Consider the following 57,671-nt stretch of genomic DNA (forward strand, 5'->3'; position numbering starts at 1 on the left):
TTGCGCGGCACGGTGATTAAGAGCCACGGTGCGGCCAATCAGCGAGCGTTTGCTGTCGCGATTGAACAGGCAGTGCAGGCGGTGCGGCGGCAAGTTCCCACCAGAATTGCTGCCCGCCTGGAATCTGTATTACCCAAGAGTGACTGAGCGTAAATGCATACGAAGATTATTGGTACCGGCAGCTTCCTGCCTGAACAAGTGCGTACTAACGCTGACCTGGAAAAAATGGTTGATACGACCGACGAGTGGATTGTCACCCGGACTGGTATTCGCGAGCGTCGTATTGCGGGCCCGAATGAAACCGTTTCAACCATGGGTTATGAAGCCGCGCTTCATGCACTGGACATGGCCGGCATTGATAAAAATGACATCGGCCTGATTGTTGTAGCAACAACCTCTTCCACGCACGCTTTCCCAAGCGCCGCCTGTCAGATTCAGGCGATGCTGGGAATTAAAGGCTGTCCGGCGTTTGATGTGGCGGCGGCATGCGCAGGCTTTACTTATGCGTTAAGCATTGCCGATCAGTACGTGAAATCTGGCGCAGTGAAGAATGCGCTGGTTATCGGGGCCGATGTTCTGGCACGTACCTGCGATCCTGAAGATCGCAGTACCATTATTATTTTTGGCGATGGCGCGGGCGCCGTTGTGTTAGGGGCGTCTGAAGAGCCTGGTATCATTTCTACCCATCTGCACGCAGACGGTAGCTATGGCGATCTGCTGACGTTGCCGAACGTCGATCGCGTGAATCCTGAGAATTCAGTTCACCTGACGATGGCCGGGAACGAAGTGTTTAAAGTCGCGGTGACCGAACTGGCTCATATCGTCGACGAAACCCTGGCTGCGAATAACCTCGATCGCACCGCGCTCGACTGGCTGGTACCGCATCAGGCTAACCTGCGCATCATCAGCGCGACCGCGAAGAAGCTCGGTATGCCGATGGATAATGTCGTCGTGACCCTGGATCGCCATGGCAATACCTCTGCTGCATCCGTCCCGGCTGCGCTGGATGAAGCGGTACGCGATGGCCGTATTAAACGCGGTCAACTGGTGCTGCTGGAAGCGTTCGGGGGCGGTTTCACCTGGGGCTCTGCACTGGTTCGTTTTTGATTAAAGGAATTTTCGACATGACGCAATTTGCTATGGTGTTTCCGGGACAGGGTTCCCAGTCCGTTGGCATGCTGGCCGATCTCGCGGCAAGCTATCCGGTGATTGAAGCCACGTTCCGCGAAGCCTCTGACGCGCTGGGCTATGACCTGTGGACGCTGACGCAGCAAGGGCCAGCGGAAGAGCTGAACAAAACCTGGCAGACTCAGCCGGCCCTGTTGACGGCTTCTGTCGCTTTGTGGCGCGTTTGGCAGCAGCAGGGCGGTAAAGCACCTGCGCTGTTAGCAGGCCACAGCCTGGGCGAGTATTCCGCGCTGGTGTGTGCTGGCGTAATTGATTTCGCCGATGCTGTTCGCCTGGTTGAGCTGCGCGGCAAGCTGATGCAGGACGCCGTTCCGGAAGGGACTGGCGCGATGTCTGCCATTATCGGTCTGGACGATGCTTCTATTGCCAAAGCCTGTGAAGAGTCAGCGCAGGGGCAGGTTGTTTCTCCGGTGAACTTTAACTCTCCGGGCCAGGTTGTGATCGCGGGTAACAAAGAAGCCGTTGAGCGTGCAGGCGCTGCGTGTAAAGCCGCGGGCGCAAAACGTGCTCTGCCATTGCCGGTTAGCGTGCCGTCCCACTGCGCACTAATGAAACCTGCGGCGGATAAGCTGGCGGTAGCGCTGGAAAATATCACCTTTAACGCACCGGTAATTCCGGTTGTGAACAACGTTGACGTGAAGTGTGAAACCGCGGCAGACGCTATCCGTAGCGCGCTGGTACGTCAACTCTATAGCCCGGTCCAGTGGACTAAATCCGTAGAGTTTATGGCGGCACAGGGCGTTTCCCAACTGCTGGAAGTGGGTCCGGGTAAAGTATTGACCGGGCTGACCAAACGTATTGTTGACACCATGACGGCAACGGCCATTAATGAGCCTGCAACGCTGTCAGCGGCGCTTGAACAATAAAACGAGGAAAACCATGAGTTTTGAAGGAAAAATTGCGCTGGTTACCGGCGCTAGCCGCGGTATCGGCCGCGCCATCGCAGAGACCTTAGTGGCTCGCGGGGCAAAAGTTATCGGGACTGCGACCAGCGAAAGCGGCGCGCAGGCCATCAGCGATTATCTGGGCGAAAACGGCAAAGGCTTCATGCTGAACGTGACCGACCCGGCTTCCATTGAAGCCGTGCTGGACAGCATCCGTAAAGAGTTTGGTGAAGTAGACATTCTGGTGAACAACGCCGGTATCACTCGCGATAACCTGCTGATGCGCATGAAAGAAGACGAGTGGAACGACATTGTCGAAACTAACCTGTCATCTGTTTTCCGTCTGTCAAAAGCGGTAATGCGAGCTATGATGAAAAAGCGTCATGGGCGTATTATCACTATCGGTTCTGTGGTTGGTACCATGGGAAATGCTGGTCAGGCTAACTACGCTGCGGCGAAGGCTGGTTTGATTGGCTTCAGTAAATCGCTGGCGCGCGAAGTCGCGTCTCGCGGTATTACTGTGAACGTTGTTGCTCCGGGCTTTATTGAAACGGACATGACGCGTGCGCTCTCTGATGAACAGCGTGCGGGTATACTGGCGCAGGTTCCTGCGGGTCGCTTAGGCGACGCAAATGAAATCGCCAGTGCAGTAGCATTTTTAGCCTCTGACGAAGCTGGGTACATCTCTGGTGAGACCCTGCACGTCAACGGCGGAATGTATATGGTTTAATCACGGTGAAAAATATTTGCGTTATTTGGGCGAATGCCCGCAAAATAGCGTAAAATCGTGGTTTGACCAGCCGGGATTTGGTTGCATCTTTTTCAACATTTTATACACTACGAAAACCATCGCGAAAGCGAGTTTTGATAGGAAATTTAAGAGTATGAGCACTATCGAAGAACGCGTTAAGAAAATCATTGGCGAACAACTGGGCGTTAAGCAAGAAGAAGTAGTGAACACCGCTTCCTTCGTTGAGGACCTGGGCGCTGATTCTCTTGACACCGTTGAGCTGGTAATGGCTCTGGAAGAAGAGTTTGATACTGAGATTCCGGACGAAGAAGCTGAGAAAATCACCACCGTTCAGGCTGCCATTGATTACATCAACGGCCACCAGGCGTAAGTGAACATCTCCAGGCGGTCATTCGACCGCCTGAGTTTTATCTGAATTGTCCCACTAGTATTTTTTCCCTCCCTGGAGGACAAACGTGTCTAAGCGTCGTGTAGTTGTGACCGGACTGGGCATGTTGTCTCCTGTCGGCAATACCGTAGAGTCTACCTGGAAAGCTCTCCTTGCCGGTCAGAGTGGCATCAGCCTGATCGACCATTTCGATACTAGCGCCTACGCAACGAAATTTGCTGGCTTAGTAAAGGATTTTAACTGTGAAGACATCATCTCGCGCAAAGATCAGCGCAAGATGGATGAATTCATTCAATATGGAATTGTTGCTGGCATTCAGGCCATGCAGGATTCTGGCCTCGAAGTAACGGAAGAAAACGCGGCCCGCATCGGCGCTGCAATCGGCTCTGGTATCGGTGGCCTGACGCTTATTGAAGAGAACCACTCTTCTTTAGTTAACGGTGGCCCTCGTAAAATCAGCCCGTTCTTCGTGCCTTCAACCATCGTCAATATGGTGGCAGGTCACCTGACCATCATGCTGGGTCTGCGTGGTCCGAGCATTTCCATTGCCACGGCTTGTACCTCTGGCGTACACAACATCGGCCATGCGGCACGTATCATTGCCTATGGTGATGCAGACGCAATGCTGGCAGGTGGTGCAGAAAAAGCCAGTAGCCCGCTGGGCGTTGGTGGCTTTGGCGCGGCGCGCGCACTGTCTACCCGTAACGACAACCCGCAAGCGGCAAGCCGCCCGTGGGATAAAGATCGTGACGGCTTCGTACTGGGCGACGGCGCAGGCGTCATCGTACTGGAAGAGTACGAACACGCGAAAAAACGCGGCGCGAAAATTTATGCAGAAGTTGTTGGCTTTGGTATGAGCAGCGATGCGTACCACATGACTTCTCCACCAGAAAACGGTGCAGGTGCTGCGCTGGCGATGGAAAACGCACTGCGCGATGCAGGGATTTCTGCAGGGCAGGTTGGCTACGTCAACGCCCACGGTACCTCTACACCGGCAGGTGATAAAGCTGAAACGCAGGCGGTTAAGTCTATCTTTGGTGCCGATGCAAGCCGTGTGATGGTGAGCTCAACTAAATCGATGACGGGCCACCTGTTAGGGGCGGCGGGTGCGGTAGAGTCTATCTATTCCATCCTTGCGCTGCGCGATCAGGCCGTGCCACCAACCATCAACCTCGATAACCCGGATGTTGGCTGTGACCTGGACTTCGTGCCACACGAAGCTCGTCAGGTAAGTGGCCTGGAGTATACTTTGTGTAACTCCTTCGGTTTCGGTGGTACCAACGGTTCGTTGATCTTCAAGAAGATCTAACCGTTTCTGAAAGGGCCCGCTTGCGGGCCCTTTTGCTGTTCAGAATTCCCCTCTTGTCGCCCGTAAATCCCTCTGGCAACCTTGTGTCTCCGTATCCTGAGGAACCCCTATGTATCTTATTAATGGCCAGTGGCAGAAAACGCTGCCGGCAAACGACCGGGCGATCCAGTTTGGCGACGGCTGCTTTACTACCGCCCGTGTTATTGATGGTGAGATTCGCTTTCAGGCAGATCATCTTCGCCGCCTGCAGCAGGCCTGCGAAGCGCTGATGATAGGGCCGGTTGACTGGGCCATGCTCAGTGATGAGATGGACATGCTGGCGACCTCTGAAACCAAAGCCGTGCTCAAGGTGATTATTTCTCGCGGGGCGGGCGGGCGCGGTTACAGCGCATCGAACTGCACACAGCCTACGCGAATGCTCTCTCTGTCGCCTTACCCTGACTTTTATCCCGCCTGGCGCGAGCAGGGGATTAGGCTGGCGCTCAGTCCTGTGAAAATAGGCATTAATCCTTCCCTGGCGGGTCTTAAGCATCTTAACCGGCTTGAACAGGTTCTTATTCGTACGCATCTTGAACAGACGGCGGCCCAGGAGGCGCTGGTTCTTGACAGTCAGGGGAGCCTGGTGGAATGCTGTGCGGCTAATTTATTCTGGCGCAAAGGTTACGACGTTTATACGCCGTGTATTAACGGTGCGGGCGTGAATGGCACGATGCGCCAGCGCATCATTGCGTGCCTGACGGATTCCTCCTGGCGGCTGCATGAGGTCAGCGAAGGTCTGGAAACCCTGGCCGATGCGGATGAAGCGATCGTTTGCAATGCGCTAATGCCGGTTGTACCGGTGAACCAGGCCCAGGACTGGGACTACACATCGCGTGAACTTTACTGTTTTTTAGCCCCACTTTGTGAGTAACCGATTACCGATGAAAAAAATGTTTCGTTTCTTTCTGGTTTTGCTGATTGTGCTTGGCATCGCCGCCGGTGCAGGCATGTGGAAGGTGCGCCAGCTGGCAAAAGCGCCGTTGCCGATCAAACAGGAAACCATTTTCACCCTGAAGCAGGGCACCGGACGTTTAGCTCTGGGCACTCAGCTTTATGAAGAGAAACTGATTACACGCCCGCGTGTTTTCCAGTGGCTGCTGCGCGTCGAGCCGGATCTGGCCAAATTTAAGGCTGGTACATACCGCCTCACGCCAGGGATGACGGTCACCGATATGCTCCGCCTGCTGGCCAGTGGGAAAGAGGCGCAGTTCCCGCTGCGTTTTGTGGAAGGTATGCGCCTGAGCGATTTACTCGAGCAGCTGCGAGATGCCCCATACATCCAGCACACGCTAAAAGACGACAGCTATGCGACCGTGGCGGAGACGCTGAAATTTGAGCACCCTGAATGGGTCGAGGGCTGGTTCTACCCGGACACCTGGATGTACACCGCCCACACCACGGATGTTGCTTTGCTTAAGCGCGTGCATCAAAAAATGGTTAAAGCCGTGGCGCAGGCCTGGGAAAGCAAAGTTGATGGCTTGCCCTATAAAACCGAAAACGACCTGGTGACCATGGCCTCGATCATCGAAAAAGAAACCGCGGTCGCGGCCGAGCGTGACCAGGTGGCGTCGGTGTTTATTAACCGCCTGCGTATTGGCATGCGCCTGCAAACCGACCCCACCGTTATCTACGGGATGGGCGACAGCTATAATGGTAAGCTAACGCGCAAAGATCTCGAGACTCCCACGCCGTATAACACCTATGTGATTAGCGGCCTGCCGCCGGGCCCGATTGCGGTGCCGAGCGAAGCGTCTCTGCAAGCGGCGGCGCACCCGGCAAAAACGCCGTATCTCTATTTTGTTGCTGACGGTAAGGGTGGTCATACCTTTAGCACCAACCTCGCCAGCCATAACAAGGCGGTGCAGGTCTATATCAAAGCTCTTAAGGATAAAAATGGACAGTAAATTTATCGTCATCGAAGGCCTGGAAGGCGCCGGGAAAACCAACGCCCATAACGTGGTCGTGGCGACCTTAAAAGAGCTGGGTATCAGCGAGCTGACCTTCACGCGTGAACCCGGTGGCACGCCGCTAGCCGAGCGCCTGCGTGAGTTAACGCTCAACAATGCCGGGATCGGTGATGAAAAGGTGACCGATAAAGCCGAAGTGCTGATGTTCTACGCGGCGCGCATCCAACTGGTAGAAACGGTGATCAAACCGGCCCTGGCGCGTGGTAGCTGGGTCATCGGCGATCGCCACGATCTCTCCACCCAGGCCTATCAGGGCGGCGGGCGTCAGATTGACCAGCAGTTATTGATGGCGCTGCGCAACACCGTGCTGGGCGATTTTTATCCTGACCTGACGATTTATCTCGACGTGACGCCTGAAGTGGGGTTAACCCGCGCCCGCGCCCGGGGTGAACTTGACCGCATTGAGCAGGAATCTATCGACTTCTTTAACCGCACACGTGCGCGTTATCTGGAACTGGCAGGCCGCGACAGCCGCATTAAAACCATCGACGCAACGCAGCCGCTGGATGACGTCTCGCTGGCCGTGCGTGAGGCCGTGCTGACCTGGTTCCGGGAGCAGCAATAGTGAAATGGTATCCGTGGCTTCGCGGCGCGTTTGAGCAGCTTATCGGCCAGTATCAGGCCGGGCGTGGGCATCATGCGCTGCTGGTTCACGCGCTGCCGGGCCTGGGGGACGACGCGTTAATCTACGCCCTGTGCCGCTGGCTGATGTGCCAAATCCCGGAAGGCAATAAAAGCTGCGGCCATTGCCATAGCTGCCAGCTGATGCAGGCGGGTACGCACCCTGACAGCTACTCCCTTGAAGTAGAAAAAGGCAAATCCAGCCTCGGAATTGATGTCGTGCGTGACATCACCGAGAAGCTTTATGGCCACGCCCAGCAGGGCGGGGCGAAAGTCGTCTGGCTGAAAGATGCCGATCTGCTGACCGAGGCCGCGGCGAACGCGTTGCTGAAAACGCTGGAAGAGCCGCCAAGAAATACCTGGTTCTTTCTGAGCAGCCGCGAACCCGCGCACTTGCCCGCAACGCTGCGCAGCCGTTGCCTTTATTGGCACCTTGCGCCCCCGGATGAGCGTTTTGCTCTGGCATGGCTGGGCCGCGAGACAACGGCCTCTGCGGAAGAGCTTCAGGCCTCGCTGCGGCTTAGCTCCGGGGCTCCTGCCGCCGCGCTGGCGCTTTTGCAGCCCGAACAGTGGAAGGCCCGGCAGCAGCTCTGCGAGAAGCTCACTCAGGCTGGGGAAGCGAACAACCTGCTGGCGCTTTTGCCGGCATTAAACCATGAGGACGCTGCCCGCCGCGTCCACTGGCTTTGCGCGCTGCTGGTTGATGCCCTCAAGTGGCAGCAGGGGGCAGGGGCGTGGCTCACCAACGCGGATATGCAGCCGCTGGTGGCAAGCCTCGGCGGGCGTTATTCCCCGGCCGTGCTGCAAAGCCTGCTTCACCACTGGTTTACCTGCCGCGATGCCTTGCTTAACGTGGTAGGTGTTAACCGTGAGCTCCTGCTCACGGAAAGTCTTCTTACGTGGGAGCGTCTGGCTCAGCCCGGCGCACTGCTTCACTCACATCATCTCTAAGAGTATTACTATGTTTCTGGTCGACTCACACTGCCATCTCGATGGCCTGGATTATCAATCCCTGCACAAAAACGTTGATGACGTTCTGGAAAAAGCGGCCGCCAGGGACGTGAAGTTTTGCCTGGCTGTGGCGACTACCCTTGACGGTTATCGGGGAATGCGTGAGCTGGTCGGGGAGCGTAACAACGTGGCCTTCTCATGTGGCGTACATCCGCTGAACCAGGACGAAGAGTACGACGTTGAAGAGCTGCGCCGCCTGGCCGCCGAACCTGGCGTTATCGCAATGGGGGAAACCGGGCTGGATTACTTCTATACGCCGGAAACAAAACCGCGTCAGCAGGAATCTTTCCGGAACCATATCCGTATTGGCCGCGAGCTGAACAAGCCAGTGATCGTCCACACCCGTGATGCCCGCGCCGATACGCTGAGCATTCTGCAGGAAGAAAAAGTGACAGAGTGCGGCGGGGTACTACACTGTTTCACGGAAGACAGAGAAACGGCGGGTAAACTGCTTGATATGGGGTTTTACATCTCTTTTTCCGGGATAGTGACCTTCCGGAATGCCGAGCAGCTGCGTGACGCCGCGCGTTATGTCCCGCTGGACAGAATGCTGGTGGAAACGGACTCCCCGTATCTTGCACCAGTGCCACATCGCGGGAAAGAAAACCAGCCTGCTATGACGCGTGATGTTGCCGAATATATGGCCGTACTGAAGGGCGTTTCGCTGGAAGAACTGGCTATTGCCACCACGCAGAACTTTGCTGATTTGTTCCACGTCCCCTTATCCCGCCTGCAATCTCTCTGAAATTCATAGTTATTTTAAAGCTCGTAATTAATAGCCTAAGCGAGTAAAGTGCACCGCCATAAAATGAGCGGTGCACGCTCGTTTTGAACCATTTGTAAGCGTGTTATGTAAATTAATGAAAGTTTTTCGCGCGATCGGCTGAGAAACGTGATAGCCGTCAAACAAAGTTTTCGTTATTTATTTTACTCTGCGTAATAAATAAAAGGACACTTAGATGTCCTGTTTATGAACCGGTTCTCCCCCCGGTTCGATGCGTAAATGCGTACAAAAAAAGCACAAATACTCAGGAGCACTCTCTATTATGTTTAAGAATGCATTTGCTAACCTGCAAAAGGTGGGTAAATCGCTGATGCTGCCAGTCTCCGTACTGCCTATCGCAGGTATCCTGCTGGGCGTCGGGTCTGCAAACTTCAGCTGGCTGCCGGTCGTTGTCTCTCACGTTATGGCGGAAGCGGGCGGTTCAGTCTTCGCCAACATGCCGCTTATCTTCGCTATCGGTGTGGCACTGGGCTTCACTAACAACGATGGCGTATCTGCCCTGGCGTCGGTTGTTGCCTATGGCATCATGGTGAAAACCATGGCCGTGGTCGCGCCTCTGGTCCTGCACCTGCCTGCGGAAGAAATTGCAGCTAAACACCTGGCGGATACCGGCGTGCTTGGCGGTATTATCTCCGGTGCAATTGCGGCATACATGTTCAACCGTTTCTACCGCATCAAGCTGCCTGAGTATCTGGGCTTCTTCGCCGGTAAACGCTTTGTACCGATTATCTCCGGTCTGGCGGCTATCTTCACCGGCGTAGTGCTGTCCTTCATCTGGCCACCAATCGGTACGGCTATCCAGACCTTCTCTCAGTGGGCTGCATACCAGAACCCGGTTGTTGCCTTCGGTATCTATGGCTTCATCGAGCGCTGCCTGGTACCGTTTGGTCTGCACCATATCTGGAACGTTCCATTCCAGATGCAGATCGGTGAATACACCAACGCTGCGGGCCAGGTGTTCCACGGCGACATCCCTCGCTACATGGCAGGTGACCCGACTGCGGGCAAACTGTCCGGCGGCTTCCTGTTCAAAATGTACGGCCTGCCGGCTGCGGCCATTGCTATCTGGCACTCTGCTAAACCAGAGAACCGTGCAAAAGTGGGCGGGATCATGATCTCCGCGGCGCTGACTTCGTTCCTGACCGGTATCACCGAGCCAATCGAATTCTCCTTCATGTTCGTGGCCCCGATCCTGTACATCATTCACGCGATTCTGGCGGGTCTGGCATTCCCTATCTGTATCCTACTGGGCATGCGTGACGGGACGTCCTTCTCTCACGGTCTGATTGACTTCATCGTGCTGAGCGGTAACAGCAGCAAACTGTGGCTGTTCCCAATTGTCGGTATCTGCTATGCGATCGTGTACTACACCATCTTCCGCGTACTGATTAAGGCACTGGATCTGAAAACCCCGGGTCGTGAAGACGCCACCGCAGAAACCACCGCTGGCGTAACCAGCGAAATGGCACCTGCTCTGGTTAGCGCTTTCGGCGGTAAAGAAAACATCACTAACCTCGACGCTTGTATCACCCGTCTGCGCGTTAGCGTGGCCGACGTGGCAAAAGTTGACCAGGCTGGCCTGAAAAAACTGGGTGCAGCAGGTGTGGTTGTCGCAGGTTCCGGCGTTCAGGCTATTTTCGGCACCAAGTCCGATAACCTGAAAACCGAAATGGATGAGTGGATCCGTAACAACTAAGTTTGTTCGGGGAGCGATAAGGGAGGCGAAAGCCTCCCTTTTTTGTTACTGAAAAAAGACGAATTTGTTTTAAAGGCCAGCACTTAACGAAAGAAAAGCGTGCAGAAGGTTGAGTCAAATGAGCGCCTCGCTCATACTCCCAACACCGTTTTCTCCTTCAAGGAACAGCTCATGGCCGAAGAAACTATTTTCAGTAAAATTATTCGTCGTGAAATTCCGGCGGATGTGGTTTACCAGGACGAACTGGTCACCGCGTTTCGTGATATTTCCCCTCAGGCACCCACCCACATCCTCATCATTCCAAACGTGCTTATCCCAACGGCCAATGACGTTAAAGCTGAACACGAGCTTGCGCTGGGGCGGATGATGACCGTTGCAGCTAAAATTGCAGAACAGGAAGGGATTGCCGCTGACGGCTACCGCCTGATCATGAACTGCAACCGACACGGTGGGCAAGAGGTGTACCATATTCACATGCACCTGCTGGGTGGCCGTCCGCTTGGCCCAATGCTGGCGCATAAGGACTGAGCCTATGTCGCGCTTTTCCCTGAGTCTGTTAGCGCTGCTGCTGGTGGCGGGCTGTAGCTCTAGCCCCGCCATTCCGGTGAACAACGACCAAACCCTGGTCATGGAATCTGCGGTGCTGGCGGCCGGGATTAGCGCGGAAAAACCGGATATCTCTCAACAGAATGGTGCCACGGTGGCCGAATCATCGCTGTATAATGAGCAGCATAAGCCGGTCACGCTGTACTACCGTTTCTACTGGTACGACAAAAAAGGGCTGGAAATCCACCCGCTTGAGCAAGTGCGTACCGTTACCCTCCCGGGGCAGTCTTCGCAGCGTATTGAATCGACTGCAGCCTGGCCGGGAGCCAAAAAAGTACGTCTTTCTCTCTCTGTAAGGAGCGAATTTTGATTAGGGGACTTCATCGTTATCTGGCCGTCACTGCGGTGGCGCTGATCCTGACCGGGTGTATTAATCGCGGCGAACAGCCTGCCCCGGTAGAAGAAGTTAAACCTGGCACAGAGCAGCCTGCTCAGCCGGAGCCTACCGTGCCAACGGTACCGACCGTGCCGACGCAGCCTGGCCCTGTGGAACAACCAGAGCCTACTATTCCGCCTCAGCCTAAGGTTCGCACCTATGACTGGAACAGTGCCATGCAGCCGATGGTCAGCAAAATGCTGCAGGCGGATGGCGTGACGCCGGGTAGCGTGTTGCTGGTGGACAGCGTCAACAACCGCACCAATGGCAGCCTGCAAACCAGCAGCGCGACTGAAGCCTTGCGCGGCGCGCTGGCCAACAACAACAAGTTCACGCTGGTTTCTGCGCAGCAGCTCTCGATGGCTAAGCAGCAGCTTGGGCTTTCCCCGCAGGACAGCTTAGGTACGCGAAGCAAAGCGATTGGCATTGCGCGTAACACCGGCGCACAGTACGTGCTTTACACCAACGCCAGCGGCAACGTGAACACGCCCACGCTGAAAATGCAGCTGATGCTGGTGCAAACTGGCGAAATCATCTGGTCGGGTAGCGGTGCTGTTCAGCAAACCAACTAAAGCATCGCTCGATGCGGCAGTGACTCGATACCTTCCGGCGGCTCAGGCCGCCGGTTGTGTTTCTGCGCTCGAGGGACTGAGCGGCACAAGCTACCGCGTAGAGACAGAAGCCGGCAGCTTTACGGCAAGAAAGCTGCCCGAACAGCGCTTGCCGGGGATTTCCCTTCGGCGGCATCATCGCGCGCTCAGGCAGTTGCCCGTCGGCATCGCGCCCGAGCCCTGGTGTCTGGCGGAAGGCTGGCTGTTCACCCGCTGGCTTGACGGCGAGGTTTTGCCGAACCTGGCCCCGCTCACTGAATTAACGGGCTTATTGTATTATCTTCATCGGCAGAAACCGTTCGGCTGGCGCATAAGCCTGGCTCCGCTGCTTGAGTTTTACTGGCAGGAAAGCGACCCAAACAGGCGAACCCTGACCTGGCTGCGTGAATTAAAGCGCCTGAAGCGGCGTAGGGAGCCCAGGCCTCTGCGGCTGGCCCCTCTGCATATGGATGTTCACGCGGGAAATCTGGTGCGGCAACCGGGCAATCGCCTGGGGCTTATTGACTGGGAATACGCCGGGGATGGCGATATTGCGCTGGAGCTGGCCGCCGTGCTGGCGGCAAACACCGTCGACAGTAAAGCGCTGCTGGAGTTGTATGCTGCTCAGGCTTCACTCAGCCTTGACGTCCTCAATCGCCAGGTTGCGCGCTGGCGGCCGTGGATAGCGTTACTTATGGCGTCCTGGTATGAATGCCGCTGGCGGCAAACCGGGGAGCAACATTTTATTACGCTGGCAGACGACGCGTGGCGCGCGCTGCGGGCGAGCAAACATCAGGAGAGAGTATTGTGGGCCCAGTAATGTTGGATGTGGCCGGCTTCGAGCTGGATGCGGAAGAGCGTGAAATTTTGCAGCACCCGCTGGTGGGCGGTTTGATTCTTTTTACCCGCAACTACCACGACCCGGAGCAGCTACGTGAACTGGTGCGCCAGATCCGTGAAGCTTCGCACCATCGTCTGGTTGTTGCCGTCGATCAGGAAGGCGGCCGCGTGCAGCGCTTCCGCGAAGGGTTTACCCGTCTGCCTGCGGCACAATCTTTTGCGGCACTCCGCGGCCTGGAAGAGGGCGGCAAGCTGGCGGCTGAGGCTGGCTGGCTGATGGCGAGCGAAATGATCGCCATGGATATCGACATCAGCTTTGCGCCGGTGCTGGATATCGGGCACATCAGCGCGGCCATTGGGGAACGTTCCTATCATGAAGATCCGGCCAAAGCGCTGGCAATGGCCACGTGTTTTATCGATGGGATGCATGCTGCGGGCATGAAAACCACCGGTAAACACTTCCCTGGCCACGGGGCGGTCACCGCCGACTCGCACAAAGAAACCCCGCACGACCCGCGCCCGAAGGCGGAAATCCGCGAGCATGACATGCGCATTTTTGCCTCACTGATTCGCGAGAATAAGCTGGATGCCATCATGCCTGCCCACGTTATCTATGATGAAGTCGATCCGCGTCCGGCTAGCGGCTCTGAGTATTGGCTAAAAACGGTCCTGCGCGGCGAACTGGGCTTTAATGGTGTGATTTTCTCCGATGATTTGTCGATGGAAGGCGCGGCTATCATGGGCAGTTATGCCGAACGCGGTCAGGCATCGCTGGACGCCGGTTGCGATATGATCCTCGTCTGCAATAATCGTAAAGGGGCGGTGAGCGTGCTTGATAACCTGTCGCCGGTCAAAGCAGAACGTGTTACAGGTTTGTATCATAAAGGGTCATTTACCCGCGATGAGCTGCGTTCATCCGATCGCTGGAAGCAGGTGAACCAGCAGCTGGAAGCGCTGCACGAGCAGTGGCAGGCGCATAAGGCGGGCTAATATTCAGGTAATGAGGATGCGATGATAATCTATTTGCACGGTTTTGACTCAAACAGTCCTGGAAACCATGAAAAAGTGCTGCAGCTTCAGTTTATCGATTCCGACGTGCGGCTGATCAGCTACAGCACGCTGCATCCGAAGCACGACATGCAGCATCTGCTGAAGGAAGTCGACAAGATGCAGCAGCTTACCGACGACGAACGTCCCTTAATTTGCGGCGTGGGTCTCGGCGGATTCTGGGCGGAGCGCATTGGTTTTCTCTGCGATATGCGGCAGGTTATTTTTAACCCGAACCTTTACCCCCATGAAAACATGGAAGGGAAGATCGACAGGCCGGAAGAGTACGCGGATATCACCACCAAGTGCGTGCCAAACTTCCGTGAGAAGAACCGCGATCGCTGCCTGGCTATTCTCTCGCGCAACGACGAAGCGCTGGACAACCGGCGCACGGCTGAAGCGCTGCATCACTACTATGAAATCGTCTGGGACGAGCAGCAAACCCACAAATTCAAAAATATCTCCCGGCATTTGCAACGTATCAAAGCCTTTAAAACCCTGGGCTAAATTTTCCCGTCATACTTCAAGCCGCAGGTGTGTTGGCTGCACCTGCTATTCGGCTCATCCATGAGCCTCACCCTAAAGGGCCGCTGCGAGCAGCGTTCAAATCTATTCCCGACAGATTTGTCACCCCAGTCACATAGTTAGCTATGCTCCTGGGGTTTCTCAGCTTTGCCGCCGTCCTGCAACTCGAATTATTTAGGGAAAATGTCATGGTCAGCCTCGCGCTGGCCTTTTTGTTTATCTTTTCGGCATAAAAATTGATGTACATCAATTTTGGTATGACCAATGCACCCTTCATGTTATTCTCGATAAAGTTTGGCGTTAAGCGTGCAGTAACCCTTTGTTAATTAAAGGTTATTTAGATAACTTTTAATTAACAATTGGTTAATATTTTAGGGGGTCAAGTTGACTACACCATTGAAAAAAATAGTGATTGTTGGCGGCGGCGCTGGTGGTCTGGAGCTGGCGACTCAGTTAGGTAAAAAACTGGGGCGTGGCAAAAAAGCCAAAATTACGCTCGTCGACCGTAACCACAGCCACCTGTGGAAACCGCTGCTGCATGAAGTGGCTACCGGTTCGCTGGATGAAGGCGTGGATGCGCTGAGCTATCTGGCCCACGCGCGCAATCATCATTTCCAGTTCCAGCTGGGTTCCGTGGTGGATATCAACCGCGAAAGCAAAACGCTGACCATCGCCGAACTGCGCGATGAAAAGGGCGAGCTGCTGGTGCCTGAGCGCAAGCTGCCATACGACACGCTGGTGATGGCGCTGGGGAGCACCTCCAACGACTTCAACACCCCTGGCGTGAAAGAGAACTGCATCTTTCTCGACAACCCGCATCAGGCGCGTCGTTTCCATTCCGAGATGCTAAACCTGTTCCTGAAATACTCCGCCAACCTCGGCGCAAGCGGCAAGGTTAACATCGCTATCGTTGGTGGTGGCGCGACGGGCGTTGAGCTGTCTGCTGAGCTGCATAACGCCGTTAAGCAACTGCACAGCTACGGCTACAAAGGGCTGACCAACGAAGCGCTGAACGTCACGCTGGTGGAAGCCGGGGAGCGCATTCTGCCTGCGCTGCCGCCGCGCATTTCTGCCGCCGCGCACAGCGAACTGACCAAGCTTGGCGTTCGCGTGCTGACGCAAACCATGGTGACCAGTGCCGAAGCGCATGGCCTGAACACCAAAGACGGCGAGTTCATCGAAGCGGATCTGATGGTCTGGGCGGCGGGCATTAAAGCGCCAGACTTCATGAAAGATATCGGCGGCCTTGAAACTAACCGCATTAACCAGCTGGTGGTTGAGCCAACGCTGCAGACCACGCGCGACCCGGATATCTATGCTATCGGCGACTGTGCATCCTGTGCTCGCCCGGAAGGTGGTTTCGTGCCTCCTCGCGCTCAGGCCGCGCACCAGATGGCTTCCCGCGCGCTGACTAACATCCTTGCGCAGATGAAAGGCCAGCCGCTCAAAGCTTACAGTTATAAAGATCACGGTTCACTGGTTTCATTGTCCAAATTCTCCACCGTGGGTAGCCTGATGGGTAACCTGATGCGCGGCTCGATGATGGTGGAAGGCCGCATCGCCCGCTTCGTGTACATCTCCCTGTACCGTATGCACCAGATTGCGCTGCACGGTTATTTCAAAACTGGCCTGATGATGCTGGTGGGCAGCATCAACCGCGTGATTCGTCCACGCCTGAAGCTGCACTAAGTTTTATTTCCTTCCGAAACCCGGCCCCGTGCCGGGTTTTTTATTGCCGGGAAGCAGCATAACATTCGGCATATTCCTGGCGGATTGCTCGGAGTTGTCTTAAACACACGTTTTCACCGCACGATCCCGCACTTTTGATCCGTTGTCTGATTTCTCAATATTGTCACTGCAGTGCAAAATTAGGTTAACAACAAGGTCAGGAGGATGTCCTGTGAATAAATCAATGTTAGCGGGTATAGGTATTGGCGTGGCCGCTGCGCTGGGCGTGGCTGCGGTAGCCAGTTTGAACGTGTTTGACCGTGGTCCCCAGTATGCACAGGTGGTGTCAGCGACGCCAATCAAGGAAACGGTTAAAACACCGCGTCAGGAGTGCCGCAATGTGGCCGTGACGCACCGCAAACCTGTTCAGGATGAGAACCGTATTTTAGGTTCTGCTCTGGGCGCGGTGGCCGGGGGCGTCCTTGGTCATCAGTTTGGCGGTGGACGCGGGAAGGATGTTGCCACGGTCGTGGGCGCGCTGGGCGGCGGCTACGCCGGGAACCAGGTGCAGGGCGCGATGCAGGAGGGGGATACCTACACCACCACCCAGCAGCGCTGCAAGACTGTGTATGACAAATCAGAAAAAATGCTCGGTTATGATGTGACCTACAAAATCGGCGATCAGCAGGGCAAAATCCGCATGGATAAAGACCCTGGCACTCAGATCCCGCTGGACAGCAAAGGCCAGCTGGTGCTGAACAAAGCCTGATACCGAGTCTTAAAATATAAACCCGCCTTTCGGCGGGTTTTGTGTTTCTAGTGCTCGCCGCGCAGCGTTTGCTGCAGCGTCAATAAAACCCTGACTTCCTGAATTCTGCGGCGGGTTAAGGCGGGAATCGTCACAGGAGCCTGCTCAAACAGTGTTTTACCGGCAAAAATGACCTCTCCGAGGCAGCGGTCGTACAGCGGCCCGCTGATATCCAGTTTTACCTCGTCGTCAACGCTCAGGGTTTCATTCACCCCGCGTCTGTCGACGGCAATCACTCTGCCATCTTTCAGCACGATATTAATACCTTTTTGCCCCCCTGCGGGCCCGGCATATTTGTTCAGCTGCAGCACGCAGGGGATGCCGCCCATTTCCCCGCGCAGCAGCGCCTGGCCCTCTGCCGTGGTGACATCGCCGGGCACAATGCCGTTGCCGAGCCGGTCTTTGGCAAGCAGCAACTCCAGCTCCAGCGCTTCGTCAGCGCCCGCCTGCATCAGCGTTTCGCGCATCATCGCCAGCACATGCGTGCCGATGTCCACGATAACGCCGTCCGGGTGGTGCAGCGCACGAGTATCAGGCTCGCCGGTGGCAAAATTCAGCGCAATCGGCTCTCCGACGGCATTAAACCCGCTGGGCTCCAGCAGGAATCCCTCGATACGGTCGATATCTTCGAGGCGGTCGATAAAACGTGCCGCATCGGTTCTCACCATCCAGTGATCCAGGGCGAGCACCCGCGCGGCAATGGCCGGATCGCTCAGCAATGATGTCAGTTCGTCCAACTGCTGAAGCGTTGCCGAGACGGGTTTTTCCACCACGACGGGCAGCGAACTTTGCTGTAGCACCTGCTTCAGGATCGGCCAATGCTGGAGCGATGACGTGGTGATAAACACCAGGTCAAGCGGCAGCGCCAGAAGCTGGGTTAGGGAGGGGAGAAGCGTGATGGCATCAGAGCGGTAGCATGGGGCGGGATCAAACCCATAGCAAACCACATCGCGCCGGGCGAGTCGCTGAATAGCTGGCAGGTAAGCCGTTTCTATTACGCTGCCCACGCCAATAAACCCAACTTGCATATCGTCTCCGGTCATAAGAGAGGAAAATATCCCTTATTTTTAAAAGACTATTTTACGCGGGTCGAGGGATAAACTGTTAGGAAGGGTAAGCGTGTGAACTTGCCCGGCAGCTGCCGGGCAAGGAAGAGGCTTAGAACAGCACAGAGTAGTTCATGCCGAAGGTGCGACCACGGCCTTTGTAGTCATACAGCGAAGCAGGGCCGTAGCCCGGGCTGTAGTACAGTGGCGCACGCTGGCCCCAAACGGTGGTGTAATCACGGTCAAAGACGTTTTCGACGCTAAAGCTGAGTTTACCCACCGGAAGCTCGTAGCTGCCCAGTAAATCAACAGTGGTGTAACCGTCGATGCTGTAGCCTGCCGCGTCGCTTACGTTAAACGACGTTGTGCTCTGCACGCGAAGGCTCCACGGATCTGGTGCCCAGCCAATATAGGCGGTCGCTTTCGACGGGCTGGCGACTTTCACGTCATATTTCTGCCAGCTGCCGTTAACTTTTGACTCGGTTTTTAAGACGTTGAAGTTAGCGCCGGTGCTCCAGTTGGTGTCTGGAATAAAGTAGTCCACCGCGCCTTCCACGCCGTAAATACGACGCTTGTCGTCAACAACGCTGATGGTCAGGTCTTTATTCGCCAGCACGCTCTTATCGGACAGCGAGTAGTAGGCGGCAATCTGCGTGCGCAGGCTGTCGCCGGTGTAGCGCCAGCCCAGTTCGTAGGAATCAACCTTCACGCCCTGCAGTTTGCTCGCGCCGACGTTGACGCTGTTGGTCAGCGGCAGGTGGCCGTTAACCGCCGCGCCATAGGTGCCACGGCCGTAGTATTTACCCGGATCAGGCAGCTCCACGCCCTGGGAGAAATTCAGCCAGGCCTGTTGGCGCTCGGTGATGTGCATCAGCAGGCCGGCGTTGAACAGGAAGTTGTCGTAGTCGGTGGAGCCGCCAGGAATGGCGTCAGCAGATTTTGCCGTGCCGGCCGCGATTTGCTGCTGCTGCGCGTAGCCGATGAAATCATCAATCTTGTTCTCGGTGTACTGGTAACGCACGCCGCCGCTCAGGGTAAAGATCTCGTTGATGTCATAGCTGGACTGCAGGAACGCCGCCATGTTGCTGATGTCATACGCCGGGTAACGTCCGGTGGTATAGATTTTCTGGTTGTTCAGGCCACCGGAGGCGCTGGCCTGTGCCAAATCGAAGAACATCTGGTTGGAGGTGAAGCGCTCGTGGTCCGCGTCCAGGCCGTAGGTCAGCTGCCAGCCGTCGAGCGGCTTGCTGTTCAGCGTCAGCTTCGCGCCGTACTGATTAGTATCCTGCTGGGAAGAGGAGAACGCCGTGGCTTTTTTGTTGGCGTTTACCGTCGGGAACGGATAGAACAGCAGCGATTCATCGCGGTAGTAAACCTGGCCCACCAGCTCCTGACCGAGGAAGTCGCTGTTGGAATACTGCATGCTGATCAGGTGGCGCTCTGTGCCCGGAACACGGTCAGAGTTCAGTCCTTTGCTCACGTACGGGCTGCTTGTCCCGCTGATGGCAGAGAAGTTTTTCCCGAGGTTCAGGCCGTAGTCGTCGTCGCCCTTACTTTTGTAATACTGGGTAACGAGCTGCAGCTGCTGGTTTTCATCGATATTCAGCGTGCCGGTACCCATCACGTCCAGGCGGTCGGAATACTGTAACCCGGTCTGGGTGTTGTCGAGCAGGGTGGCATCACCGTTGCCGTCAAACCAGCCGCCGAATTTCTGATAGGCCACTGACGCACGGCCAGAAATATGGTCGTTCCCGCCGGAAATGGCACTGGCGACGCGCTCATCGTGGTCTTTGCTGCTGTTAAAGCCGCTCTTGATCCCGGTCTCAAACTCTACCTGTGTATCCTTCTGGCCTTTTTTGGTCACGATATTAATCAGACCGCCGGTACTGCCGCCGCCGTACAGGGCGGTCGCGCCGGAAATGACTTCAATATGATCGATGTTGAACGGATCGATAGAGTCCAGCTGGCGGCTGTCGGTACGGGAAGAGTTGAGACGCACGCCGTCAACCAGCACGACCAGCGGGCGACCACGGACGTTCATGCCGTAGTTGGTACGGCTCTGGCTGCTGACGTCGAGGCCGGGGATCAGCTGGGCCAGCGCATCTTTAAACTCTTTGCCGCCCTGGATCTGCTGCTCCAGTTCGGCTTTCTCGATCACCCAGGTGGTTTGGGCCATCTCGGCGACGGTGCGGTTGCTGCGGTTGGCGGAAACTACCATCGTCTCGTCACTGGTTTGCTGTGCCACTGCCGGCGCCATCATGGCGAGCAGTAACGGATTGAGCGCCCAAAGCGTTTGCTTTTTGGTTATCATCATTGTTCCTTCATACGGGCTGACAAACATCGGCCCAAATATGCTGTGTCCTCGTCATTCTTCAATTTGACGCGGGGTTAACGGTTACCCCCGTCCCGCAGTGGCCTGCGTGCCGGGGGATAAACTCAGTTAGCGCCGGGCTGCATTTCGAATGATTTTGAGGAGTAGTGAGTTAAGGACGCAGCGCTGTGCTGCGGTTTTTCCCGGCTGCCGCTGCGCCATTGGATCAGCGCGGGCGGCGTACTGAGATCGAACAAATCACGCCCCAGCGCGCGATTCAGAATTCTGGCAGAGCGCCACGCCATCAGGCTCAGCTGCGGCTCGGCAATGCCGTGGGTTTGCATGCTGGCGTTGACCGCGAAGATGTTATTTCCGGCCGGGCCATTCCACTCCAGCGTAAAGTCGTCGCGCACTTTGAAGTTGCACTCATCCAGCATCGTCATGCGTGACATTAACGGCGAAAGCATTTGCGGCAGCGTAGGGCGGTAGCCGGTGGCGAAAATCACCACGTCGCTGTCCAGCGTGTCATAGCCCTTGTCCAGATGGTGTTCCAGCAGCAGCTGCCAGCCCTGGCCACGGCTTTCAAGGCCTGTTACAGAGCGGCTTGGCAGCAGGCGAGCATTGCGCGGCAGCCCGAGCACTTCAAAGCGGTGATACAGCTCGCGGTAGATGGTCAGCAGCGAATCGGCGGTAATGCCGTCGGAGGTCATCTTCTGCTCATCGAGCATTTTCTGCCGCGCGCCTTCATTCAGGCCCACAAAGCCGGTGACGTATTCCGGCGTGAAGTATTCGTTGGCAAACGCGGCTTCATCCAGCGCGTTAAAGTTATTGCGGCGTGAAACCCAGTTCACTTCGGCAACTTCGCCCCAGGCGCCACGGAACGCATTCAGGAACAGGTCGGCACCGCTTTGCCCGCCGCCAACCACCGTGACGCGTTTCCCGGCCAGATTCGGCAGACGCAGGCTCATTTCGCTGGCGTGGAAGCAGGTTGGCGTGGCGGTTTTTACGCACGGCGGCAGGTGAGGCTGCTTGCCAATGCCGAGGCAAATGTTGCGCGCCAGCGTTTCCCCCTGGCTGGTCTGCACCACAAACAGCTTGCGCTGCTCGTCGAAATCAACGCGCTCAACCGTCTGGTTAAACTGCAGGTTGTTCATGCCCTCTGCGGCCCAGCGCAGGTAGTCCGAAAACTCATCGCGCGAGACGGTGCGCAGCTCGGTGGTCAGAAAACGGTAGAATTTTTTACGTTTCACCAGGTAGTTCACAAAGCTGAACGGGCTGGTGGGGGCCACGGCGCTGACCAGGTCTTTCAGGAACATGGTCTGCATATGGCAGTCCGGCACTAACATGCCCGGGTGCCACGCAAAGTCAGTGCGGCTGTCAAAGAACTGGCTGCTAAATCCCTCTGCTTCGTGAGACAGCGCCGCAATGCTCAGGTTAAACGGGCCGATACCTACGCCAATAAAATCAACAGTGTTTGTCATAATTCAATCCCTGGTTACCAGCCACAGCGGGTTTTGCAGATCCTCGAGGTAATTCGGCAGCATGCGGCTGCCGCCGTCCTGGTCAGGCCAGGTCAGTTTTACCGGGTTCAGCACAACGCGGATGATTTGTGGCTTAAAGAGTGAGAAAAGCGCAAAACGCGCCGACATTTGCGGGTGTTCCTGCATGTAATCACTCAACACTGCGGCCAGCAGCTGATAAAAGCGTCTCTCCGGCACGCCAAGGCGGGCCATGAGCGGCGAAACAAAACGCAGCACCGTCACAAAATGGCCGGTCTGCAAATCATGAATTAAATAGTCGGCGCTCAGGCGGGCGGTCACATCCCGCACTTCCTGAGGCAGGGAGTCCATCTCCGGGAACTCATCCTTCACCAGACGCATATCGCCCTGAAAATCTTTCAGCAGCACGCGCTGCGGCACGCCGTCTTTCATGGCGAGCGTAATATTTTGTCCATGGGCGATCAGCGCCACGCCATAGCGGCAGAGCAGGTGATACAGCGGCACCACCACCACGCGGAACATCTGCGTCAGCCAGGCTTCTGCATCCATGCCGGAGCGGGCAATATAGGCCCCGATCAGCGGCTGATTGTTTTCGTCGCACTCCATCAGGGTCGCCATCAGAATCGGCGTCTCGTCAGGCTTCAGCCAGCGGGTCGGGTTCTCGCGCCAGATAACGCCCAGCATCTCCTGGTAGCGATAGGGCGCCTGAGCCAGCGCGGCGTAGCCCTCATGAGAAACATAGCCGGCAGCCGGTTCGCCGAGGATCACCGCCCCGGTTTTCACCAGCGTGCTGTCGGTAGCAAAGACGTTCTGCAGCCAGCGGGAAGCCAGCGGCCCGGCGGCAATGTACTTGCCCGGAATACCGCGGTAGCAGGAGGTGTTGTAAATCGTCAGCGGCAGCTTGATGTCTAACCCGCCCTGGCGGCTGGCGTTGGTCAGGGTGCGCAGCGACTGCTGGGCCAGCCACTGATCGCCAAATTCGCCCAGAGACACCATCTTGCCTTCGGCGAGATCGGCCACGAAATCCAGCGCAATTTTCTGCTGCCACTGCCACGGATGCACCGGCAGCGGCAGCCAGTTATCATCCAGGCCATTGTTCTGCCACGCCTGCGTAAAGCGGGCCAGCTCCTGCTCGTCCATCGCGGCGGCGATAAGCTGCTGAATATCCAGTTCGCTATCGCAGCGCCAGACCATATGTTCGCGTTTAACCGCCAGCCAGTGCAGCTGGAAGGTATTGGCATACTCCGGCGCATAGCGCTCCAGCGCCTCTTTGCCCCAGCCGCGACGCCCTTTGTTAAAGGCAAATTTCGGGTGGCCGCTCAGCAGGCACTGCAGGCGGTCAGCGTCGAGATCGATCAGGTTATCAGCGCTCATGCCGCGGCGCGCTTTCAGCAGCTGCAGGTCGCCCAGCAGCGTGGCGTACAGATCCTGCATATGCTCGGCCACGGTGGCGTCGCTCATCGACAGCACCGGCTTGAGCTGCATGAGCAGCGTCTGCGCTAGCACAGGCTCGTCCGCACAGCGCAGCGTCTCTGCGTCTACCCACAGCCAGCCCCAGATGCCGCGCTCGGCGTTAAAATGCCACTCGGCCCCGGCTAAGCTGATGCAGTAGCGATTTTCGCCCAGCGATTCGGCCTGAAAAACCTGCTCGTACTCCAGCTCAGCCAGCATTTTGGCTACCAGCTGGCGGTTAACGAAATCCCAATCCTTGCGATTCATTACAGGCCTACCTCGCTAAAGAAGTTGTGGCGGTCAGCCATGACCAGGCGTGAACGCTTGTGCGGGAAGTCAAATTCCTTGCGCGTCACATAGCCCGCAGGCTCCAGATGCTTGAACAGACGCTGGTTGTCGGCGCGCGGCTCCAGCACGGTGCGCTGCGTGCGCGGCTCGTCCAGCAGAAGGTAGTGGGTTAAGCCACGCAGCCAGCTTTGTACATAGTGCGCGCCGCGCCACTGCTGCTCGCCCACCAGCAGATGCAGGCCGCGATCAAACGGCTGCCACGGGTAATGGCGGCCGATGCGATCTTCCGCTGCCCAGTAAATTTCGAAGTAGCTGAACGGCTGGTCATCAAAGCAGCCGATCAGCGGAAACGCATGTTTTCCGGTGAGCTGGCGCTCCAGATACGCGGTTTGTACCTCCCGCGAGCCGCTTTGCTCCCAGAAATAGTCCACGCGCGGATCGTTCATCCAGCGGGTAAAATGTTCTGCGTCCAACGCCGGATCGGCCACGCGGAAACTCAGCGTTTTGCGAACGCGCGGATCGTAGCGGCGGTAAACTTCACCGGACGGGCGGGCAGGGCGCAGCGGGTAATAGATCTCGCGCTCAGCGTCAAATACCATTTCGCCGGAAGCATGCTTCGCCGGAGCGCTGAGCCACAGCGGTTGCTGCCAGAAGGTTGCGCGGTGAACGATGTCGCTTTTCAGCAGATCGAACAGCACCAGCGCCTGCGGTTCTTCCCGCCATTCGGCGTAAGGCAGCACGATGGAAGTAAGCTGCGGTGCCGCGACGAACATCTGATCCAGCGCATCGCGCAGCCAGCCTGCAGGCAGTTCGCCCGGCCAGTGCAGGACCGCGCCGCCGTCCTGGCCCCAGCTCAGATTCAGAGGCTTATTGAGCTTTTCACAGCACAGCCCGTGGCCGCCGTGAACAATAGATGCCTGAAACATTCAGCCCTCCTGAGCCAGCAGCGGGTTTACAAAGTCGAAGTAAATCACCGAAGGATCGACGATGGTGTTTTCGTTATGGTCGTGCAGGTAGCAGAAGAAGTTCCCCTTCACGTTCCAGTGCGGGCTTTCCAGCACGTAGTCGAGGCAGGTTTTATGCGTCACCTCGTCACGCACGGCGCTAAGCGCGCTGCGTACACGGCTCATCAGGTTCACTTCGCTATCCAGCCCCGCAGCACCCAGCGCGGCGGTCACGGCGAAGGTCGAATTGACCAGCAGGTAGTAAGGGAAGTAGCGCAGCAGCTGTTCGCGGGTGAAGACGTTTTCCGCCTGTGCTTCGCCAATCATGTCGAGCCAGCCTGCGGCATGCGGCATAAAAGCGCTGCCCTGGCAGTCGCGGTAGATAAGCCCGACCGGCAGATCCTGCTGCATCTCCACCAGAATATTTTGTTGGTGAGCGAGGAGAACCAGGCCGTAATCCGCTTCGGCGGTAAACAGCGGCTTCAGCACCTGCTGGCAATAGGCGTCGACCCAGGCGTGTGCAGCCTGTTTCGGCGTGATCCTAAGACGAGAGCTCAGGCGGTTCACGGCGGCAACCAGCAGGGAATCTCCGCCGTCCGGGGCTGACTGGGTCAGGGAAACCAGGACGTTAGTCTGGCTCTGCGGCTGCTCAACCAGCAGGTTTTCGCGCAGGGCAAACAGGCTTTCTTCCATGATGTTGCCGTGGAGATCGCGCAGTCCGGCCCAGCCGTCTTCCTGCATCACGCGGAAGGTCGGGAAGCGGGCCTGCAGCGTTTGCCAGCGGTCAGTTTGCGCCAGGCGCGCCAGGCGCATGCCGCGTTTAACTTCTTTTACCGACAGCGTACGCACGGAGTTGGTCAGGCGCACGCTCAGAGAAAACTTGATCATGTCGCGGCTGGTGGCGCAGTAAAGCGAGCGCGAAGAAGTGGTCGGCAGCCATGGTGCACCGGCTTCGCCTAAATCTTTCACCAAACCTTTGGCGACCAGCTGCTGGCACCAGTCCTGCTCCAGCAGATAGCCGGCCTGCCACGGATGCAGCGGGAACAGCCATTGATTGTCGCTGAGCTCGCTCAGCAGCTGCGGCGCATTTTCAGCCGCAAAGCGCGTCAGGCGCTGCTGCAGATTGAGGTGCAGACTTTCGCCCGCCAGGTAGCTTTTATCTACGGCGAACCAGCGCAGCGGGAAATGCGGGGCGAAGTCAGGCAGATAGCGCTCGGCTTCCTGCTGGTTAAACGGTTCGTGGGATTTTGGCGCCGGGTGAAAGGCGTGTCCCACCAGCAATGCCTGCTCGGCTTCGCCAAAATTCAGCGCTTTTTCGCGCAGCCCATTCCAGTCATGACGGGCTTCAATCGCCTGCTGCGTGTGGGCATGGCTTTCCATTACGCGCTGATAAAACGCTTCGCAGCCGGTGGCTGGCAGCATCTGCTGGTGCTGGAGTTTATCGACAATCAGCTGGGAAAGGGTGGTGAAGTCTATCGGCTGACTGCCGGTGGCAGTGACCAGACGAGCCGGGAATTCGAAGCGGTGATGCTGGGTGGGAGAGAAATAGGCCACTTTGAAGTAGAGCGCCTGCTGTTCCCCCAGGGGGATAATGAGTTCGGCTGGGTGGCTGTCGGTCAGTCGCCAGTCGCTGGTTTCACGGACAAGGGAATTAAGAAAGCACTGTGCGGCCACATCCCAGGCCAGAGTTTTATTTGGCAAAGTCATCATCAAACAGTTTCCACGCGTTATGATAATGCGAATTCTGCCGATAACGTTTCTCATTATCAATAACAATTGTTAGAATAGATAAAATTAATTTTACAAATACGCACAATAACCACACGGGTTAGTAACATTTTGACATCGCTAGAACTGGCGGATTCGCCGCAAAAATCCCTTTCCTGTTGGCCACTTGCGCTGAGCGCCGGGCTACTTGGCGTCGGGCAAAACGGCCTGCTGGTCGCGATCCCGGTGCTGGTGATGCAGACACATCTGAGCCTGTCCGTCTGGGCGGCATTGCTAACGCTTGGGTCGATGCTGTTTTTACCGTCCTCGCCGTGGTGGGGGAAACAGATTGCGCGCCTCGGCAGTAAGCCCGTGGTGCTTTGGGCGCTGGGAGGCTATGGCGCAAGCTTTATGCTGCTCGGACTTGGCTGCCTGCTGCTGGCCACGGATGCGGTCGCGGGTTATCTCGGGCTGGGCATATTGATTGTGGCGAGGATTATCTACGGCTTGACCGTGTCGGCGATGGTTCCGGCCTGCCAGGTCTGGGCGCTGCAGCGTGCCGGGGAAGGAAAGCGCATGGCGGCGCTGGCCACGATCAGCTCCGGGCTGAGCAGCGGGCGCTTGTTTGGCCCGCTTTGCGCCGCTGGCATGCTGGCGATTCATCCGCTCGCCCCGTTGGGACTTCTGATGGTCGCCCCGCTGCTGGCGCTGGTGATGCTGTTACGTCTGCCGGGCACGCCGCCGCAGCCCGCAGCCGAGCGTAAAAGCGCTCGTCTTCGGCCCGATTGCCTGCCTTATCTGCTGTGTGCCTTGCTGCTTTCGGCCTCGGTCAGCCTGATGCAGCTGGGGCTCTCTCCGGCGCTTGGTCGCCAGTTTGCCACGGATACCGCCGCAATTAGCCATCAGGTTGCCTGGCTGCTGAGCCTGGCCGCGGTGGCTTCGCTCTCCGCACAGTTTGGCATTCTCCGGCCACAGCGCCTGAAGCCAATGGGGCTCCTGTTGAGCGCCGGGCTGCTGATGATCGTTGGCCTGGCGATGATGATTTCCGTTCAGCTGTGGCTGTTTTACGTCGGCTGCGCGGTACTGTCGTTTGGGGCCGCGCTGGCGACCCCGGCCTATCAGCTGTTGCTGAACGACAAGCTTGCCGATGGGGCAGGGGCCGGCTGGGTCGCGACCAGCCACACTCTGGGCTACGGGCTTTGTGCCATGCTGGTGCCGCTGGTATCAAAAACGGGCGCTGAGGCAGCGCTGATTATGGTGGCCTTTTTAGCCGCCGTGTTATTTACCGTGGTGTCCGGCGTTATCTGGCGCAGCCGCCACCGTTCACGTCATTCTGTAATTTAAGCGTAAGGAAAAGTTATGGCTGGAGTTCAGGGCTATCGTCTGTTTAACGTTCAACTGGCGCGGAAAACGGCCGTGTCGCCTTCGCTGCTGAGCCTGGTATTTAGCGGGCCTGATGTGGCGCAGATGAAATGTGACTCGCCTGATCAGCGTATTAAAATGCTGTTTCCGTCCGAAGACGGAACGCTGCCGTCGCTGCCTGCCGAAGGGCAGTGGTACCAGATTGCCCAGGGGATGCCAAAAGAGAAGCGCCCGGTGATCCGTACCTATACGCTGCGCCATGTCGATCCTGCCCGTCAGGAAGTGACGGTGGAGTTTGTCAGCCACGGCACTGAAGGCCCGGCCTCCGCATGGGCGATTAATTCTGTTCCCGGCGATGCTATCCAGATTGTGGCCCCGAACGCCTCCCACCCGGAAGACAGCGGCGGCTATGAATGGACGCCGCCTGCCGGGCTGCGAAACGCGCTGATTATCGCTGATGAGACGGCTTTACCCGCCGCACGAGGCATTCTGGAAATGCTGGCTCGCCAGGCTCAGCCGCCAAAAATACAGGCCTTTTTTGAGGTGCCGGACGAAGGGGACTGCGTGGACTTAAGCGCCTATGGCTTCGCCGAGATCAACTGGCTGCCGCGCAAAACCGTCTCTGCCACCCACGGCGAATGCCTGATTCAGGCGGTAAAAATGCAGGCGAGGGTGCCGGAAAGCGGCCATCACGAAGCCGTCCAGGAAGAGGCCGAAGGCGAACTGCTGTGGGATAAAGCCACCACCGGTAGCAACGAGTTTTACGGCTGGGTAGCGGCGGAGTCGACGGTGGTTAAGCTGCTGCGCCGCCATTTGATTGGCGAACGTGGCGTTGAGCACGAAGCCATTAACTTTATGGCCTACTGGGCGAAAGGGCGAGTTCGCTAGTGAAAAGGGCGGCCATTGGCCGCCCTGGATCAGATCTTCTTCAACTGCGGCATCAACATCACCGTGGTTTTCACAATCTGCATTAACTCTTCATAGCTGGCGTTCTCGCGCGCGCTGACCGACATCCCCTGAATGATGCAGCACAGGTATTTTGCCAGGCAGCGAATGTTACGTTCCGCCGGGATCTCGCCTTTTTGCTGGCGCATTTCAAGGAAACGCACCAGCGTTTGTTCCTGCACGGCATGGCGGGCTTTTATCGTTGCGGCGATGTCTTCCGACGACGCGGCCAGCACGGATGAGGTGCAAATGATAAAGCAACCAGCGGGCGTGCTCTTGTCGGTAAAACATTGTGCGACCGCGGAAAGATAGTTCTCCAGCGCGGCTTCCATGGTCTGCTCTTCACAGAACAGGCAGGCCTCGTGCTTCGCCGCAAAGCGCGCGATATAGCGATCCAGCACCGCGCGGAACAGACCTTCTTTGTTGATGAACTCCGCGTAGAGCGTTGGGGCCTTTGCCCCGGTGGCTTCTACCAGATGCGCCATGGATGTTGCTTCATAGCCATGCTGCCAGAAGAGTGTCATGGCCTTGTCGAGTGCTGCTTCCCTGTCAAACACTTTTGGACGGCCACGGCTTTTTTTGCTGCAACTTAAAGTCTCGGTTGCCATACCTGCCGTTTAACCTCTGTCTAATTAGTGAACACTTATTATAAAAATAATCGGCGGCGGTAGCCAGTGCCACGTTATGAAAAATAATTATTTCTTATCACAATGAAAAATAGCGCTTTTTTTAATTAATTAACGGTCGTTATTAAAATGTGTTGACGTGTGATGTGGATCACGATTATGATTTAGTTATCGATCGTTAACTAATTAAGTTTAACGACCTAACGTTCACCTGCTTAGGACCTGAATCATGAAAACCTTAACTACTCTGTTCGCTGCCGCTGTGATTAGCTCACTCTCATTTGCAAGCTTTGCGGCGGTTGAAGTTTCTGCTACGCCTGCTGGTCAGCAAAAAGTTGGCACCATCAGCGCCAATGCGGGCAGCAACCTCTCTTCCCTGGAAGAACAGTTGGCCGCGAAGGCCGATGCAATGGGCGCTAAATCGTTCCGTATTACCTCCGTTAACGGTCCGAACACCCTGCACGGTACTGCCGTCATCTATAAATAAGCCAGACGTTAACCCTCAATACGTTTGACCTTATTCGTTATATGCCACTGCAAGCAAAAGGCCCTGTCGTAAGACAGGGCCTTTTTTTACACCTGAAGATTTAACTCAGATTTCGTTGTTCGACTGGTCAGCCGCATGGGCATTGACGTTGACCGGCATCCCGGAACGGTGCTCCATGGCCTGTTCCATCACCTGCGCATCGGTTTTAGGTGCGTTGCGGAACTGCGTCATCTGCTCGTTTAGCACAATCGGCAGAACTTTCGGGTCATCATCAATCGCTTTGGACAGCGGCTGGTGAACTTCAACCAGGCGGGAGCCATCCGGCTCAACGGACGCTTTGATTGGCGTGTTGATGATGCGCACTGAAGTGCCGACCGGAACCGTGTTGAACAGCGCTTTGATATCGCCGTCGCGCAGGCGGATACAGCCGGAGCTGACGCGCATACCGATGCCGAAGTCGGCGTTGGTGCCGTGCAGCAGGTAAACGCCGCCGAACGCTGCCAGGCGAATCGCGTGGTGCCCCATCGGGTTATCCGGCCCCGCAGGAACCACGGCCGGGAGCTTAATGCCCTGCGCCAGGTAACGCGCCCGAATATTGGCCGTTGGTGTCCAGGTCGGGTTGGCCCGTTTGTCGGAAATTTTGGTCACCATCGTCGGGGTCAGCGTGTCTCCGCCCAGCTGGCCAATGCCAATCGGGTAAACGGTGACGCTGTTTTTCCCTGCCGGGAAATAGTACAGACGCAGTTCGGCGAGGTTAATCACGATGCCCTCGCGTGGGACGTCCGGCAGCAGCATCTGGCGCGGGATGGTCAGCACGCTCCCGGCGCGGGGCACATAAGGATCCACGCCCGGGTTGGCCTGCAGCAACGCCAGGAAACCGACGTTGTACTTTTTGGCAATGGCCTCCAGCGAACCGCCGTCGTTTTCAACCTGATGGAACAGGTTTTTGCCGATCAGGCGGCTGTTAGCGGCGGGAAGCGGATAATCGTTAGCGCTGGCGGGCAGCGCCATGGCCGCGGCACCCAGTAAGGCGGCGGCGGTAAACCAGCGGCGGAAAGACAAAGTACGCGAAGCAAACATAGCTTAAACCCTGCGATTTTAATGGTTAATTTTTGAGGCAGATAAACGCCAATTATCGCTGAGCTGCGTGTCGGGAAGTCCTGGGGATTGCAAAGAGTGTGTAAATGTCACAGAAAATTGCGCCTTACCGGGCGGTAAGGCGCAGAGGCGTCAGGCCGCGGCGTTTTCCGCCAGGCTGCGCATAAAGTTACGCACCCATTCCATGCGCGTTTTCCTGTCCTCAAGCTCCTGGAAGAACTTCAGTCGGGTAGGGCCGTCAAGGCGGTAATGCTGCGGCTGCTTCTGCAGCAGGCCAATCAGCCATACCGGATCAACGTGGTTTTTCTCCGCGAACTCGATGGTGCCGCCTTTTTCATTGCCCTCAATCTTACGCACGCCCAGCTTCTGTGCCTGCTGGCGCAGCGCGGCGATGTCCAGCAGATTACGTGCCGCATCCGGCAGAAGGCCAAATCGGTCTATCAGCTCAACTTTCAGCTCGTCCAGCTCGTGCTCGCCTTTGGCGCTGGCGATGCGTTTGTAGAACGACAGGCGCGTATTAACGTCGGGAATAAAATCATCCGGCAGCAGGGCGGGCATTCGCAGCTCGACCTCTGTCTGGCTGTTGGTGAGATCTTCCAGCGAGGGCTCGCGGCCCTCTTTCAGCGCATCGACGGCGTTTTCCAGCAGCTCCATGTACAGCGAGAAGCCGATAGTTTCCATCTGCCCGCTCTGATCTTCCCCCAGCAGCTCGCCCGCGCCGCGAATTTCCAGGTCGTGGGTGGCTAACGCGAACCCGGCACCTAAATCTTCCAGCGAGGCAATGGCCTCCAGGCGTTTTTGCGCGTCCGTGGTCATTGCCTTCGGGTGCGGCGTCAGCAGCCAGGCATAGGCCTGGTGGTGAGAACGCCCGACGCGGCCACGCAGCTGGTGAAGCTGCGCCAGGCCAAAGTGGTCGGCCCGCTCGATGATGATGGTATTGGCGGTCGGAATATCGATCCCGGTTTCGATGATCGTGGTGCACACCAGCACGTTAAAACGCTGGTGGTGGAAGTCGTTCATCACCCGCTCCAGCTCGCGCTCGCGCATCTGGCCGTGGCCGATGGCAATCCGCGCTTCTGGCACCAGTTCAGCCAGCTTATCGGCGGCTTTCTGAATGTTTTCGACGTCGTTGAAAAGGTAATACACCTGGCCACCGCGCAGCACTTCACGCAGGATGGCTTCCCGCACCACCAGATTGTCGTACTCGCGCACGAAGGTTTTCACCGCCAGGCGGCGTGCCGGAGGCGTGGCGATAATCGACAAGTCGCGCATGCCGCTCATTGCCATATTCAGGGTTCGCGGAATAGGCGTTGCGGTCAGCGTCAGAATATCCACGTCGGCGCGCATCGCTTTGATGCGCTCTTTGTGGCGCACGCCAAAGCGGTGCTCTTCATCGACAATCAACAGCCCAAGATCGCGCCATTTCACGTCGGCCTGCAGCAGCTTGTGGGTGCCGATCAGAATATCGATTTTCCCTTCGCTGGCCTGTTCCAGAATTTGAGTCTGTTCTTTGGCGCTGCGGAAGCGGGAAAGCATTTCAATGCGCACCGGCCAGTTGGCGAAGCGGTCGCGGAAGTTGTCGTAGTGCTGCTGAGCCAGCAGGGTCGTCGGCACCAGCACCGCCACCTGTTTGTTGTTCTCCACTGCCAGGAATGCGGCACGCATCGCAACTTCGGTTTTACCGAAGCCCACGTCGCCACACACCAGCCTGTCCATCGCCAGCGGGCGACACATGTCACTCAGCACGGCGTTGATGGCCTGAGCCTGGTCCGGGGTAGTTTCGAACGGGAAGCTGTCACAGAACAGCTGGTACTGCTCGCGATCGTGCTTAAAGGCAAAGCCTTCTTTGGCGGCGCGCATCGCATAGATATCCAGCAGTTCAGCGGCGACATCGCGCACTTTCTCCGCTGCTTTTTGGCGGGCGCGGGACCAGGCATCGCTGCCCAGCTTGTGCAGCGGCGCATTTTCGTCGGCGCCGCCCGCGTAGCGGCTGATCAGGTGCAGGGACGAAACCGGGACGTAAAGTTTGGCGTCGCCCGCGTAGGTCAGCATCAGGTATTCGGCGGTAATGCCCCCGGCTTCCAGCGTGGTCAGCCCGGCGTAACGGCCCACGCCGTGTTCCAGGTGAACCACCGGCTGGCCCGCATGCAGCTCGGCCAGGTTGCGGATCAGCGTGTCCGGGTTAATGGTGCGGCGGCTGTCCTGGCGACGGCGGCTGACGCGCTCGCCCAGCAGGTCGCTTTCGCAAATCAGCGCCCGGTTGCGCAGGGTATCAATAAAGCCGTGCTCGCTGGCGCCGATCATCAGATAGCGGCCGTTATTTTCGGCTTCTTCCAGGCGGTAAATGCGTTTTGGTGCGATTTTGATGCGGCCCAGCAGTTCGCCCAGCGCTTCACGGCGGCCTTCGCTTTCGACAGAGAAAATCACCGGCCCGGTGAAGGACTCAAGGAACTTCCGCAGGCTGTCCAGCGGGGCTTTTTGCTGCGCCTGCACGGCCAGATCCGGCAGTGCCTTGTAACCCAGATTCACGTTGGCGGCTTTCTTCGCCAGCGAATCCGTTTTGAGCTGCACGCGCGGCCAGGCTTTCAGCTCGCTAAACAGCGAGTCGGTTTTCAGCCACAGATCTTCCGGCGGCAGAAGAGGGCGCATCGGATCTACGCCGCGATTTTCAAAGCGGGCGTTTGCGTCTAGCCAGAAGCGCTCGGCGCTGGCTTCCAGATCGCCGGTGTTCACCAGCAGCGTGTTGGCCGGGAAATAGCTAAACAGCGTCGGCAGCGGTTCGCTGAAGAACAGCGGCTGCCAGTATTCGATCCCGGCAGGCAGCGTGCCTTTGCTCACCTGCTGGTAGATATGTTCGGCGTCGCGCTTGACGTCGAACTTGTCGCGCCACTGGCTACGGAACAGCTCAATGGCGTTTTTGTCGGTCGGGAATTCATGGGCCGGCAGCAGATTGATGGCGTCCACTTCTTCCAGCGTGCGCTGAGAATCCACGTCGAAGACGCGCAGGCTGTCGATTTCATCGTCAAAGAAGTCAATGCGGTACGGTTGGGCGCTGCCCATCGGGTAGAGGTCAAGCAGGGCGCCACGGGTGGCAAATTCGCCGTGCTCCATTACCTGGTCGACGCTGCGATACCCGGCCTGTTCCAGCTGCGCGCGCAGGTTATCCCGTGACAGGCGCTGGCCTTTTTTCATCACCAGCGCGTGGCCGTGCAGGTAGCTGTGCGGGCAAACGCGCTGCATCAGCGTGTTCACCGGCATGATCAGCACGCCGCGCTGCATGGTCGGCAGCTGGTAAAGCGTGGACAGGCGCGAGGAGATGATTTCCTGATGCGGCGAGAAGCTGTCGTACGGCAGCGTTTCCCAGTCGGCGAGATTGACCACCAGGTTGTCGGTGAACTGGGTGATTTCATCGTGCAGGCGCAGCGCGTTCTGCATATCCGGGGCAATCAGCACCACCGGGCCGCTATGGCGTTCAACGATTTCGGCGACTTCGGTCGCGCAGGCTGAACCGGTCAGCTCGCCCAGCAGGCGTTGTTCTGCGGGTTTACTCGGTAGGTCGTAACGGGCATGTTCAGGCATAGTCAGCGCGCGTTCTCCAGAAAGCCGTGTTTTCACGGTAATAATATAAATTTTCTCTACTTATTATCCGTGATGGCGGCGCGAGTGCAACCGCTGAAAATAGCGATAGATGCGGTTCAGAGCATTTGTCGTTTCTGCTGGCTGAGCTTGCGATATTGCTGGGGTGACATACCGACGTAGCGGCTGAAGGTGCTATAGAATCGGCTACTGGATCGGAACCCCGCGGTCATCGCCACATCGAGGATGGTTTTGTCGGTGTCGCTGAGCAGAGCGCGTACGTGATTAACGCGCATCACCGTAATGTACTGTTTTAACGTGAGCTGCATGACGCGCTGGAAAATACCCATTGCATAGTTGGCATTGAGTTTTACGTGATCTGCGACGTCGTTGATGGTCAGCGCCTGATCGTAATTATCGGCAATAAAGCCCAGCATCTGGCTGACATAGAATTGCGCGTGACGGGAGACGCTGTTCTTGTGGGTGCGCGAGGTTTTGTTAAGCAGGATAGGCTGCCATCCCGAAAGGCTAAAGCGCTTAAGCATCAGACCAATTTCATCGATCGCCAACTGCCGGATCTGCTCGTTCGGGCTGTTGGCTTCCTGCTGCCAGCGCAGGACTTCAAAGGTGCTGAGCTGCTGAGTCTCGAGTGATTTCACCACCATGCCGTGAGTCACGTGGTTAATGAGTTCGCGATCCAGTGGCCAGGAGAGAAAGAGGTGCATCGGCAGGCTCAAAATCGCCATTTGCCGGCAGTTGCCCGGGCGCGTTAACTGATGCGGCGTACAAGCCCAGAACATCGTGATATGGCCCTGTTTGATCTGCACCACTTCGTTGTTAATCAGATATTCCACGTCGCCGTCAAACGGCACGTTAACCTCCACCTGGCCGTGCCAGTGGCTGGCGGCCATAGCATGCGGTCGACGGAGCTCAATATCCATACGCTGATATTCAGAATAGAGTGACAGCGGACTGCGAGTCTGCTTCTCATCGCCGTTGCACATATGCGGGTCAGGCGGCAGAAAGGTAATTGGCTCATCGATCATTGTCGCTCCATTTCCTGAATTATCAGAATCATGCCATCAGTACGGATTCAGCCTCCGCCTCTCCAATTGATATTAGCCTGGCTAACAGGCCGGATACTCTGCTTTTCCGTCTATTTATTCCCAAAAACTCAGATTTTGTAGCGATCGACATCAGATCCGAGTTTCCGGGAATGCTCCATGGGGAAGATGGAGGTTTTTGCCGGGGGCGCGTGCCACGATGAAGACGTTACCTACTGTTCTGGAGAGTGATAATGACAGCCCCAAAAATTACCTTTATCGGCGCGGGTTCGACCATCTTCGTCAAAAATATTCTGGGCGATGTTTTTCATCGCGAAGCGCTCAGGTCGGCACACATTGCGCTGATGGATATTGACGAGACGCGTCTGGAAGAGTCACACATCGTGGTGCGTAAACTGATGGATTCCGCCGGGGCATCCGGCTACATCACCTGTCACACCGATCAAAAAACAGCGCTGCAAGGGGCGGATTTCGTGGTGGTCGCGTTCCAGATTGGCGGCTACGAGCCTTGTACCGTTACCGATTTTGAGGTTTGTAAGCGTCACGGGCTGGAGCAAACTATTGCCGATACGCTAGGCCCCGGCGGCATTATGCGCGCCCTGCGCACCATCCCGCATCTGTGGCGGATCTGCGACGATATGACCGAAGTGTGCCCGAATGCGACGATGCTTAACTACGTTAACCCGATGGCGATGAACACCTGGGCAATGTATGCCCGCTACCCGCATATCAAGCAAGTGGGCCTCTGCCATTCGGTGCAGGGCACGGCGGAAGAGCTGGCCCGTGATCTGAACATTGACCCGGCCACGCTGCGCTACCGCAGTGCCGGGATAAACCATATGGCGTTCTACCTTGAGCTGGAACGCAAAACTGCGGAAGGGCATTACGTCAACCTCTATCCAGAACTGCTCGCAGCTTATGAAGCGGGCCAGGCCCCGAAACCGAATATTCACGGCAATGAACGCTGCCAGAATATTGTGCGCTATGAGATGTTTAAAAAGCTGGGCTATTTTGTCACCGAATCGTCAGAGCATTTTGCGGAATATACTCCGTGGTTTATCAAGCCGGGGCGTGAAGATCTGATTGAGCGCTATAAAGTGCCGCTGGATGAGTACCCGAAACGCTGCGTCGAACAGCTGGCTAACTGGCATAAAGAGCTGGAAGAGTACAAAACGGCGGAACGCATAGATATTAAGCCGTCGCGCGAGTATGCCAGCACGATTATGAATGCCATCTGGACCGGTGAGCCTAGCGTAATTTACGGCAATGTCCGTAACGACGGGCTTATCGATAACCTGCCGCAGGGGAGCTGCGTTGAGGTCGCCTGCCTGGTGGATGCCAACGGGATCCAGCCCACCAAAGTTGGCGGGATCCCATCGCATCTGGCTGCCATGATGCAAACCAACATCAACGTGCAGACGCTGCTGACCGAGGCCATTCTGACTGAAAATCGTGACCGCGTTTACCATGCGGCGATGATGGATCCTCACACCGCGGCAGTCCTGGGCATCGAAGAGATTTATAGGCTGGTGGATGACCTGATCGCCGCGCACGGAGACTGGCTGCCAGCCTGGCTGCATCGCTAATAAAAAACGACGCCGGGTATAAGCCCCGGCGTTGACCTCTCTAATAACAGAAGGCGGGCGCTGGTAACGGTGACCCGGTACCCTATGAGCATCTCTCTGACAACAAAACTCAGTTACGGATTCGGTGCATTTGGTAAGGATTTCGCCATCGGTATCGTCTACATGTACCTGATGTACTATTACACCGATGTCGTAGGTTTATCGGTGGGGGTGGTAGGAACCCTGTTCCTGGTGGCAAAAATCTGGAACGCGTTTAACGACCCGGTGATGGGCTGGATTGTAAACGCCACGCGATCGCGGTGGGGCAAATTTAAGCCGTGGATCCTGCTCGGCACGCTCACGAACTCGCTGGTACTGTTTTTACTGTTCAGCGCGCACCTTTTTGAAGGGACGACCCAGGTGGTGTTTGTCTGCGTGACCTACATCCTCTGGGGGACGACCTATACCCTGATGGATATTCCGTTCTGGTCACTGGTGCCAACCATCACGCTGGATAAGCGTGAACGCGAACAGCTGGTGCCGTTCCCGCGTTTTTTTGCGAGCCTGGCTGGATTCGTGACTGCCGGGGTAACGCTGCCGTTTGTGAACTATGTGGGTGGGGCTGACCGCGGGTTTGGTTTTCAGATGTTCACGCTGGTGCTGATCGCGTTCTTTATCGTTTCCACAATTGTCACGCTGCGTAACGTTCATGAGGTTTTCTCGTCAGACAACGAGGCCACGGCGGACAGCACCCGGCTGTCGCTGAAATCCATACTCGCCCTTATCTACAAAAATGATCAGCTTTCTTGCCTGCTGGGGATGGCGCTGGCCTATAACGTCGCCTCCAATATCATTACCGGCTTTGCCATTTACTATTTCACCTATGTCGTCGGGGATGCGGATCTGTTCCCGTACTATCTTTCCTATGCCGGGGCGGCAAACCTGCTCACCCTGGTGCTCTTCCCGCGTCTGGCGAAAGCGCTGTCCCGCCGTATCCTGTGGGCGGGGGCTTCGATTCTGCCGATGGTCAGCGGGGGCGTGCTGCTGGTGATGGCGCTGACGGGCTCGGCTAATGTGCTGGTCATCTGCCTTGCGGGCGTATTCCTCAACGTCGGTACCGCGCTGTTCTGGGTGCTGCAGGTGATTATGGTGGCGGATACCGTTGATTACGGTGAATACAAGTTTAACGTTCGCTGCGAAAGTATTGCCTATGCGGTGCAGACGATGGTGGTGAAGGGCGGCTCGGCGTTTTCAGCCTTCTTTATCGCGGTCGTTTTAGGCGTCATTGGCTATGTGCCGAACGTCGCCCAGTCGGCTGAAACAATACTCGGGATGCAGTTCATCATGATTGCGCTGCCGACGTTATTCTTTGCCATCACTCTGGTGCTCTATTTTCGCTTTTATCGTCTGAACGGCGATCGGCTTCGCAAAATCCAGATTCACCTGCTGGATAAATATCGCAAAGTGTCGTCCCCGGCAGTGCCGCAGGAAACAGCGGCCATGCCGATAGCCGTTACTCGTGATGTACGGGCTTAATCTACGGAAAAGCAACCCGCTCAGGCGGGTTGCTGAAGCACTTACCGGCTGGCGGCGATTTGCGCGGGAGGAGAGAAAAACAGATCGCCGAACAGCGCGACCGAAAGCTTGCGGAAACCGAGACCAACCAGCGTACAAATGCCCAGGCTAACAAACGGGTAGACCAGCAGAATCGCCAGCACCAGCGTGTCAGAAAGCGCACTGCTGTTGATTTTAGCCAACATCACCAGGCTTATCGCCTCGATCAAAATGCGGTGAGTGGTGTAAATGGCAATCGTATTCGAGCCCACCACGTTCAGGAAGCTGTCTTCACGTGCTTCGCGCCAGCCGTTCAGCAAATAGAACCCGCGCAGGATAGCTACGATAGACACCAGAGAAATCACCAGCGGCACGTTGACAAAGTAAAGCGCCAGCGATCCCAGGGCTATGCCTGCGCAGACAAACGGGTGTTGCGAAAAGCGGAAGTCCTTCATCCAGGCCATCAGCAAAGGGCCAAACCAGGCGCCGAGGCCGTAATACACCATATTTCGCACCACGCTGTTCAGCCCCCACCACGGCAGCGGCACAAAGGCGATAACAACGTTAATGCCCATCAGCACAGCCAGCACCGGGATGCGGTAGCGGCGCAGGGCTTTAAACATCACGAAGTAAACCAGCAGGGCGTAGAGATACCACAGGCTGGTGCTGGCCTTTGCCATGCTAAGAGCAAACTGCCCCAGCGAGTCGGCGTAGGCGGCGTTGGACGTCGGGTTACGCTCAAGGTCGGGTGCCAGCCATTGGTTAAGGTGCGTCAGCGCGATCCACTGGATCAAGCCCCACAGCAGTAACACGTAAAAAATGTTCCACAGCCGCTTGTCCACGCTGTCGCGCCATTTCACTTCATGGATGTAGCGGGCGATCAGGTAACCGGAAATGAAGAAGAATACCGGCATTCGGAAGGGCGCGAGGTAGAGATTAAGGTAAACCCAGAGTTTGGCGACATACAGATTCAGGCCGGGCCCGAGAGATGTGAGGTGAGGGTAGAAGGTAATCACCGAATGGTAGATAACCACCAGGCAAATGCATAATCCTTTAATTTGGTTGATCCAGAGTTGCTTTTTCTTCATGCGATATCCGCGTCGTGACGGGCTCCAGTTGTCATGGGCCTGCTATCCTGGTGTCAAACCGATGCGATCTCGACCTCAATTGTCTGTTTTTGGCGCTGATTTGGTAAATTTAGGAAAAGGTGCAGGCACTTGAGATGTAACGGGAATAATTTAGTCGACGGAATTCATTTGGCCGGGGAGGTGTCGTATACTTCCCGGATCTTTGCTTAGGCAACCCGCAACAAGACGGATTTCATGTATCAACCTGTCGCGTTATTTATAGGCCTGCGCTACATGCGTGGGCGAGCAGCGGACCGCTTCGGCCGCTTTGTCTCCTGGCTGTCGACGATTGGTATCACCCTCGGGGTGATGGCGCTGGTCACGGTCCTTTCGGTGATGAATGGCTTCGAACGTGAGCTGCAAAACAACATCCTCGGCCTGATGCCGCAGGCGTTGATCACCTCACCTTCCGGCTCTATTAATCCCCAGCAACTTCCCGCCGATTCCCTGAAGCTTCAGGGCGTGACGCGTATTGCGCCCCTGACTACCGGTGACGTGGTGCTGCAAAGCGCCCGCAGCGTTGGGGTTGGTGTAATGCTGGGCGTGCAGCCGGACGAGAAAGATCCGCTTTCCCCGTACCTGGTTAACGTTAAGCAGGCCGATTTGGTGGCCGGGCAGTACAACGTCATCCTCGGCGAACAGCTCGCCGGCTCGCTGGGCGTTAAGCGTGGGGAAACCATTCGCATTATGGTGCCGTCCGCCAGCCAGTTTACGCCGATGGGGCGTTTGCCGAGCCAGCGTCTGTTCACCGTGATTGGTACCTTCGCCGCCAGCAGCGAAGTGGACGGCTACCAGATGCTGGTCAACCAGCAGGATGCCTCGCGCCTGATGCGCTACCCGGCGGGGAATATCACCGGCTGGCGTCTGTGGCTGGCTGAGCCGCTCAAGGTCGATGTGCTGAGCCAACAAACGCTGCCGCAGGGCACCGAATGGAAAGACTGGCGCGAGCGCAAAGGCGAGCTGTTCCAGGCCGTGCGCATGGAGAAAAACATGATGGGGCTGCTGCTGAGCCTGATCGTGGCCGTCGCCGCCTTTAACATCATTACCTCCCTTGGCCTGCTGGTGATGGAAAAGCAGGGCGAAGTGGCGATTCTGCAAACCCAGGGGCTAACCCGCCGCCAGATCATGACCGTGTTTATGGTGCAGGGCGCGGGCGCGGGCGTGATTGGCGCGCTGCTCGGGGCCTTGCTCGGGGCGCTGCTTGCCAGCCAGTTGAATAATTTAATGCCGATCATCGGCATCCTGCTTGATGGCGCGGCCCTGCCGGTTGCCATCGAACCGGTACAGGTTGTGGTGATTGCCATTGTGGCGATGGCCATTGCTTTGCTGTCCACGCTTTACCCTTCGTGGCGCGCCGCCGCGACCCAACCCGCTGAGGCTTTACGTTATGAGTAATTCTGTCCTGTTGCAGTGTGACAACCTGTGCAAACGCTATCAGGAAGGCAAAGTGCAAACGGATGTGCTGCACGATGTCAGCTTCAGCATCAACGCGGGTGAACTGATGGCGATTGTCGGCAGCTCCGGCTCCGGCAAAAGTACCTTGCTGCACCTGCTGGGCGGCCTGGACACGCCGACCTCCGGCGACGTGGTGTTCAACGGCCAGGCGATGAGCAAACTCTCGTCGGCGGCGAAGGCGGAGCTGCGTAACCGCGAGCTGGGCTTTATCTATCAGTTCCACCACCTGCTGCCGGACTTCACCGCGCTGGAAAACGTGGCGATGCCGCTGCTCATTGGCAAGAAAAAGCCGGAAGAAGTGCAGAAGCGCGCGCTGGAGATGCTGGCCGCCGTGGGGCTGGATCACCGCAGCAGCCACCGCCCGTCGGAGCTGTCCGGCGGCGAACGTCAGCGCGTGGCGATTGCCCGTGCGCTGGTGAACAACCCGCGTCTGGTGCTGGCGGATGAGCCGACCGGTAACCTGGATGCGCGCAACGCCGACAGCATTTTCGAGCTGCTGGGCGAACTGAACGTGCGCCAGGGCACAGCATTCCTGGTAGTAACCCACGATCTGCAGCTGGCGAAACGTATGTCCCGCCAGCTGGAAATGCGCGATGGCCGCTTAACCAGCGACCTGACCTTGATGGGAGCGGAGTAATGGCTTCCCCGCTTTCTTTATTGATTGGCCTGCGTTTCAGCCGCGGGCGACGCCGCAGCGGCATGGTGTCGCTGATCTCAGTGATCTCCACGTTAGGCATCGCGCTGGGCGTGGCGGTACTGATCGTCGGCCTGAGCGCGATGAACGGCTTCGAGCGCGAGCTGAAAAACCGCATTCTTGCCGTGGTGCCCCACGGTGACATTGAGCCGGTGAACCAGCCCTTTACCAACTGGCAGCGGGCGCTGCCCGAGGTGGAAGGCGTCAAAGGCATCGTGGCCGCCGCGCCTTATATTCGCTTTACCGGACTGGTGGAAAGCGGGGCAAACCTGCGCGCCGTTGAGGTGAAGGGCGTTGATCCGGTGCAGGAAACGCAGCTGAGCGCTCTGCCACAATACGTCCAGAACAATGCCTGGGCGAACTTCAAGGCCGGGCAGCAGCAAATCATCATGGGCAAAGGCGTGGCGGACGCGCTGAAGGTGAAGCAGGGCGATTGGGTGTCGATCATGATCCCCAACAACGATGGCGGCACCAAACTGATGCAGCCCAAGCGCGTCCGGCTGCAAATCGCCGGTATTCTGTCCCTTAGCGGCCAGCTGGATCACAGCCTGGCGATGGTGCCGCTGCAGGATGCTCAGGGCTACCTGGACATGGGCGATAGCGTCACCGGGATAGCCATCAAGGTGAATGACGTGTTTAACGCCCGGCAGCTGGTGCGTGACGCGGGGCTGGCAACCAATTCCTACGTGCGTATCAGCAGCTGGATTGATACCTATGGTTATATGTACCGCGACATCCAGATGATCCGCGCCATCATGTATCTGGCGATGGTGCTGGTGATAGGCGTGGCCTGCTTTAACATCGTTTCCACGCTGGTGATGGCGGTGAAAGACAAGAGCAGCGACATCGCGGTGCTGCGCACGCTGGGGGCCAAAGACGGCCTGATTCGCGCTATTTTTGTCTGGTACGGGCTGCTGGCCGGGCTGCTGGGCAGCGTCAGCGGCGTGGTGGTTGGCGTGCTGGCTTCGTGGCAGTTGACCAACATTATCAGCGTGATTGAAAAACTCATCGGGCACCATTTCCTGTCCGGTGATATTTATTTCATTGATTTCTTACCTTCTGAGCTGCACTGGCTGGACGTGGTTTACGTTCTGGTGACGGCGCTGGTCCTTAGCCTTCTGGCTAGCTGGTACCCGGCCCGGCGCGCAAGCAATATCGATCCAGCAAGGGTGCTAAGCGGACAATAAATTCAATTAACTATAATTTGCCCTACATCATTCGAGCTGTGACCCGGCAGAACCCAGGCGCAGCTTGAGGCACAACGGGCATTGGGAGCAGCGATGTATTACGGATTTGATATCGGCGGCACTAAGATTGCACTCGGCGTTTACGACCAGCAGCGGCGTTTACTTTGGGAAGCCCGGGTTGCTACTCCTCATGACAGTTACGAAAATTTCCTCGACGCGGTGGTCGGGCTGGTGGCGCAGGCCGACGAGAAGTTTAGCTGCCGCGGCTCGGTCGGCATTGGCATTCCGGGTATGCCGGAAACCGACGACGGCACGCTGTATGCCGCTAACGTTCCGGCTGCCAGCGGCAAACCGCTTCGCGCCGATCTCAGCGCCATGCTTGAGCGCGACGTGCGCATCGACAACGACGCCAACTGCTTCGCGCTTTCCGAAGCCTGGGACGACGAGTTCCTCAACTACCCGGTGGTGATGGGCCTGATCCTCGGCACCGGCGTTGGCGGCGGCATCATCATCAACGGCAAATCTATCACCGGCCGCAGCTACATCACCGGCGAATTCGGCCATACCCGCCTGCCTGTGGACGCGCTGGAAATCCTTGGGCGCGACATTCCGTTTACTCGCTGCGGCTGCGGTAAAAACGGCTGCATTGAAAACTACCTCTCAGGGCGCGGTTTTGCCTGGCTGTGGCAGCACTTCTACCAGGAGCCGCTGGACGCGAAAGAGATCATCTCCCGCTACCGCCAGGGCGACGAGCAGGCCATCGAGCACGTGGATCGCTTCCTGGAGCTGCTGGCCGCCTGCCTCGGCAATTTATTGACCTCAATTGACCCGCATCTGGTGGTGATTGGCGGAGGATTGTCTAACTTTAGCGATATCTACGCTCAACTGCCGGAACGCCTGCCGAAGTACCTGCTGCCGGTGGCCGCAGTGCCGCGTATTGAACAGGCGCGCCACGGTGACGCAGGCGGTATGCGTGGCGCGGCATTCCTCCACTACACGGAGTAAGTCATGCTTTCTCGTCGTCAGCACCGGCTGAGCCGGTTTCGGAAGAACAAACGCCTGCTGCGCCAACGTTTGCGTCAGCGCATCTTTTTCAGAGACAGGACAGGGCCGGAAGCGATGGACAGACCAAGAGTTGTTGTACTGACCGGGGCGGGGATCTCCGCCGAATCAGGTATTCGCACCTTCCGGGCTGCCGACGGGCTGTGGGAAGAGCACCGCGTCGAAGACGTGGCGACGCCGGAAGGCTTCGCTCGTGACCCGGCGTTGGTGCAGCGTTTTTATAACGACCGCCGCCGCCAGCTTCAGCAGCCGGAAATCCAGCCCAACGCCGCGCACCTGGCGCTGGCGAAGCTGGAAGAGGCGCTGGGTGACCATTTTGTGCTGGTCACCCAGAATATCGACAACCTCCACGAGCGGGCGGGCAGTAAAAACGTCATCCACATGCACGGCGAGCTGCTCAAGGTTCGCTGCGCCAGCAGCGGCCAGGTGCTGGACTGGCAGGACGACATCACCCCGGAAGACCGCTGCCACTGCTGCCAGATTTCCTCGGCGCTGCGCCCGCACGTCGTCTGGTTCGGCGAAATGCCGCTTGGCATGGACGAGATTTATCAGGCGATTGCCACCGCAGATTACTTTATTGCTATCGGCACCTCCGGGCACGTTTATCCGGCGGCAGGCTTTGTGCACGAGGCCCGTTTGCAGGGGGCGCACACCGTGGAGCTGAATCTGGAGCCAAGCCAGGTCGGCAGCGAGTTTGAAGAGAAGCATTACGGCCTGGCGAGCCAGGTGGTGCCTGAGTTTGTGGATAAGCTTTTGAAGGGATTGTAGTTCTTCTGAGCCCCTCACCCTAACCCTCTCCCCAAAGGGGAGAGGGAACTGGATCGAGCATAAATCAATTGTTTTCTCCCTCTCCCTTCCAGGAGAGGGCCGGGGTGAGGGTGAACTTACCGCCCCGCCTTCAACCGCTGATAATAAGACTCATACAGCGCGCTCGCGTCACCCACATCATTCTGCCACTCGCCAGCCTTAATCACCTCTGCATCCGGGTACAGCGACTTATCTTCCGCCACGTTCTTCGGCAGCAGCTTGCGGGCTTCGAGGTTTGGCGTCGGGTAGCCGATGGTTTCCGCCACCTGCTTAGCCACGTCCGGGCGCAGCAGGAAGTTGATCAGCTTCAGCGCGCCGTCGACGTTCTTCGCGTTGGCCGGAATCGACAGGTTATCCATCCAGAAAATCCCGCCTTCCTTTGGCCAGACGATCTCCAGCGGCGTTCCGGCCTGACGAGCCACATAGGCCGAGCCGTTCCACACCATACCGAGGTTCACTTCGCCTTCCATATAGGGGTTGGCCGGGTTGTCGGAGTTAAACGCCGCCACGTTGGGCATCAGCTTTTGCAGCTCGTTGTACGCGGCCTCAATCTCTTTTGGATCGGTGGTGTTGCCGGACAGGCCAAGCTTGCGCAGCGCCATCTGGAACACTTCGCGCGCGTCGTCGGTCAGCAGCAGGCTTTGCTTATACTCCGGCTTCCACAGGTCGGCCCAGCTGGTGACGCTTTTCGGATCGATAGCGTCGCTGTTCACGCCAATTGCCGTGGCGCCCCAGATATACGGGATGGAATAGTCGTTATTCGGGTCGAACGGCTTGTTCAGCATATCCGGGTCGAGATTTTTAAAGTTGCTGAGCTGGCTCTTGTCGATCTTCTGGATCATCCCTTCTTTGCGCATCTTCGCCACAAAGTAGGTGGATGGCACCACTAAATCATACGCACCGTCTTTGTAGGTCTTGAGCTTGGCGTACATGGTTTCGTTCGACTCGTAGGTCGAATAAATCACCTTGATGCCGGTCTCTTTGGTGAACTGCTCCAGCAGGCCCGGCGGCACGTACTCGGTCCAGTTGTAGAAATAAAGCGTCTTGCTGTCGTCGGCATGTGCGGCGCCGAAGCTGAGCGCCAGAGCGCCCGCAGCAAGCAGGTGGCGTGGCCATTTTTTCATTTTAACGTCCCCTGAGGTTGAGTTTTATCGCGAAGAATCAGCTGGCTGGCGATCACCAGCAGCAGTGAAAGTAACAGCAGAATAGTGGCCAGGGCGTTCACTTCCGGCGAAACGCCGACCTTGACCATCGAGTAAATTTTTAGCGGCAGGATCTCGTAGCTCGGCCCGGTCACGAACGAAGACACCACCACATCGTCCATCGACAGGGTAAAGCTCAGCAGCCAGCCTGCGGCCACGGCGGGCATCGCCAGCGGCAGAATAATCTTGCGCAGAATAGTCAGCTCGCTCGCGCCCAGGTCACGCGCCGCTTCCAGCATCTTCACGTCGAACCCTTTCAGGCGCGAGTAAACGGTGACCACCACAAACGGCAGGCAGAAGGTGATGTGGGAAAACAGCAGCGACCAGAAGCCAAGCGACACTCCCAGCAGCATAAACAGCACCAGCAGCGAGATAGCCATCACGATGTCCGGGGACATCATCACCACAAACAGCATCCCGCTGACGAACGGCTTGCCCCGAAAGCGATAGCGGTATAACGCCACGGCGGTAAGCGAGCCGATAAGCGTGGCGGCGCTGGCGGAAAAAACCGCCATCGTCAGCGAATGCTTTGCGGCCTGCAGCAGGCTGTCGTTATTCATCAGCAGGCTGTACCAGTTGGTGGTGAACCCCTGCCAGTTAATGCCGAAGCGAGAGCTATTGAACGAGTTCACAATCAGGATGATGATCGGGATATACAAAAAAGCGTAAATGGCGGACATAAAGCCGCCGCGAAGCAGGCGTCCGATCATTCCAGTTCCACCTTCTTGTTAAGCAGGCGCGCCGCGCGCCAGTACACCAGCAGCATCAGGCCCATTACCAGCGTCAGCGTAATGCTCGTCGCCGCGCCGAACGGCCAGTCGCGAATGTTGAGGAACTGGCTCTTAATCACGTTGCCGATCAGCAGGTTCTTCGCGCCGCCCATCAAATCCGACACGTAGAACAACCCCATCGCCGGCAGCATCACCAGCAGGCAGCCGGCGACAATCCCCGGCATGGTCAGCGGCAGAATAATGCGCACAAAAGTTTGCAGCTTGCTGGCGCCTAGATCCCGCGCCGCCTCAAGCAGCGGCTTGTCCAGCTTCTCAATGCTGGAGTAAAGCGGCATCACCATAAACGGCAGCAGGATATACACCAGGCCGATAATCACCGCGCTCGGGGTGAACATGATGCGGATCGGCGTATCAATAAGCCCCAGCCACAGCAGGAACTCGTTGAGATAGCCCTTGGTGCTGAGGAAAATCTTCAGCCCGTAAATGCGGATCAGCGAGTTGGTCCAGAACGGCACAATCAGCAGGAACAGCAGCAGCGGGCGCACCTTCTCGGGCAGCCGCGCCAGGAACCAGGCGAAAGGGTAGCCGAGCACCAGGCAGGCCAGGGTGGCTATCGCCGCCATGTTCAGCGAGTGCAGCAGCACCTGGGCGTACAGCGGGTCGGCCAGCCGGGTGTAGTTATCCAGCGTAAACACCAGGCTCACGAAGTTGTCGTTATCGCGAGTCAGGAAGCTGGTGACGATGATCATCAGGTTGGGCAGGAAGACAAACAGCAGCAGCCAGCCCACCACGGTAGCAATCACCACATTCTGGAATTTACGCGAGCTCTTCATCTGCCAGCACAACCTCCCAGCTTTCTACCCAGGTCACCGCCATTTTTTGATCCAGCGTATGGTCAAAGTCCGGGTCGTCTTCGTTAAAGAACTCGCTGACCATCACCATCTTGCCGTTTTCCAGCTCGACGGTGGACTCCAGCGTCATGCCCTTGTAGTTGCGCTCGCGCACGTAGCCAATCAGCCCGTCCACTTCCCGGGCGTCGTTTACCTCTTCCACGCGCAAATCTTCCGGGCGCAGCAGCACCTTCAGGCTTTGCCCGACGGTCACCGGCTGGTTCACGAAGATGTGGCATTCGCGGCCTTCCACGTTCGCCCGCACGCGCTGCTCGTCGATGCGTTCGAGCACCGTCGCGTCAAAGATATTGATCTCGCCGATGAAGCTCGCCACAAACAGGTTCTTTGGCTCTTCATAAATTTCTCGCGGCGTGCCGTCCTGCTCAATCTTACCGTCGCGCATCACCACGATACGGTCAGACATGGTGAGGGCTTCTTCCTGATCGTGCGTGACGAACACAAACGTAATGCCGAGCTTGCGCTGCAGGGCTTTGAGCTCGTTCTGCATCTGCTTGCGCAGCTTGTAGTCCAGCGCCGACAGCGACTCGTCGAGCAGCAGCAGCCGGGGCTTGTTCACCACTGCGCGGGCAATGGCCACACGCTGCTGCTGGCCGCCGGAAAGCTGGTTCGGCTTGCGCTGGGCGAACTCTTCCAGCTGCACCATTTTCAGCGCTTCGGTCACGCGCGGCGTGATTTCCGCCGCCGGCGTTTTCTGCATCCGCAGGCCAAAGGCGACGTTTTCAAACACCGTCATGTGCGGAAACAGGGCGTAGCTCTGGAAAACGGTATTCACGTGGCGGTGCTCGGCAGGCACATGGGTGATGTCCTGATTGTCGAGCGTGATTTGCCCGGCATCGACGGTTTCTAACCCGGCGATAAGGCGCAGTACGGTGGTTTTGCCGCAGCCGGAAGGGCCGAGCAGCGTCAGGAATTCACCATGATTAATGGTGAGGGAGAAGTCAGAAATTACGGATTTACCATCAAAGCGCTTGGCGACTCCCGCCAGGTTGACCAGCATGGAGTGCGAACGAGGCTGTTTTTTCAATTTTTTACGCTGTCCCATAAATGACGTATCCGGAGCGAAGGATACGGGGTTTGTGATTAACCACCTTGGGTTTTGGCACGTTGAGTAAGGGCTGGCATTCTACGGCAAAGCGGCGGGATCGCCAATCCCGATGGCCAGAAACCGTGGCCGTTATCGTCTACGGTTAAAGGGATACTTTACTGAGGCCAGGTCAGGTTGTGCGAAAACTATTTTTTTCCGTAACCGACTAAAAGTGACCTGACGCAATATTTGCCCGATGCGGCTTATTGATAATTGATGTCACTAAAAACGAGGGTGGCTAAATGGATAAATTACTTGAGCGCTTTTTGCAGTATGTCTCTCTGGACACGCAATCCAGGCCCGGTGTTAAGCAGGTGCCGAGCACCGAAGGGCAATGGAAGCTCCTGCGCCTGCTAAAAGAGCAGCTGGAGCAGTTGGGGCTGGTGGACGTCACGCTCAGCGACCACGGCACGGTGATGGGCACGCTCCCGTCGAACGTCGGGCACGCTGTCCCGGCCATTGGCTTTATCTCCCACGTTGACACCGCGCCGGACTTCACCGGCAAAAACGTGAACCCGCAGATCGTCGAGAACTATCGCGGCGGCGACATTGCCCTCGGCATCGGCGATGAGATCCTTTCCCCGGTGATGTTCCCGGTGCTGCACCAGTTAATGGGCCAGACGCTGATCACCACCGACGGCAAAACCCTGTTGGGCGCGGACGACAAAGCGGGCGTGGCGGAAATCATGACCGCGTTGGCGGTATTAAAAGGCAAAAACGTGCCGCACGGCGATATCCGCGTGGCCTTTACCCCGGACGAGGAAGTCGGGAAGGGCGCACACTTCTTCGACGTCGACGCCTTTAACGCCGAATGGGCCTACACCGTGGACGGCGGCGGCGTGGGCGAGCTGGAAAGCGAGAACTTCAACGCTGCCTCCGTGACCATCAAAATCGTCGGCAACAACGTGCACCCCGGCACCGCCAAAGGCGTGATGGTGAACGCCCTGTCGCTGGCGGCGCGCATCCACGCTGAAGTCCCGGCGGACGAAAGCCCGGAATGCACCGAAGGCTACGAAGGCTTCTACCACCTGAACACCATGAAAGGCTCCGTCGACCGCGCCGAGATGCACTACATCATCCGCGACTTCGACCGCGAGCAGTTCGAAGCCCGCAAGCGCCGGATGATGGAGATCGCCAAGAAAGTCGGCAAAGGCCTGCACCCGGACTGCTATATCGAGCTGGTCATAGAAGACAGCTATTACAACATGCGCGAGAAGGTGGCCGAGCATCCTTATATTGTCGAAGTGGCCCAGCAGGCGATGCGCGACTGCGACATCGAGCCGATCATGAAGCCGATCCGCGGCGGCACCGACGGCGCCCAGCTGTCCTTCAAAGGCCTGCCGTGCCCGAACCTGTTCACCGGCGGCTATAACTACCACGGCAAGCACGAGTTCGTGACCCTGGAAGGGATGGAGAAAGCCGTGGCGGTGATTGTGCGGATTGCTGAGCTGGTGGGGAAGAAGGGGTGATTGGCGCTTTGCTTTGATTGAGTGAAAGGGAAGGAGGCGAGAGCCTCTTTTCTTTTATCACTATTTTCATATCTACAGGAGGAATGAGTTCTCAACCAATATTCTCTATGTGAATGTTAAAGGCATTTCAGAAACCAGGACGATACATTGCATATAAATAAAGGATGATTTTATGTTAAAAAGAGGCGGTTTAAGACTGCTAACAACCGGCGAGATTGCACTCGCACAAAGTATTTTCAGATCTTCAATACGTTATCATCAAGTCTGGATTCATCACGGGAGCTATCTTCCTTTCAATATTCAGGAAAGTAATACGGCCATGACGCCTAACGGCGAAATATGGTTTGAAACCAATGTGTACCGGGATGATTATTCCGTTGCTACTGTCGACTCACAGCATCTCTTTTTACATGAAATGGTGCATGTGTGGCAGCATCAGCGAGGCATGATGGTCAGAACCAGGGGCCTGTTTTCCTGGGCAGTTGATTATTACTATGATCTTAATGGTAAAAAATTATCCGACTATGGCATGGAGCAACAGGCCTCGATAGTCAGTGATTACTGGCTATTATTGAATCATGGTTTTTATAAATATACGGAAAGCATCAAATATAAAAATTATTCACCATTTGAAAGCGACAGAAACCTTATCCTGAAATACAAACGCATTCTTGGGAGTTTTCCACTATGAAACATATCGTTACGCTATTGGCATTGATGATATCTGGCTGTGTTGGTGACCGGCTTGATTTCAGACATGCCGGGAGTATTTTTCAAAAAAATAATGACTATGTTTGTGTTAACTCCAAAAGAGGCGATGTTATTACTTATTATATTTTAAGTTCATCAGAAGATAACTACCAGCACCCTTTGTTTTTTGAAAATTATATTCAAAAAAAATACCCGGATCATTGCTTTAATCTGACGCTTAAGAAAGATATTACCTATAACTTGCTCTATAAAATGAATGATGTTAAGTATAGGGTTAATTTTGCGTTAGATGATGATGGGAGAATAAAACAGGGTGTGAATAACCTGTAATCAGCGAGGAATGTGATGCATCGCATATTGGGATGTGGGGTGTGTCACATTTTTTGAAGAAGGATATAACTAACTATGTATTTTACGTGCTACGGAATTTCTCTAACGGGTATAAAGATAGAGTTACGGATTATTTAATAAGGCCTAAAATGTAAAGGCAGAACATCTTTTAAAAAAGGAACCTATTTATCATGAAGAAAGGACTTCTGATTCTGGTAGGGCTAATTTCGGGCTGCGTCGGAGACCGGCTGGAGTTTAGAAACGCGGGCACTGTTTATCAAAAGAACAGCGACGAAATTTGCATTAAGTCGAAAGAAGGTGATGTTATTACCTACTATCTTTTAACGTCCTCAGAAGATACCTATCGTCAGCCTTTGTTTTTTGAAGATTATGTTCAAAAGAAATACCAAGATCATTGCTTTAACCTGACGCTTAAGAAAGATGTCACCTATAACCTGCTCTATGAAATGAATGATGTTAAGTATCGGGTTAACTTTGCGTTGGATGGTGTTGGGGGGATAAAGCAGGGGGTGAATAATTTGTGAGTGGTGGGGGATGTGGTGTATTGCATATTGGGATGTGTGATGTGTCACATTTTTAGAGAAGATAAAAATGATTGTGTACTTAATGTGCGCCACTAGTGTTCGTGAAAACTGTCGTGATGATAGTGTGGATTTCTAAACTGACAACGGAGAAATGTTGATTAGCAGTATGAAATATTTGATTGAGAAGGAAGGGACAGGACGTCCCTTTTAAATAATGGATTTATTCAGAGTCTGCTTGTATTGGTGTTTACGTCATAGAATTTTATTTGTGATAGTGCCTCTCGGTGGGCATGACTGAGATTCACCACAACTTATTTTTATCTGATATTTTAAAATTATTTTTATCACGTCCTTTTTATGGTCATTAAGTTAATAACATTTTTCTTTCCTAAAGAATCATCAATAATATCTCCATAGTATATCTCAGATGCAGTTGTTGAAGTAATAAACCAATTAATTAGAGCATTTAAAGATTGGTCTTTTGTAGGATTTTCTTCTTTAAGTATTCTGTAAAGGGTTGTGCCTGCTGAAGTTAATTCCCAGTATAAAAAATTGGGTTGTTTAACGATTTTATCTGCGTTGATAAAAAAGTATTTATTACCATTGTGGAGATAGTATATTTTAGGTATTATTTCCCCACCCAATCCGAACGATTGAGTTGGTAAATTGGAAGAACGATACATACCAGGGGTATACGAAACCAATAAGCCTGCATCTACTAATGCTATAGCTTTGTGAGCACTGTAAAAGGAAATTTTATCTGATTGGCTATCGATTAATTTATTATCATAAATTATAAAATCAATAATATCTAAAAAATATTGAGCTTCAACCTTGGTGATGTTTTTTATTATATCAAGAGACCTTAAACTTACAGTCTCAGGGGCATTTATTTCCTCAGATAAAATTCTACCCCAAACATTACGCATAGTCTCATCATCAATTAGCTTTGCATCATTACGCCATCTATTTATAAAGTCTTGTGTTGGTTCTTTGTAATCTTTGTTTTCATTGGCTTCATTTAAAATAGGTGCTGCATATTTTATACAGCCAAGTATGTTGAGCACCTCCTCTTCTTGAATAGTATCTATTATTAAAGACTTAAGGTTGGTGTTATTTAACTGAGTTAGTTCATTTGATGTTGGATCATAAATAGCATTTCCATCCACAATTTTCAGCATATCTGAATAATCCTGTGCATTAGAGAGTCTTATTCTTCTCTCTGCTTCTGCATGCTTCTTACCAAATAAAATATTGAATATATATTTTGCACCTTTTGGTGAAGCATTTAATATGCCAGTAAAGTCTGCATTTATATTTATTGGCGATTTTTTCTCTTCGTTTGACATTAGGTCTCCTTATCGACTAATTAATAATCCTAAAAAAATCATTATGAAATGTTCTTTTGAACGCTGAAAAAATTCCCAAAGTGGGTTTTTAAAGAACCCCCAAATGCAACCCCAGTTTCCAGTTATCACATTTCCGCGATCCCCCTCGAGTTTTTTAGGTTTCCAATAATTTTAAACCAAACCACTGTTGACTTATCCAGTACAAAAAACAGAGGATAATATCCAAGAAGCAATCAAAGGTAACCGAAGAAAGAATTCGCCCTCGAAAGGTGCGCCAACACCAGACGAGGGCTAACCACAACGTAACTAACCAGGAGTCACATTATGGCTAACGCCGATAGTAACACATTCGCGTACACGGAAATGACGAAGGGTCAAACGATTATTGCTAAGGACATCGCAGCGTTATTAAAAATGCCGTTGGGCGCAAAGGACGATTTATTTCATGTGCTGGATATTTGCAGCTGCTGGATGGATGAATTAGCCGAAACACATAGCCACGCGGAATACATCGCGCTGGTGGGGCGTTTGCAGGCGGGGTTTAACGTGCTGAGGGTGGTCTTAACCCATCCGTTGCCGCAGCACTTAATTGAGCGGTTAACGGTGGAAGAGGGGCAAGCGGCGGCGCCCTGCACCGTGTCGGAGGCCGATTCCGATGTGCTCTGCGAGTATTGCAGCGCCGTAACCCAGGTGCTGCTGGGCCAGCAGTTGGGGCAGGCTCAACAGGTGCAGATGACGGATCTTCTCAGCCAGCTGTTCAGCCTGCTGGAAGAGAATTTGACCGCGCCGCGCTTCGTGCGCACGAAGAAAGGGCTGGCCTGATTGACGGTGAACTGGTGCAGGGCCTGCACTAAATAAACGGCGTCCCGCCTTCGCTGTGACAAAGCACGGCGAAGGCGGGCAGGGGAAGTTAGTTTTAGTGTGGTTGTATCTTAAAGCGAACCTGCGTCACATCGTCAGATAGCGACAGCACTTTCCCACTGTAGGTGACAGAAATAACGTTTTTATCATCCACCTGAATGTCGGTAATGGTGCCATAGCCGACAACGATCGGTATCGCAGTACTTAACTGGCGGGCAAGATCGCTGTCGTCGCCACTTAATTGATTGCTCAGGTAGTAGCGCCAGGCGACAGGGACGGTTGTACCACCGCTGCTTTGTTCTGTCATATACAGCCAGGTGTTGTGGTTAACCTGATATGTCCGTTTCAGGGGATGGATCGGGTTTGAAGGGCTGAAGTTCATCCAGGCATAGCCAATCACAACCATCAGCAGGACGGCCGTTAAAAGCCGATGGAGCCATTTAATAGTCAGCATGTATTTATGTCCTTATAAATCCACTCTCCATGTGGAGGGTGAGGACTAAGGCATCCCCATTCAACGCGGTAGCTGTAAGGAAAATCCTGAATAGTCAGCAAGTGTTAAGCCGCCCCGAAAATCTGCCTCAACCTAAGACGAAAACTCATCGTCATCGTCCAAAGCTTTCGCCCGCTGCTTCATAAAAACAACTTCCTGCGGGCTGGACAGATTCACCTCATTTTTGCGCAGCAGCTTGAGGATATTAAACAGCAGTTCGCTTTTGCTGGAGCCGACCATGCGCGGGCTGGCGACATAGCCAGTCACGCTCAGGATAATGCCTTCCGGCCCCAACTGGCTGAAGCGTACATACGGCGCAGGCGTCGGCAGGATCACCTCATAGTCCTGGTAGGCGCTGAGCAGTAAATCGCGCACCAGCTCCGGATCAATATTGGTCGGGAAGGTCAGGGCGATGGTGACCACGCCTTGGGCATTGCCCATTGTGGCGTTGCGCACGTTCTGGGAAATCAGCTGCGAGTTGGGGACGATCATCGTCGAGCGGTCGCTGAGCTGGATCTCCGTGGCGCGCACGTTGATTCGCCGCACGTCGCCCTCAATGCCGCCGATGCCGATCATATCGCCGACCTTGACCGGGCGTTCGGTGAGCAGGATCAGGCCGGAGATAAAGTTCTTCACAATCTCCTGCAGGCCAAAGCCGATCCCCACTGACAGGGCGCTGACAATCCAGGCCAGGTTGTTCCACTGAATGCCCAGCGCGGCCAGGGTGATGAGGATCAGCAGCACGTAGCCGACGTTGGTAAACAGCGTAATCAACGACGCGCGAATGCCGATATCGGTAATGGTTTTGGGCAGCAGCTCCTGGCTGAGCCAGCGCTGGGTTACGCGCAGAATGTACAGGCCAATCACCAGGCAAAGTACGGCGTTCAGCAGGTTGCCGGGCACGATGTGCAATTGCTTCAGCCCGTCGCCGCTTAAAATCGTCACCAGCTTGCTGATAAGCAGGCTCGGCGTGGTGGTGCCGAAGGTGCCGTTAAACAGCGCGATGATGGTCATGAGTATCAGCGCGCACTTGGTGAAGGCGGTAAACACCACGGCCAGCTGTTCAAGGTGTCGGTCTTTAAACCGCAGCGACTTTTTCATCGCCTGGCCGGGGGCGGTGTGCGGTGAAAACACGGCGGCGAAAAAGTCGGTGGCGAAGGTCACCAGATAATAAAACGCCACCAGCACCATGCCGAACCAGATGACCTGGTAAGTCAGGTAGCGGGCAAAGGCAATGTAGCCGACCAGCAGCGAAGCCAGAATCGCCAGCGAAGCGAGCATGACCAGCAGACAGACTAAGGCGTCGATCCGGGAGCGCTTCTCGGCAGGCTCGCCATTTTTTTCCAGCCGCCGGTGGGCGTGCTGCACGCGCAGCATCATGGCCAGCAGCACGCTGGCCATAACGGCAGCAATCAGCCCGTTGGCGCGGATCGTGGTGCCGAGACTGGCGCCAATCGTATTATTAATCAGGTCGAGGCAGCCAATGAGCAGGCCGAGAATGGCCAGCAGCGGTGGGAAGTAACGCACGCTTTCGGCCACGCTGTCATCGAGCTGCACCAGCCGCCATGAAGGGCGGTTCAGGGAAAGAAACGCGCGGCCAGCGCCATAAATCAATGAGCAGAACACGGCCAGCTGCACAAAGCCGTCGACAAAATCGTTCACCTGGGGAGAGAACTCTGCCCCCCGAGAAAAGGCGCTTTTCACAATGGAAAGTGCCAGCGCGATAGTAAACATGGTCACTAACGTGCTGGCCAGCGTATTGAAGCTGCGGCGCAGGCGACCATCCGGCAACCAGGTGATGGCGATCCAGACCAGCAGCCGCTCAATCAGGTAGCAGCCAGCCAACACAATCGCGGCGGCAGCCACGAACAGCCAGAAGGTGCCCCAGAACAACTCGGGTTCCCACGCCGCCTGCCAGGTTTCCAGCAGCTGCTCGCCAAAGGCATTGAAGCGCTGGATATCCACGGCCTGGGTGTCAGCTTCCTGCAGCCAGAAGGTGGCGCTCAACATGCTCCCGCTGTTCGACGCCAGCTGGGATTTGAAATAGGTGCGGCGGAGATCGTTTATCTGGATGCCCAGCGCCCGGATGTTGGTTTGCAGGCTTTGCGAGGTGCTGATGGCCTCATCAATCTGCTTTTTGTCGCTGTTCAGCGCGTTGCGCTGCCGGGACACGCTGGCGGTTTCATTCCCCGCAGCGGTCTCCGGGGCAGGCCCCAGCACCTGCAGCTGAGCCTGCACTTTGTCGTGCATCGGCTGCAGCAGCGCGGTCAGGCTATCCACCTCCACGCCGAGCTTTTGCGTGGTGTCGAACAGCTTGATCAGCCGGCTGTCGGTGTTGGTCTGCGACACCTGCTGCTTAATGTTGTCTATCTGCGTCTTGTATTGCTTTAGCTGCCCGGCAATCTCTTTCAGGCTGGGTTCCTGGTCTTCGGTCGGGGCCGCCAGGCTGCTTTGGGCCGTCAGCAACAGGCCGACAAATAACAGGCAGGAGAGGAGGAAGGTATGCAGCGATTTGTTCATGGGATGGCGCTCAATGTCCCTATTAACGTTCACCCAAGTATGGGCAGGCGCTAATCAGATTGCCATCTTTTATCCTCGGGCGGCTACAGGGTGGGGACTTTTCCCGCCAGCCTGAAGCCTCTTCTTGCCCGGGGCCGGGCATACTCATGCGTCACTTATCTTTTCAACTGCCGTGTTGCCGCACCCCTCAATTTTTTCAATAAACTGCATTAGAAAAGTATTAGCCCCCGAATGGGGTGGCTGACACCAGACGGGGGCTAACCACAATGTAACCCTTCCAGGGCGGAGACGTTAAGCAGGTGCCCGCCCCCTTCAAGAGTCAGCCAGGCTTGCTCACAGTATTATGCCCGGCCATCCTACGGCAGGAAGCAATCAGGCTAATAGGCATGCTCCTTTTTGAACTGGTAATCTTTTGCCGGGGAGGAGTCATTAAAGATACCGTCGAAGTAGGAGTCGGTCTCGTCGATGGCTTTCCCTTCATATTTATCGAGGAAATCATCGACCCGTTTCT

General features: G+C 55.9%; 54 protein-coding genes (2 of these 54 only partly in view). 35 read left to right on the forward strand and 19 right to left on the reverse strand.

Annotated elements, in window-relative coordinates; all coding sequences use genetic code 11:
* From plsX to F3J26_RS11060, 20 genes are all read left to right on the forward strand, one after another.
* A protein-coding gene (plsX, locus tag F3J26_RS10965; protein ID WP_166875161.1) for a phosphate acyltransferase PlsX crosses the window boundary here: on the forward strand, positions 1-147 show its 3' end. Its footprint begins 888 nt before the window's first position; 147 of the gene's 1,035 nt are visible here — the last part of the coding sequence; its start codon lies beyond the left edge, outside the window; the stop codon is at positions 145-147.
* A gap of 6 nt (positions 148-153) precedes the next feature.
* Positions 154-1,107, forward strand: coding sequence for a beta-ketoacyl-ACP synthase III (locus F3J26_RS10970; RefSeq protein WP_039291889.1), 954 nt, complete (start codon positions 154-156; stop codon positions 1,105-1,107).
* Between the two features lie 17 nt (positions 1,108-1,124).
* Positions 1,125-2,054 carry an ACP S-malonyltransferase gene (gene fabD, locus F3J26_RS10975; RefSeq protein ID WP_166993758.1) on the forward strand — a complete coding sequence of 310 codons (930 nt, stop codon included), beginning with the start codon at positions 1,125-1,127 and terminating at the stop codon, positions 2,052-2,054.
* A 13-nt stretch (positions 2,055-2,067) separates the two neighbouring features.
* Positions 2,068-2,802 carry a 3-oxoacyl-ACP reductase FabG gene (gene fabG, locus F3J26_RS10980; protein ID WP_008453466.1) on the forward strand — a complete coding sequence of 245 codons (735 nt, stop codon included), beginning with the start codon at positions 2,068-2,070 and terminating at the stop codon, positions 2,800-2,802.
* A 154-nt stretch (positions 2,803-2,956) separates the two neighbouring features.
* Positions 2,957-3,193: an acyl carrier protein gene (acpP, locus tag F3J26_RS10985; protein WP_004157115.1), complete on the forward strand. Its 237-nt coding sequence runs from the start codon at positions 2,957-2,959 to the stop codon at positions 3,191-3,193.
* A gap of 85 nt (positions 3,194-3,278) precedes the next feature.
* Positions 3,279-4,520: a beta-ketoacyl-ACP synthase II gene (gene fabF, locus F3J26_RS10990; RefSeq protein WP_166993760.1), complete on the forward strand. Its 1,242-nt coding sequence runs from the start codon at positions 3,279-3,281 to the stop codon at positions 4,518-4,520.
* A gap of 109 nt (positions 4,521-4,629) precedes the next feature.
* Positions 4,630-5,430, forward strand: a complete 801-nt coding sequence (gene pabC, locus F3J26_RS10995; RefSeq protein ID WP_166993762.1) for an aminodeoxychorismate lyase — start codon at positions 4,630-4,632, stop codon at positions 5,428-5,430.
* Positions 5,431-5,440: 10 nt separating this feature from the next.
* The gene (gene yceG, locus F3J26_RS11000) at positions 5,441-6,463 is read left to right on the forward strand and encodes a cell division protein YceG (protein WP_166993764.1); all 1,023 of its coding nucleotides are present in this window, start codon (positions 5,441-5,443) and stop codon (positions 6,461-6,463) included.
* Positions 6,453-7,091, forward strand: a complete 639-nt coding sequence (gene tmk, locus F3J26_RS11005) for a dTMP kinase (protein WP_166993766.1) — start codon at positions 6,453-6,455, stop codon at positions 7,089-7,091. The genes yceG and tmk overlap by 11 nt, the downstream gene beginning before the upstream one ends.
* Entirely contained in the window at positions 7,091-8,098 is a 1,008-nt protein-coding gene (gene holB, locus F3J26_RS11010) for a DNA polymerase III subunit delta' (RefSeq protein WP_166993768.1), read from the forward strand. The genes tmk and holB overlap by 1 nt, the downstream gene beginning before the upstream one ends.
* Before the next feature lie 10 nt (positions 8,099-8,108).
* A complete protein-coding gene (locus tag F3J26_RS11015; protein ID WP_008453460.1) occupies positions 8,109-8,903 on the forward strand; it encodes a metal-dependent hydrolase in 795 nt (264 codons plus the stop codon).
* Between the two features lie 301 nt (positions 8,904-9,204).
* Entirely contained in the window at positions 9,205-10,638 is a 1,434-nt protein-coding gene (ptsG, locus tag F3J26_RS11020; protein ID WP_008453459.1) for a PTS glucose transporter subunit IIBC, read from the forward strand.
* A gap of 171 nt (positions 10,639-10,809) precedes the next feature.
* Positions 10,810-11,166, forward strand: a complete 357-nt coding sequence (gene hinT, locus F3J26_RS11025; protein WP_008453457.1) for a purine nucleoside phosphoramidase — start codon at positions 10,810-10,812, stop codon at positions 11,164-11,166.
* Between the two features lie 4 nt (positions 11,167-11,170).
* Positions 11,171-11,554: a YcfL family putative periplasmic lipoprotein gene (locus F3J26_RS11030; RefSeq protein ID WP_008453455.1), complete on the forward strand. Its 384-nt coding sequence runs from the start codon at positions 11,171-11,173 to the stop codon at positions 11,552-11,554.
* Positions 11,551-12,192, forward strand: a complete 642-nt coding sequence (lpoB, locus tag F3J26_RS11035; protein WP_008453453.1) for a penicillin-binding protein activator LpoB — start codon at positions 11,551-11,553, stop codon at positions 12,190-12,192. The genes F3J26_RS11030 and lpoB overlap by 4 nt, the downstream gene beginning before the upstream one ends.
* On the forward strand, positions 12,170-13,030 hold the full coding sequence (thiK, locus tag F3J26_RS11040) for a thiamine kinase (RefSeq protein WP_166993770.1): 861 nt from the start codon (positions 12,170-12,172) through the stop codon (positions 13,028-13,030). The genes lpoB and thiK overlap by 23 nt, the downstream gene beginning before the upstream one ends.
* Positions 13,018-14,040, forward strand: coding sequence for a beta-N-acetylhexosaminidase (gene nagZ / locus F3J26_RS11045; RefSeq protein WP_166993772.1), 1,023 nt, complete (start codon positions 13,018-13,020; stop codon positions 14,038-14,040). Before thiK ends, nagZ begins: the two co-directional genes overlap by 13 nt.
* Before the next feature lie 21 nt (positions 14,041-14,061).
* On the forward strand, positions 14,062-14,604 hold the full coding sequence (gene ycfP / locus F3J26_RS11050) for an alpha/beta hydrolase YcfP (RefSeq protein WP_166993774.1): 543 nt from the start codon (positions 14,062-14,064) through the stop codon (positions 14,602-14,604).
* A gap of 402 nt (positions 14,605-15,006) precedes the next feature.
* Complete coding sequence (locus F3J26_RS11055) at positions 15,007-16,311, forward strand: NAD(P)/FAD-dependent oxidoreductase (protein ID WP_008453443.1); 1,305 nt, start codon at positions 15,007-15,009, stop codon at positions 16,309-16,311.
* 211 nt (positions 16,312-16,522) lie between these two features.
* The gene (locus tag F3J26_RS11060; RefSeq protein ID WP_008453441.1) at positions 16,523-17,059 is read left to right on the forward strand and encodes a glycine zipper 2TM domain-containing protein; all 537 of its coding nucleotides are present in this window, start codon (positions 16,523-16,525) and stop codon (positions 17,057-17,059) included.
* A 47-nt stretch (positions 17,060-17,106) separates the two neighbouring features.
* Here the strand turns inward: F3J26_RS11060 and F3J26_RS11065 are convergent, their stop codons facing one another.
* The 6 genes from F3J26_RS11065 to iucA form a co-directional block, all read right to left on the reverse strand.
* Positions 17,107-18,126: a Gfo/Idh/MocA family oxidoreductase gene (locus F3J26_RS11065; RefSeq protein WP_166993776.1), complete on the reverse strand. Its 1,020-nt coding sequence runs from the start codon at positions 18,124-18,126 to the stop codon at positions 17,107-17,109.
* A 130-nt stretch (positions 18,127-18,256) separates the two neighbouring features.
* Complete coding sequence (iutA, locus tag F3J26_RS11070) at positions 18,257-20,458, reverse strand: ferric aerobactin receptor IutA (protein WP_008453436.1); 2,202 nt, start codon at positions 20,456-20,458, stop codon at positions 18,257-18,259.
* Between the two features lie 122 nt (positions 20,459-20,580).
* Positions 20,581-21,936: an NADPH-dependent L-lysine N(6)-monooxygenase gene (iucD, locus tag F3J26_RS11075; RefSeq protein ID WP_166993778.1), complete on the reverse strand. Its 1,356-nt coding sequence runs from the start codon at positions 21,934-21,936 to the stop codon at positions 20,581-20,583.
* 3 nt (positions 21,937-21,939) lie between these two features.
* Positions 21,940-23,673 (reverse strand): aerobactin synthase IucC, encoded by a 1,734-nt coding sequence (gene iucC, locus F3J26_RS11080; RefSeq protein WP_166993780.1) that lies wholly within the window; start codon positions 23,671-23,673, stop codon positions 21,940-21,942.
* Entirely contained in the window at positions 23,673-24,620 is a 948-nt protein-coding gene (iucB, locus tag F3J26_RS11085) for a GNAT family N-acetyltransferase (RefSeq protein WP_166993782.1), read from the reverse strand. The genes iucC and iucB overlap by 1 nt, the downstream gene beginning before the upstream one ends.
* Entirely contained in the window at positions 24,621-26,345 is a 1,725-nt protein-coding gene (iucA, locus tag F3J26_RS11090; RefSeq protein ID WP_166994050.1) for an aerobactin synthase IucA, read from the reverse strand.
* Positions 26,346-26,477: 132 nt separating this feature from the next.
* Between iucA and F3J26_RS11095 the strand changes: the two genes are divergently transcribed.
* A complete protein-coding gene (locus F3J26_RS11095; protein WP_166875117.1) occupies positions 26,478-27,689 on the forward strand; it encodes an MFS transporter in 1,212 nt (403 codons plus the stop codon).
* A 15-nt stretch (positions 27,690-27,704) separates the two neighbouring features.
* On the forward strand, positions 27,705-28,595 hold the full coding sequence (locus F3J26_RS11100; protein ID WP_166993784.1) for a siderophore-interacting protein: 891 nt from the start codon (positions 27,705-27,707) through the stop codon (positions 28,593-28,595).
* Positions 28,596-28,624: 29 nt separating this feature from the next.
* Here the strand turns inward: F3J26_RS11100 and F3J26_RS11105 are convergent, their stop codons facing one another.
* The gene (locus F3J26_RS11105; RefSeq protein ID WP_008453420.1) at positions 28,625-29,260 is read right to left on the reverse strand and encodes a TetR/AcrR family transcriptional regulator; all 636 of its coding nucleotides are present in this window, start codon (positions 29,258-29,260) and stop codon (positions 28,625-28,627) included.
* Positions 29,261-29,507: 247 nt separating this feature from the next.
* Here F3J26_RS11105 and bhsA point away from each other — a divergent pair, with 247 nt between their 5' ends.
* Entirely contained in the window at positions 29,508-29,765 is a 258-nt protein-coding gene (gene bhsA, locus F3J26_RS11110) for a multiple stress resistance protein BhsA (RefSeq protein ID WP_008453418.1), read from the forward strand.
* A 105-nt stretch (positions 29,766-29,870) separates the two neighbouring features.
* On the opposite strand, the gene ldtC is transcribed toward bhsA, so the two are convergent.
* From ldtC to melR, 3 genes are all read right to left on the reverse strand, one after another.
* Positions 29,871-30,845, reverse strand: a complete 975-nt coding sequence (gene ldtC / locus F3J26_RS11115) for a L,D-transpeptidase LdtC (RefSeq protein ID WP_166993786.1) — start codon at positions 30,843-30,845, stop codon at positions 29,871-29,873.
* A gap of 150 nt (positions 30,846-30,995) precedes the next feature.
* Positions 30,996-34,442 (reverse strand): transcription-repair coupling factor, encoded by a 3,447-nt coding sequence (mfd, locus tag F3J26_RS11120; protein WP_166993788.1) that lies wholly within the window; start codon positions 34,440-34,442, stop codon positions 30,996-30,998.
* Between the two features lie 116 nt (positions 34,443-34,558).
* Complete coding sequence (gene melR / locus F3J26_RS11125) at positions 34,559-35,485, reverse strand: transcriptional regulator MelR (RefSeq protein WP_166876527.1); 927 nt, start codon at positions 35,483-35,485, stop codon at positions 34,559-34,561.
* A 248-nt stretch (positions 35,486-35,733) separates the two neighbouring features.
* Here melR and melA point away from each other — a divergent pair, with 248 nt between their 5' ends.
* Entirely contained in the window at positions 35,734-37,089 is a 1,356-nt protein-coding gene (gene melA / locus F3J26_RS11130; protein ID WP_166994052.1) for an alpha-galactosidase, read from the forward strand.
* A gap of 84 nt (positions 37,090-37,173) precedes the next feature.
* Positions 37,174-38,604 (forward strand): melibiose:sodium transporter MelB, encoded by a 1,431-nt coding sequence (gene melB, locus F3J26_RS11135; RefSeq protein ID WP_166993790.1) that lies wholly within the window; start codon positions 37,174-37,176, stop codon positions 38,602-38,604.
* A gap of 41 nt (positions 38,605-38,645) precedes the next feature.
* Here melB and F3J26_RS11140 read toward each other — a convergent pair whose 3' ends face one another.
* On the reverse strand, positions 38,646-39,710 hold the full coding sequence (locus F3J26_RS11140) for an acyltransferase family protein (RefSeq protein WP_166993792.1): 1,065 nt from the start codon (positions 39,708-39,710) through the stop codon (positions 38,646-38,648).
* A gap of 234 nt (positions 39,711-39,944) precedes the next feature.
* Here F3J26_RS11140 and lolC point away from each other — a divergent pair, with 234 nt between their 5' ends.
* The 5 genes from lolC (at position 39,945) to cobB (ending at position 44,915) form a co-directional block, all read left to right on the forward strand.
* Positions 39,945-41,144 carry a lipoprotein-releasing ABC transporter permease subunit LolC gene (gene lolC, locus F3J26_RS11145; RefSeq protein WP_039292001.1) on the forward strand — a complete coding sequence of 400 codons (1,200 nt, stop codon included), beginning with the start codon at positions 39,945-39,947 and terminating at the stop codon, positions 41,142-41,144.
* A complete protein-coding gene (lolD, locus tag F3J26_RS11150; protein ID WP_008453403.1) occupies positions 41,137-41,841 on the forward strand; it encodes a lipoprotein-releasing ABC transporter ATP-binding protein LolD in 705 nt (234 codons plus the stop codon). The genes lolC and lolD overlap by 8 nt, the downstream gene beginning before the upstream one ends.
* Positions 41,841-43,085: a lipoprotein-releasing ABC transporter permease subunit LolE gene (gene lolE, locus F3J26_RS11155; protein WP_166993794.1), complete on the forward strand. Its 1,245-nt coding sequence runs from the start codon at positions 41,841-41,843 to the stop codon at positions 43,083-43,085. The genes lolD and lolE overlap by 1 nt, the downstream gene beginning before the upstream one ends.
* Positions 43,086-43,178: 93 nt before the next feature.
* Positions 43,179-44,090, forward strand: a complete 912-nt coding sequence (gene nagK, locus F3J26_RS11160; protein ID WP_166993796.1) for an N-acetylglucosamine kinase — start codon at positions 43,179-43,181, stop codon at positions 44,088-44,090.
* Positions 44,091-44,093: 3 nt separating this feature from the next.
* Positions 44,094-44,915: a Sir2 family NAD+-dependent deacetylase gene (cobB, locus tag F3J26_RS11165; protein WP_008453397.1), complete on the forward strand. Its 822-nt coding sequence runs from the start codon at positions 44,094-44,096 to the stop codon at positions 44,913-44,915.
* Positions 44,916-45,031: 116 nt separating this feature from the next.
* Here cobB and potD read toward each other — a convergent pair whose 3' ends face one another.
* From potD to potA, 4 genes are read right to left on the reverse strand one after another with little or no spacing between them, the layout of a single operon-like run.
* Positions 45,032-46,078 (reverse strand): spermidine/putrescine ABC transporter substrate-binding protein PotD, encoded by a 1,047-nt coding sequence (gene potD / locus F3J26_RS11170; protein ID WP_166993798.1) that lies wholly within the window; start codon positions 46,076-46,078, stop codon positions 45,032-45,034.
* Positions 46,075-46,866, reverse strand: coding sequence for a spermidine/putrescine ABC transporter permease PotC (gene potC / locus F3J26_RS11175; RefSeq protein ID WP_045782112.1), 792 nt, complete (start codon positions 46,864-46,866; stop codon positions 46,075-46,077). Before potC ends, potD begins: the two co-directional genes overlap by 4 nt.
* A complete protein-coding gene (potB, locus tag F3J26_RS11180; RefSeq protein WP_039301993.1) occupies positions 46,863-47,720 on the reverse strand; it encodes a spermidine/putrescine ABC transporter permease PotB in 858 nt (285 codons plus the stop codon). Before potB ends, potC begins: the two co-directional genes overlap by 4 nt.
* Positions 47,704-48,840, reverse strand: a complete 1,137-nt coding sequence (gene potA / locus F3J26_RS11185; RefSeq protein ID WP_166875091.1) for a spermidine/putrescine ABC transporter ATP-binding protein PotA — start codon at positions 48,838-48,840, stop codon at positions 47,704-47,706. The genes potB and potA overlap by 17 nt, the downstream gene beginning before the upstream one ends.
* Before the next feature lie 284 nt (positions 48,841-49,124).
* On the opposite strand from potA, the gene pepT reads away from it, so the two are divergent.
* From pepT to F3J26_RS11205, 4 genes are all read left to right on the forward strand, one after another.
* Entirely contained in the window at positions 49,125-50,351 is a 1,227-nt protein-coding gene (gene pepT, locus F3J26_RS11190; RefSeq protein WP_166993800.1) for a peptidase T, read from the forward strand.
* A gap of 172 nt (positions 50,352-50,523) precedes the next feature.
* Positions 50,524-51,042: a type IV secretion protein Rhs gene (locus F3J26_RS11195; protein WP_166993802.1), complete on the forward strand. Its 519-nt coding sequence runs from the start codon at positions 50,524-50,526 to the stop codon at positions 51,040-51,042.
* On the forward strand, positions 51,039-51,392 hold the full coding sequence (locus tag F3J26_RS11200; RefSeq protein WP_166993804.1) for a putative T6SS immunity periplasmic lipoprotein: 354 nt from the start codon (positions 51,039-51,041) through the stop codon (positions 51,390-51,392). The genes F3J26_RS11195 and F3J26_RS11200 overlap by 4 nt, the downstream gene beginning before the upstream one ends.
* Positions 51,393-51,583: 191 nt before the next feature.
* Entirely contained in the window at positions 51,584-51,937 is a 354-nt protein-coding gene (locus F3J26_RS11205; RefSeq protein ID WP_166993806.1) for a putative T6SS immunity periplasmic lipoprotein, read from the forward strand.
* A gap of 344 nt (positions 51,938-52,281) precedes the next feature.
* Here F3J26_RS11205 and F3J26_RS11210 read toward each other — a convergent pair whose 3' ends face one another.
* Positions 52,282-53,286, reverse strand: coding sequence for a DUF2806 domain-containing protein (locus F3J26_RS11210; RefSeq protein WP_166993808.1), 1,005 nt, complete (start codon positions 53,284-53,286; stop codon positions 52,282-52,284).
* 324 nt (positions 53,287-53,610) lie between these two features.
* On the opposite strand from F3J26_RS11210, the gene F3J26_RS11215 reads away from it, so the two are divergent.
* Entirely contained in the window at positions 53,611-54,108 is a 498-nt protein-coding gene (locus F3J26_RS11215; protein ID WP_286180243.1) for a hypothetical protein, read from the forward strand.
* Positions 54,109-54,202: 94 nt separating this feature from the next.
* Here the strand turns inward: F3J26_RS11215 and F3J26_RS11220 are convergent, their stop codons facing one another.
* The 3 genes from F3J26_RS11220 to F3J26_RS11230 all read right to left on the reverse strand — a co-directional run.
* Positions 54,203-54,601, reverse strand: a complete 399-nt coding sequence (locus tag F3J26_RS11220; protein WP_166993810.1) for a hypothetical protein — start codon at positions 54,599-54,601, stop codon at positions 54,203-54,205.
* Between the two features lie 132 nt (positions 54,602-54,733).
* The gene (locus F3J26_RS11225; RefSeq protein ID WP_166993812.1) at positions 54,734-57,160 is read right to left on the reverse strand and encodes a DUF3772 domain-containing protein; all 2,427 of its coding nucleotides are present in this window, start codon (positions 57,158-57,160) and stop codon (positions 54,734-54,736) included.
* Positions 57,161-57,537: 377 nt separating this feature from the next.
* A protein-coding gene (locus tag F3J26_RS11230) for an Evf family palmitoylated virulence factor (RefSeq protein WP_008453376.1) crosses the window boundary here: on the reverse strand, positions 57,538-57,671 show its 3' end. Its footprint extends 718 nt past the window's final position; only the last 134 of its 852 coding nucleotides appear in the window; its start codon lies off the right edge, out of view; the stop codon is at positions 57,538-57,540.

Origin of the sequence: Enterobacter sp. Ap-867 (assembly GCF_011752855.1) — a bacterium.
In the GTDB taxonomy this organism is placed as follows: domain Bacteria; phylum Pseudomonadota; class Gammaproteobacteria; order Enterobacterales; family Enterobacteriaceae; genus Cedecea.

Coding starts and splice junctions, on each gene's coding strand:
- F3J26_RS10970 (WP_039291889.1), top strand. CDS start 154: ATGCATACGAAGATTATTGGTACCGGCAGCTTCCTGCCTGAACAAGTG.
- fabD (WP_166993758.1), top strand. CDS start 1,125: ATGACGCAATTTGCTATGGTGTTTCCGGGACAGGGTTCCCAGTCCGTT.
- fabG (WP_008453466.1), top strand. CDS start 2,068: ATGAGTTTTGAAGGAAAAATTGCGCTGGTTACCGGCGCTAGCCGCGGT.
- acpP (WP_004157115.1), top strand. CDS start 2,957: ATGAGCACTATCGAAGAACGCGTTAAGAAAATCATTGGCGAACAACTG.
- pabC (WP_166993762.1), top strand. CDS start 4,630: ATGTATCTTATTAATGGCCAGTGGCAGAAAACGCTGCCGGCAAACGAC.
- yceG (WP_166993764.1), top strand. CDS start 5,441: ATGAAAAAAATGTTTCGTTTCTTTCTGGTTTTGCTGATTGTGCTTGGC.
- tmk (WP_166993766.1), top strand. CDS start 6,453: ATGGACAGTAAATTTATCGTCATCGAAGGCCTGGAAGGCGCCGGGAAA.
- F3J26_RS11015 (WP_008453460.1), top strand. CDS start 8,109: ATGTTTCTGGTCGACTCACACTGCCATCTCGATGGCCTGGATTATCAA.
- ptsG (WP_008453459.1), top strand. CDS start 9,205: ATGTTTAAGAATGCATTTGCTAACCTGCAAAAGGTGGGTAAATCGCTG.
- hinT (WP_008453457.1), top strand. CDS start 10,810: ATGGCCGAAGAAACTATTTTCAGTAAAATTATTCGTCGTGAAATTCCG.
- F3J26_RS11030 (WP_008453455.1), top strand. CDS start 11,171: ATGTCGCGCTTTTCCCTGAGTCTGTTAGCGCTGCTGCTGGTGGCGGGC.
- ycfP (WP_166993774.1), top strand. CDS start 14,062: ATGATAATCTATTTGCACGGTTTTGACTCAAACAGTCCTGGAAACCAT.
- F3J26_RS11065 (WP_166993776.1), bottom strand. CDS start 18,126: ATGCAAGTTGGGTTTATTGGCGTGGGCAGCGTAATAGAAACGGCTTAC.
- iutA (WP_008453436.1), bottom strand. CDS start 20,458: ATGATGATAACCAAAAAGCAAACGCTTTGGGCGCTCAATCCGTTACTG.
- iucD (WP_166993778.1), bottom strand. CDS start 21,936: ATGACAAACACTGTTGATTTTATTGGCGTAGGTATCGGCCCGTTTAAC.
- iucC (WP_166993780.1), bottom strand. CDS start 23,673: ATGAATCGCAAGGATTGGGATTTCGTTAACCGCCAGCTGGTAGCCAAA.
- iucB (WP_166993782.1), bottom strand. CDS start 24,620: ATGTTTCAGGCATCTATTGTTCACGGCGGCCACGGGCTGTGCTGTGAA.
- iucA (WP_166994050.1), bottom strand. CDS start 26,345: ATGACTTTGCCAAATAAAACTCTGGCCTGGGATGTGGCCGCACAGTGC.
- F3J26_RS11100 (WP_166993784.1), top strand. CDS start 27,705: ATGGCTGGAGTTCAGGGCTATCGTCTGTTTAACGTTCAACTGGCGCGG.
- F3J26_RS11105 (WP_008453420.1), bottom strand. CDS start 29,260: ATGGCAACCGAGACTTTAAGTTGCAGCAAAAAAAGCCGTGGCCGTCCA.
- bhsA (WP_008453418.1), top strand. CDS start 29,508: ATGAAAACCTTAACTACTCTGTTCGCTGCCGCTGTGATTAGCTCACTC.
- ldtC (WP_166993786.1), bottom strand. CDS start 30,845: ATGTTTGCTTCGCGTACTTTGTCTTTCCGCCGCTGGTTTACCGCCGCC.
- mfd (WP_166993788.1), bottom strand. CDS start 34,442: ATGCCTGAACATGCCCGTTACGACCTACCGAGTAAACCCGCAGAACAA.
- melR (WP_166876527.1), bottom strand. CDS start 35,485: ATGATCGATGAGCCAATTACCTTTCTGCCGCCTGACCCGCATATGTGC.
- melB (WP_166993790.1), top strand. CDS start 37,174: ATGAGCATCTCTCTGACAACAAAACTCAGTTACGGATTCGGTGCATTT.
- F3J26_RS11140 (WP_166993792.1), bottom strand. CDS start 39,710: ATGAAGAAAAAGCAACTCTGGATCAACCAAATTAAAGGATTATGCATT.
- lolC (WP_039292001.1), top strand. CDS start 39,945: ATGTATCAACCTGTCGCGTTATTTATAGGCCTGCGCTACATGCGTGGG.
- lolD (WP_008453403.1), top strand. CDS start 41,137: ATGAGTAATTCTGTCCTGTTGCAGTGTGACAACCTGTGCAAACGCTAT.
- lolE (WP_166993794.1), top strand. CDS start 41,841: ATGGCTTCCCCGCTTTCTTTATTGATTGGCCTGCGTTTCAGCCGCGGG.
- nagK (WP_166993796.1), top strand. CDS start 43,179: ATGTATTACGGATTTGATATCGGCGGCACTAAGATTGCACTCGGCGTT.
- cobB (WP_008453397.1), top strand. CDS start 44,094: ATGCTTTCTCGTCGTCAGCACCGGCTGAGCCGGTTTCGGAAGAACAAA.
- potD (WP_166993798.1), bottom strand. CDS start 46,078: ATGAAAAAATGGCCACGCCACCTGCTTGCTGCGGGCGCTCTGGCGCTC.
- potC (WP_045782112.1), bottom strand. CDS start 46,866: ATGATCGGACGCCTGCTTCGCGGCGGCTTTATGTCCGCCATTTACGCT.
- potB (WP_039301993.1), bottom strand. CDS start 47,720: ATGAAGAGCTCGCGTAAATTCCAGAATGTGGTGATTGCTACCGTGGTG.
- potA (WP_166875091.1), bottom strand. CDS start 48,840: ATGGGACAGCGTAAAAAATTGAAAAAACAGCCTCGTTCGCACTCCATG.
- pepT (WP_166993800.1), top strand. CDS start 49,125: ATGGATAAATTACTTGAGCGCTTTTTGCAGTATGTCTCTCTGGACACG.
- F3J26_RS11195 (WP_166993802.1), top strand. CDS start 50,524: ATGTTAAAAAGAGGCGGTTTAAGACTGCTAACAACCGGCGAGATTGCA.
- F3J26_RS11200 (WP_166993804.1), top strand. CDS start 51,039: ATGAAACATATCGTTACGCTATTGGCATTGATGATATCTGGCTGTGTT.
- F3J26_RS11205 (WP_166993806.1), top strand. CDS start 51,584: ATGAAGAAAGGACTTCTGATTCTGGTAGGGCTAATTTCGGGCTGCGTC.
- F3J26_RS11210 (WP_166993808.1), bottom strand. CDS start 53,286: ATGTCAAACGAAGAGAAAAAATCGCCAATAAATATAAATGCAGACTTT.
- F3J26_RS11215 (WP_286180243.1), top strand. CDS start 53,611: ATGGCTAACGCCGATAGTAACACATTCGCGTACACGGAAATGACGAAG.
- F3J26_RS11220 (WP_166993810.1), bottom strand. CDS start 54,601: ATGCTGACTATTAAATGGCTCCATCGGCTTTTAACGGCCGTCCTGCTG.
- F3J26_RS11225 (WP_166993812.1), bottom strand. CDS start 57,160: ATGAACAAATCGCTGCATACCTTCCTCCTCTCCTGCCTGTTATTTGTC.